The 56,902-nt window shown below is 66.7% G+C and carries 50 protein-coding genes and 1 riboswitch (1 of these 51 running past the window's edge); of the genes, 21 read left to right on the top strand and 29 right to left on the bottom strand.

The window, feature by feature from the left end; all coding sequences use genetic code 11:
• Nucleotides 1-192 precede the first annotated feature (192 nt).
• From P0Y43_RS25045 to gshB, 10 genes are all read right to left on the bottom strand, one after another.
• Entirely contained in the window at nt 193-570 is a 378-nt protein-coding gene (locus P0Y43_RS25045) for a DUF971 domain-containing protein (RefSeq protein WP_275639934.1), read from the bottom strand.
• A gap of 137 nt (nt 571-707) precedes the next feature.
• Nucleotides 708-2,051 carry an ATP-dependent protease ATPase subunit HslU gene (gene hslU, locus P0Y43_RS25040; protein ID WP_275639933.1) on the bottom strand — a complete coding sequence of 448 codons (1,344 nt, stop codon included), beginning with the start codon at nt 2,049-2,051 and terminating at the stop codon, nt 708-710.
• Between the two features lie 76 nt (nt 2,052-2,127).
• On the bottom strand, nt 2,128-2,658 hold the full coding sequence (hslV, locus tag P0Y43_RS25035) for an ATP-dependent protease subunit HslV (RefSeq protein WP_275639932.1): 531 nt from the start codon (nt 2,656-2,658) through the stop codon (nt 2,128-2,130).
• A gap of 179 nt (nt 2,659-2,837) precedes the next feature.
• Nucleotides 2,838-4,109 carry a dihydroorotase gene (locus P0Y43_RS25030; protein WP_275639931.1) on the bottom strand — a complete coding sequence of 424 codons (1,272 nt, stop codon included), beginning with the start codon at nt 4,107-4,109 and terminating at the stop codon, nt 2,838-2,840.
• Nucleotides 4,106-5,110 (bottom strand): aspartate carbamoyltransferase catalytic subunit, encoded by a 1,005-nt coding sequence (locus tag P0Y43_RS25025; RefSeq protein WP_275639930.1) that lies wholly within the window; start codon nt 5,108-5,110, stop codon nt 4,106-4,108. Before P0Y43_RS25025 ends, P0Y43_RS25030 begins: the two co-directional genes overlap by 4 nt.
• A gap of 12 nt (nt 5,111-5,122) precedes the next feature.
• Complete coding sequence (gene pyrR, locus P0Y43_RS25020; protein WP_275639929.1) at nt 5,123-5,641, bottom strand: bifunctional pyr operon transcriptional regulator/uracil phosphoribosyltransferase PyrR; 519 nt, start codon at nt 5,639-5,641, stop codon at nt 5,123-5,125.
• A 46-nt stretch (nt 5,642-5,687) separates the two neighbouring features.
• Nucleotides 5,688-6,113, bottom strand: coding sequence for a Holliday junction resolvase RuvX (ruvX, locus tag P0Y43_RS25015; RefSeq protein ID WP_166885897.1), 426 nt, complete (start codon nt 6,111-6,113; stop codon nt 5,688-5,690).
• Entirely contained in the window at nt 6,113-6,682 is a 570-nt protein-coding gene (locus P0Y43_RS25010; protein WP_275639928.1) for a YqgE/AlgH family protein, read from the bottom strand. Before P0Y43_RS25010 ends, ruvX begins: the two co-directional genes overlap by 1 nt.
• Before the next feature lie 93 nt (nt 6,683-6,775).
• Complete coding sequence (locus P0Y43_RS25005) at nt 6,776-7,675, bottom strand: energy transducer TonB (RefSeq protein ID WP_275639927.1); 900 nt, start codon at nt 7,673-7,675, stop codon at nt 6,776-6,778.
• A 148-nt stretch (nt 7,676-7,823) separates the two neighbouring features.
• A complete protein-coding gene (gene gshB / locus P0Y43_RS25000; RefSeq protein ID WP_275639926.1) occupies nt 7,824-8,777 on the bottom strand; it encodes a glutathione synthase in 954 nt (317 codons plus the stop codon).
• 242 nt (nt 8,778-9,019) lie between these two features.
• Between gshB and P0Y43_RS24995 the strand changes: the two genes are divergently transcribed.
• The 7 genes from P0Y43_RS24995 (at nt 9,020) to trhA (ending at nt 18,932) form a co-directional block, all read left to right on the top strand.
• Nucleotides 9,020-9,421: a response regulator gene (locus tag P0Y43_RS24995; protein WP_275639925.1), complete on the top strand. Its 402-nt coding sequence runs from the start codon at nt 9,020-9,022 to the stop codon at nt 9,419-9,421.
• 46 nt (nt 9,422-9,467) lie between these two features.
• On the top strand, nt 9,468-9,833 hold the full coding sequence (gene pilH, locus P0Y43_RS24990) for a twitching motility response regulator PilH (RefSeq protein ID WP_275639924.1): 366 nt from the start codon (nt 9,468-9,470) through the stop codon (nt 9,831-9,833).
• Nucleotides 9,830-10,384, top strand: coding sequence for a chemotaxis protein CheW (locus tag P0Y43_RS24985; RefSeq protein WP_275639923.1), 555 nt, complete (start codon nt 9,830-9,832; stop codon nt 10,382-10,384). Before pilH ends, P0Y43_RS24985 begins: the two co-directional genes overlap by 4 nt.
• A gap of 33 nt (nt 10,385-10,417) precedes the next feature.
• On the top strand, nt 10,418-12,457 hold the full coding sequence (locus P0Y43_RS24980; RefSeq protein WP_430540287.1) for a methyl-accepting chemotaxis protein: 2,040 nt from the start codon (nt 10,418-10,420) through the stop codon (nt 12,455-12,457).
• A 10-nt stretch (nt 12,458-12,467) separates the two neighbouring features.
• Complete coding sequence (locus P0Y43_RS24975; protein ID WP_275639921.1) at nt 12,468-17,756, top strand: Hpt domain-containing protein; 5,289 nt, start codon at nt 12,468-12,470, stop codon at nt 17,754-17,756.
• Entirely contained in the window at nt 17,749-18,222 is a 474-nt protein-coding gene (locus tag P0Y43_RS24970; protein ID WP_275639920.1) for a chemotaxis protein CheW, read from the top strand. Before P0Y43_RS24975 ends, P0Y43_RS24970 begins: the two co-directional genes overlap by 8 nt.
• Nucleotides 18,223-18,314: 92 nt before the next feature.
• On the top strand, nt 18,315-18,932 hold the full coding sequence (gene trhA / locus P0Y43_RS24965) for a PAQR family membrane homeostasis protein TrhA (protein WP_275639919.1): 618 nt from the start codon (nt 18,315-18,317) through the stop codon (nt 18,930-18,932).
• Here the strand turns inward: trhA and P0Y43_RS24960 are convergent.
• On the bottom strand, nt 18,929-19,648 hold the full coding sequence (locus P0Y43_RS24960) for a 16S rRNA (uracil(1498)-N(3))-methyltransferase (RefSeq protein WP_275639918.1): 720 nt from the start codon (nt 19,646-19,648) through the stop codon (nt 18,929-18,931). The genes trhA and P0Y43_RS24960 overlap by 4 nt on opposite strands.
• Nucleotides 19,649-19,712: 64 nt before the next feature.
• Nucleotides 19,713-21,119, bottom strand: coding sequence for an adenosylmethionine--8-amino-7-oxononanoate transaminase (locus P0Y43_RS24955; RefSeq protein WP_275639917.1), 1,407 nt, complete (start codon nt 21,117-21,119; stop codon nt 19,713-19,715).
• Nucleotides 21,120-21,446: 327 nt separating this feature from the next.
• Between P0Y43_RS24955 and P0Y43_RS24950 the strand changes: the two genes are divergently transcribed.
• From P0Y43_RS24950 to P0Y43_RS24940, 3 genes are all read left to right on the top strand, one after another.
• Nucleotides 21,447-23,297 (top strand): flavin monoamine oxidase family protein, encoded by a 1,851-nt coding sequence (locus tag P0Y43_RS24950; protein ID WP_275639916.1) that lies wholly within the window; start codon nt 21,447-21,449, stop codon nt 23,295-23,297.
• Nucleotides 23,298-23,573: 276 nt separating this feature from the next.
• Nucleotides 23,574-24,125: a cytochrome b gene (locus P0Y43_RS24945; RefSeq protein WP_275639915.1), complete on the top strand. Its 552-nt coding sequence runs from the start codon at nt 23,574-23,576 to the stop codon at nt 24,123-24,125.
• A 34-nt stretch (nt 24,126-24,159) separates the two neighbouring features.
• Nucleotides 24,160-24,738: a YceI family protein gene (locus tag P0Y43_RS24940; RefSeq protein WP_275639914.1), complete on the top strand. Its 579-nt coding sequence runs from the start codon at nt 24,160-24,162 to the stop codon at nt 24,736-24,738.
• Nucleotides 24,739-24,871: 133 nt separating this feature from the next.
• On the opposite strand, the gene P0Y43_RS24935 is transcribed toward P0Y43_RS24940, so the two are convergent.
• The 5 genes from P0Y43_RS24935 to ahcY form a co-directional block, all read right to left on the bottom strand.
• Nucleotides 24,872-26,815 (bottom strand): DEAD/DEAH box helicase, encoded by a 1,944-nt coding sequence (locus tag P0Y43_RS24935; protein WP_275639913.1) that lies wholly within the window; start codon nt 26,813-26,815, stop codon nt 24,872-24,874.
• A gap of 219 nt (nt 26,816-27,034) precedes the next feature.
• Nucleotides 27,035-27,823 carry a substrate-binding periplasmic protein gene (locus P0Y43_RS24930; RefSeq protein ID WP_275639912.1) on the bottom strand — a complete coding sequence of 263 codons (789 nt, stop codon included), beginning with the start codon at nt 27,821-27,823 and terminating at the stop codon, nt 27,035-27,037.
• Between the two features lie 63 nt (nt 27,824-27,886).
• Nucleotides 27,887-28,942, bottom strand: coding sequence for a hypothetical protein (locus P0Y43_RS24925; protein WP_275639911.1), 1,056 nt, complete (start codon nt 28,940-28,942; stop codon nt 27,887-27,889).
• A 91-nt stretch (nt 28,943-29,033) separates the two neighbouring features.
• The gene (gene metF, locus P0Y43_RS24920) at nt 29,034-29,879 is read right to left on the bottom strand and encodes a methylenetetrahydrofolate reductase [NAD(P)H] (protein WP_275639910.1); all 846 of its coding nucleotides are present in this window, start codon (nt 29,877-29,879) and stop codon (nt 29,034-29,036) included.
• 118 nt (nt 29,880-29,997) lie between these two features.
• The gene (gene ahcY, locus P0Y43_RS24915; RefSeq protein ID WP_275639909.1) at nt 29,998-31,407 is read right to left on the bottom strand and encodes an adenosylhomocysteinase; all 1,410 of its coding nucleotides are present in this window, start codon (nt 31,405-31,407) and stop codon (nt 29,998-30,000) included.
• A 21-nt stretch (nt 31,408-31,428) separates the two neighbouring features.
• Nucleotides 31,429-31,525, bottom strand: a riboswitch (S-adenosyl-L-homocysteine riboswitch).
• 178 nt (nt 31,526-31,703) lie between these two features.
• On the opposite strand from ahcY, the gene P0Y43_RS24910 reads away from it, so the two are divergent.
• The gene (locus P0Y43_RS24910) at nt 31,704-32,105 is read left to right on the top strand and encodes an acyl-CoA thioesterase (protein WP_275639908.1); all 402 of its coding nucleotides are present in this window, start codon (nt 31,704-31,706) and stop codon (nt 32,103-32,105) included.
• Between the two features lie 191 nt (nt 32,106-32,296).
• Here the strand turns inward: P0Y43_RS24910 and P0Y43_RS24905 are convergent, their stop codons facing one another.
• Nucleotides 32,297-33,526 (bottom strand): cation:proton antiporter, encoded by a 1,230-nt coding sequence (locus P0Y43_RS24905; RefSeq protein ID WP_275639907.1) that lies wholly within the window; start codon nt 33,524-33,526, stop codon nt 32,297-32,299.
• 229 nt (nt 33,527-33,755) lie between these two features.
• On the opposite strand from P0Y43_RS24905, the gene P0Y43_RS24900 reads away from it, so the two are divergent.
• Entirely contained in the window at nt 33,756-34,589 is an 834-nt protein-coding gene (locus tag P0Y43_RS24900; protein WP_275639906.1) for an EamA family transporter, read from the top strand.
• Nucleotides 34,590-34,619: 30 nt separating this feature from the next.
• The gene (locus tag P0Y43_RS24895) at nt 34,620-35,006 is read left to right on the top strand and encodes an MAPEG family protein (RefSeq protein WP_275639905.1); all 387 of its coding nucleotides are present in this window, start codon (nt 34,620-34,622) and stop codon (nt 35,004-35,006) included.
• A gap of 55 nt (nt 35,007-35,061) precedes the next feature.
• Here P0Y43_RS24895 and mltA read toward each other — a convergent pair whose 3' ends face one another.
• Nucleotides 35,062-36,213, bottom strand: coding sequence for a murein transglycosylase A (gene mltA, locus P0Y43_RS24890; RefSeq protein WP_275639904.1), 1,152 nt, complete (start codon nt 36,211-36,213; stop codon nt 35,062-35,064).
• A gap of 119 nt (nt 36,214-36,332) precedes the next feature.
• Here mltA and P0Y43_RS24885 point away from each other — a divergent pair, with 119 nt between their 5' ends.
• Complete coding sequence (locus tag P0Y43_RS24885; RefSeq protein WP_275639903.1) at nt 36,333-36,779, top strand: c-type cytochrome; 447 nt, start codon at nt 36,333-36,335, stop codon at nt 36,777-36,779.
• A 34-nt stretch (nt 36,780-36,813) separates the two neighbouring features.
• Here the strand turns inward: P0Y43_RS24885 and P0Y43_RS24880 are convergent, their stop codons facing one another.
• The 4 genes from P0Y43_RS24880 to P0Y43_RS24865 all read right to left on the bottom strand — a co-directional run bounded on the left by P0Y43_RS24880 (nt 36,814) and on the right by P0Y43_RS24865 (nt 41,381).
• Nucleotides 36,814-37,209: a DUF1090 domain-containing protein gene (locus tag P0Y43_RS24880; RefSeq protein ID WP_275639902.1), complete on the bottom strand. Its 396-nt coding sequence runs from the start codon at nt 37,207-37,209 to the stop codon at nt 36,814-36,816.
• A gap of 67 nt (nt 37,210-37,276) precedes the next feature.
• Nucleotides 37,277-39,031 (bottom strand): NAD-dependent DNA ligase LigB, encoded by a 1,755-nt coding sequence (gene ligB / locus P0Y43_RS24875; protein ID WP_275639901.1) that lies wholly within the window; start codon nt 39,029-39,031, stop codon nt 37,277-37,279.
• A gap of 144 nt (nt 39,032-39,175) precedes the next feature.
• Nucleotides 39,176-40,366, bottom strand: a complete 1,191-nt coding sequence (gene metK / locus P0Y43_RS24870) for a methionine adenosyltransferase (RefSeq protein ID WP_275639900.1) — start codon at nt 40,364-40,366, stop codon at nt 39,176-39,178.
• A gap of 19 nt (nt 40,367-40,385) precedes the next feature.
• The gene (locus P0Y43_RS24865) at nt 40,386-41,381 is read right to left on the bottom strand and encodes an ArsR/SmtB family transcription factor (protein ID WP_275639899.1); all 996 of its coding nucleotides are present in this window, start codon (nt 41,379-41,381) and stop codon (nt 40,386-40,388) included.
• Between the two features lie 239 nt (nt 41,382-41,620).
• Between P0Y43_RS24865 and tkt the strand changes: the two genes are divergently transcribed.
• The 7 genes from tkt (at nt 41,621) to P0Y43_RS24830 (ending at nt 50,180) form a co-directional block, all read left to right on the top strand.
• A complete protein-coding gene (gene tkt, locus P0Y43_RS24860; RefSeq protein WP_275639898.1) occupies nt 41,621-43,618 on the top strand; it encodes a transketolase in 1,998 nt (665 codons plus the stop codon).
• A 134-nt stretch (nt 43,619-43,752) separates the two neighbouring features.
• Nucleotides 43,753-44,811, top strand: coding sequence for an erythrose-4-phosphate dehydrogenase (gene epd / locus P0Y43_RS24855; protein WP_275639897.1), 1,059 nt, complete (start codon nt 43,753-43,755; stop codon nt 44,809-44,811).
• Nucleotides 44,812-44,823: 12 nt separating this feature from the next.
• Nucleotides 44,824-45,987 carry a phosphoglycerate kinase gene (locus P0Y43_RS24850; RefSeq protein ID WP_275639896.1) on the top strand — a complete coding sequence of 388 codons (1,164 nt, stop codon included), beginning with the start codon at nt 44,824-44,826 and terminating at the stop codon, nt 45,985-45,987.
• Nucleotides 45,987-46,238 (top strand): hypothetical protein, encoded by a 252-nt coding sequence (locus P0Y43_RS24845; RefSeq protein WP_430540286.1) that lies wholly within the window; start codon nt 45,987-45,989, stop codon nt 46,236-46,238. Before P0Y43_RS24850 ends, P0Y43_RS24845 begins: the two co-directional genes overlap by 1 nt.
• A 51-nt stretch (nt 46,239-46,289) precedes the next feature.
• Nucleotides 46,290-46,619, top strand: coding sequence for an MliC family protein (locus P0Y43_RS24840; RefSeq protein ID WP_275639894.1), 330 nt, complete (start codon nt 46,290-46,292; stop codon nt 46,617-46,619).
• Nucleotides 46,620-46,718: 99 nt separating this feature from the next.
• Entirely contained in the window at nt 46,719-47,783 is a 1,065-nt protein-coding gene (gene fba / locus P0Y43_RS24835; RefSeq protein ID WP_275639893.1) for a class II fructose-bisphosphate aldolase, read from the top strand.
• Between the two features lie 282 nt (nt 47,784-48,065).
• On the top strand, nt 48,066-50,180 hold the full coding sequence (locus P0Y43_RS24830) for a putative bifunctional diguanylate cyclase/phosphodiesterase (RefSeq protein ID WP_275639892.1): 2,115 nt from the start codon (nt 48,066-48,068) through the stop codon (nt 50,178-50,180).
• Between the two features lie 73 nt (nt 50,181-50,253).
• Here P0Y43_RS24830 and P0Y43_RS24825 read toward each other — a convergent pair whose 3' ends face one another.
• From P0Y43_RS24825 to P0Y43_RS24800, 6 genes are all read right to left on the bottom strand, one after another.
• Complete coding sequence (locus P0Y43_RS24825; protein WP_275639891.1) at nt 50,254-51,186, bottom strand: carbohydrate kinase family protein; 933 nt, start codon at nt 51,184-51,186, stop codon at nt 50,254-50,256.
• Nucleotides 51,187-51,228: 42 nt separating this feature from the next.
• Complete coding sequence (xylB, locus tag P0Y43_RS24820; protein WP_275639890.1) at nt 51,229-52,719, bottom strand: xylulokinase; 1,491 nt, start codon at nt 52,717-52,719, stop codon at nt 51,229-51,231.
• A gap of 15 nt (nt 52,720-52,734) precedes the next feature.
• Nucleotides 52,735-54,210: a mannitol dehydrogenase family protein gene (locus tag P0Y43_RS24815; protein WP_275639889.1), complete on the bottom strand. Its 1,476-nt coding sequence runs from the start codon at nt 54,208-54,210 to the stop codon at nt 52,735-52,737.
• A 24-nt stretch (nt 54,211-54,234) separates the two neighbouring features.
• A complete protein-coding gene (locus P0Y43_RS24810) occupies nt 54,235-55,347 on the bottom strand; it encodes an ABC transporter ATP-binding protein (RefSeq protein WP_275639888.1) in 1,113 nt (370 codons plus the stop codon).
• A 75-nt stretch (nt 55,348-55,422) separates the two neighbouring features.
• Nucleotides 55,423-56,256 (bottom strand): carbohydrate ABC transporter permease, encoded by an 834-nt coding sequence (locus P0Y43_RS24805; RefSeq protein WP_275639887.1) that lies wholly within the window; start codon nt 56,254-56,256, stop codon nt 55,423-55,425.
• Nucleotides 56,257-56,266: 10 nt separating this feature from the next.
• Nucleotides 56,267-56,902, bottom strand: partial view of a carbohydrate ABC transporter permease gene (locus P0Y43_RS24800; RefSeq protein WP_275639886.1) — the 3' portion only. 288 nt of this gene lie beyond the right edge of the window; only the last 636 of its 924 coding nucleotides appear in the window; its start codon lies beyond the right edge, outside the window — the gene reads right to left on this strand; it ends in the stop codon at nt 56,267-56,269.

The following is a 56,902-nucleotide window of genomic DNA, read 5'->3' as shown; positions in this document are numbered from 1 at the left end:
TTCGCTCGCGACCTCTACATACCGGCCTGGCCCTGTTCGTTCATGCAGCACAGCAAACGATGCAGGGAACTTGCCAGTTCCATTGGTTACCCGACTTTCATGTAATGCGCAAGACAACCCTTCGTGGGCTGTCATCCAGGCATTCAAGCAGATGAGATTAGAAAATGCGCTCTAAAGCTGGGAAGCCTTGCGCTAGAGCATCAGTTTCACCACCGACTCGGCCGGGTCGCGGGATTTGCCGGCCTTGTGCAGTTCGTCGAGGTACTCGGCCCACAGTTGCTCCTGGCGCAGGCACAGTTGCTCGAGGTACTCCCAGGTGAACAGGCCGCTGTCATGGCCGTCGTCGAAGGTCAGTTTCAGTGCGTACTGGCCGGCAGGCTCGAGGGCGCTGAGGCCGACGTCGACCTTGCCGAATTGCAGGATGGGTTTGCCGTGGCCCTGGACTTCGGCGGAAGGGGAGTGCACCCGCAGGAACTCGGCGGGCAGGTGGTAGACCTCGCCGGGGGCATAGGTGAGGGTCAGGGTTTTCGAGGCTTTGTGCAGGTTGATGGCGGTGGGCAGGCGGGCCATGGCGGGGTCTCGTTTAGCGGCAAGCTTCAAGCTTCAAGCTACGAGAGTCGATATTCAAGCCATCGCGGAAAAATCATTCGGCCGGTTTGCCGCAAGCGACGCAGATCAACTGGTCGCTTGCCGCTTGTGGCTCGCGCTTACAGGATGTAGCGCGACAGGTCTTCGTTCTGCGCCAGCTCGCCGAGGTGGCTGTTGACGTACGCCGCGTCGATGTGGATCGGCGCCTCGTCATGCACGCTGGCCAGGTCGCCGGCGCTGAACGACACCTCTTCGAGCAGGCGCTCGAGCAGGGTGTGCAGGCGGCGCGCACCGATGTTCTCGGTCTTCTCGTTGACCTGGTAGGCGATCTCGGCCAGGCGCTTGATGCCGTCGGCGGCGAACTCGATGTTCAGGCCCTCGGTCTTGAGCAGCTCGCGGTATTGCTCGGTCAACGAGGCGTGCGGCTCCTTGAGGATGCGCTCGAAGTCTTCCGGGGTCAGGGCCTTGAGCTCGACACGGATCGGCAGGCGGCCTTGCAGCTCGGGCACCAGGTCGCTTGGCTTGCTCAGGTGGAACGCGCCGGAAGCGATGAACAGGATGTGGTCGGTCTTGACCATGCCCAGTTTGGTGTTGACCGTGCAGCCCTCGATCAACGGCAGCAGGTCACGCTGCACACCCTCGCGGGAGACATCGGCGCCACCGACGTTGCCACGCTTGGCCACCTTGTCGATCTCGTCGATGAACACGATGCCGTGTTGCTCGACCGCTTCCAGGGCCTTGCCCTTGAGCTCTTCCTCGTTGACCAGGCGGCTCGCCTCTTCGTCGCGGACCATCTTCAGCGCTTCCTTGACCTTCAGCTTGCGGGTCTTGCGCTTGCCCTTGCCCATGTTGGCGAACAGGCTCTGCAACTGGTTGGTCATCTCTTCCATGCCGGGCGGCGCGGCGATCTCGACGCCCATGTTCTCGGCGACTTCGATCTCGATTTCCTTGTCGTCCAGCTGGCCTTCGCGCAGGCGCTTGCGGAACAGCTGGCGGGTGTTGGAGTCGCTGCTCGACGGCTGGGCTTCCTCGTTGAAGCTGCTGACCCGCGCCTGCGGCAGCAGGGCGTCGAGGATGCGGTCTTCGGCGGCGTCTTCGGCGCGGTGGCGCACGCGCACGATTTCCTGCTCGCGCAGCATCTTCAGCGCGGCATCGGCCAGGTCGCGGATGATCGACTCGACATCGCGGCCGACGTAGCCGACTTCGGTGAACTTGGTCGCCTCGACCTTGATGAACGGTGCATTGGCCAGTTTGGCCAGGCGCCGGGCGATTTCGGTCTTGCCCACGCCGGTGGGGCCGATCATCAGGATGTTCTTCGGCGTGACTTCGGCGCGCAGCTCGGCCGGCAGTTGCATGCGCCGCCAGCGGTTGCGCAGGGCGATGGCCACGGCGCGCTTGGCGTCGTCCTGGCCGATGATGTGGCGGTTGAGTTCGTGGACGATCTCGCGGGGGGTCATGGACATGATGAATATGGTCCTCGGGCGCAGTGGGTCAGCGTGGAAAAGCCCCCTCACCGGGAGAGGGCGCCAGAACAGCTGATCACTGCGCCAGGTCCTGCTCCTCGATGGTCAGGTTGTGGTTGGTGAACACGCAGATGTCGCCGGCGATGTTCAGGGCGGTTTCGGCGATTTCGCGTGCCGAGAGGTCGGTCTTGTTCAGCAGGGCGCGGGCTGCGGCCTGGGCGTAGGCGCCGCCGGAACCCATGGCGATCAGGCCGTCCTCGGGTTCGACCACGTCACCGTTGCCGGTGATGATCAGCGAGGCGTCCTTGTTGGCCACCGCCAGCATGGCCTCCAGGCGGCTGAGGGTACGGTCGGTGCGCCATTCCTTGGCCAGCTCGACGGCGGCGCGCACCAGGTGGCCGGAATGTTTCTGCAACTGGGCTTCGAAGCGCTCGAACAGGGTGAAGGCATCGGCGGTGGCACCGGCGAAGCCGGCGATGACCTCGCCGTTGTACAGGCGGCGCACCTTCTTGGCGTTGCCTTTCATCACGGTATTGCCGAGGGAAACCTGGCCGTCGCCGCCCATGACGACTTTGCCGTGGCGGCGGACTGAAACGATGGTGGTCAAGGGGAGAGTCTCCACGCAGCGGGGCGAAAATGCCTGTTGCAGACTCATATGGGGGTGGGGGGAAGGATTTCAACCTGAGGGGATGAGCGGTGGCTGTGCCGGCCGTGTCGCGGGGCAAGCCCGCTCCTGCAAGGATCACGCAATCCTGTAGGAGCGGGTTTGCCCCGCGCGGGTATGGCTCAGGCCTCGTGGCAGACGTGCCCGTCGACCAGGGTGTAACGCACCGCGCCTGGCAGGCAGTGGCCGATGAACGGGCAGTTCTCGCCGCGCGAGTACCACTGCTCGCCGGCCACGGTGGAGGCGTTCGGGTCGAACAGCACCAGGTCGGCCGCGCCGCCGACCTTCAGCTCGCCCGCCGGCAGGCGCAGCGCCTGGGCCGGGCCGCTGGTCAGGCGTGCCAGCAGGGTCGGCAGGTCGAGCAGGCCGTCGTCCACCAGGGTCATGGCCAGCGGCAGCAGCAACTCGACGCTGCTGATGCCTGGCTCGGTGGCACCGAACGGCGCCAGCTTGGCATCCCGCTCGTGTGGCTGGTGGTGGCTGGAGATCGCCTGGATCACCCCCGACTTCACCGCCTCGCGCAGGCCATCGCGGTCGGCGGCGGTGCGCAGCGGCGGCTGCACGTGATACAGACTGGAGAAATCGCGCAGCGCCTCGTCGGTGAGGATCAACTGGTACAGCGCCACGTCTGCGGTGACCGGCAGCCCCAGCTGCTGGGCCTGGGCGATCAGCCGCGCGCCGCGGGCGCTGGTGATCTGGGTGAAGTGCGCGCGCACGCCGGTCTGCTCGACCAGCAGCAGGTTGCGCGCCAGGGCCACGGTCTCGGCGCTCTCGGGGATGCCCGGCAGGCCGAGGAAGCTGGCCATGGCGCCTTCGTGGGCCAGGCCGCCCTGGGACAGGTCACGGTCCTGGGAGTGGAACACCACGGTCAGGTCGAAGGTGGCGGCGTACTCCAGGGCGCGGGCCAGGGTGCGGTTGTTGGGGATTTCCTTCAGGCCGTTGCCGAAGGCCACGCAACCGGTGTCGCGCAGGGCCACCAGCTCGGCCAACTGCTCGCCGTCCAGGCCCTTGGTCAGGGCGCCGACCGGGTAGACCTTGCTGTTGCCGGCCTCGCGGGCGCGATCGAGGATCAGCTCGGCCACCGCCGAGGTGTCCAGCACCGGCTTGGTCTGCGGCGGGCAGCACAGGCTGGTGACGCCGCCGGCCACGGCGGCGCGGGTTTCGCTGGCGATGTTGCCCTTGCGGCTGTAGCCCGGCTCGCGCAGGGCGACGTCCAGGTCGACCAGGCCCGGCGCGACCACCAGGCCCTCGGCCTGGAGCGTGCGGCTGGCGCTGAAGCCGGCGGGGGCGGCGCCGATCGCGGCGATGCGGCTGCCGTCGATGTGCAGGTCGGTGACGGTGTCCAGGCCGCTGCGCGGGTCGATGACTCGGGCGCCAAGAATGCTGAGGCTCACAGGGCGTTCTCCTGGTCCAGTTGACGTTGCGCGTTCTGCCCGCTCATGGCCATCGACAGCACGGCCATGCGCACGGCGATGCCGTAGGTGACCTGGTTGAGGATCACCGACTGGGCGCCGTCGGCCACTGCCGACTCGATCTCCACGCCGCGGTTGATCGGGCCCGGGTGCATGACGATGGCGTCGGGCTTGGCGCCGGCCAGGCGCGCGGTGGTCAGGCCGAACAGGCGGTAGAACTCGCCTTCGCTGGGCAGCAGGCCGCCGGCCATGCGCTCACGCTGCAGGCGCAGCATGATCACCACGTCGACGTCCTTCAGGCCCTGGGCCAGGTCGGTATAGACCTTCACCCCATATTGCTCGACGCCCACCGGCAGCAGGGTCTTCGGGCCGATCACGCGGATGTCCGGGCAACCGAGGGCCTTGAGCGCGAGCATGTTCGAGCGAGCCACGCGCGAGTGCAGGATGTCGCCGACGATGGCCACCGAGAGGTTCTCGAAGCTGCCCTTGTGGCGACGGATGGTCAGCATGTCGAGCATGCCCTGGGTCGGGTGCGCGTGGCGGCCGTCGCCGCCGTTGATCACCGCCACCTCCGGGCACACGTGCTCGGCGATGAAGTGCGCGGCGCCGGAGTCGGAATGGCGCACCACGAACATGTCGGCGGCCATGGCCTCCAGGTTGCGCAGGGTGTCGAACAGGGTCTCGCCCTTGCTGGTCGAGGAGGTCGACACATTCAGGCTGATCACGTCGGCCGACAGGCGCTGGGCGGCCAGCTCGAAGGTGGTGCGGGTGCGGGTGGAGTTCTCGAAGAACACGTTGCACACGGTCTTGCCGCGCAGCAGCGGGACCTTCTTCACGGCCCGGGCGCCGACTTCGAGGAACGAGTCGGCGGTGTCGAGGATCTCGGTGAGCAGTTCGCGGGGCAAACCGTCGAGCGAGAGGAAGTGGCGCAGCTGGCCCTGGTCGTTGAGCTGCAGCGGGCGCTTGGCGTCAAATGGCGTCATCGCGGGGGACTCTTAAAGGGCGGATGCGGGGGCGAGGTCCTGACGCTCGAGGGCGAGCGGCGTGGGTCCGGTCAATTTTACCCGTTCGTGGGGGGCCAGCGACAGGGTCGCGCCGAGCACGTTCGGGCGGATCGGCAGTTCGCCGGCATCCAGGTCGAGCAGGCACACCAGGGTCACGCTGGCCGGGCGGCCGTAGTCGAACAGCTCGTTGAGCGCGGCGCGTATGGTGCGACCGCTCATCAGCACGTCGTCCACCAGCACCAGATGCTGGCCCTCGATCTCGAAGGGCAGCTCGGACGGGCGCACCTGCGGGTGCAGGCCGTTCTGGCTGAAGTCGTCGCGGTAGAAGGAAACGTCCAGGGTGCCCAGCGGGCTGGCGTCGCTCAGTTCCTGTTGCAGGGCTTGGGCGACCCACACGCCACCGGTGCGAATGCCGATGAAGCGCGGCTCGGCGATGTTGCGGCGCACCAGGTGGGCGCGTAGGTCGACGGCCATCTGCCGGATCAGGTCGGCGGGGTTGGGTAGGCTCATTGCGTGCTCCTTGGGGCGCCGATCAGGCCGGCGGCAAAGCGGGTGATCAGGTATTGGCCTCCAGCCAGCCTTGCAGCAGCAGGGCTGCGGCGATGGCGTCGACCGGGTTGTCGCGGTAGCTGCCATGGCGGCCGCCACGGGCCATCTGCTCGCCCTTGGCTTCGAAGGTGGTCAGGCGTTCGTCGTGGGTGTGTACCGGCAGGTTGTAGCGGCCGTGCAGGCGCCGGGCGAACTTCTCGGCGCGTTCGCTCATCTCGCTGGGCGTGCCGTCCATGTTCAGCGGCAGGCCGACGACGATGGCGTCGGGTTTCCATTCCTTGATCAACTTCTCGACCTGGCTCCAGTCCGGCACGCCGTTCTGCGCCTTCAGCGTGCACAGCTCGCGGGCCTGGCCGGTGATCACCTGGCCGACGGCGACGCCGATCTGCCGGGTGCCGTAGTCGAAGCCCAGCAGCAGGCGCAACTCGGCCATCAGGCGTGACCCGCCTGGCTGGTCAGCAGGCTGAGGTTGATGCCCAGGCTGGCGGCGGCGGCTTCAAGGCGCAGGTCGCTGGCCAGGCCGAAGATGATCTCGGGGTCGAACGGGCAGTTGAGCCAGGCGTTGTCGGCCAGCTCCGCTTCCAGCTGGCCGGCTTCCCAGCCGGCGTAGCCGAGGGTGATCAGGCTCTTTTGCGGGCCGCTGCCGTCGGCGATGGCGAACAGCACGTCCTGGGAGGTGGACAGCGACAGCCCCTCCAGCTCGACGGTGGCCTGGTAGCTGCGCTCGCTGGAGTGCAGCACGAAGCCTCGGTCGGTCTGCACCGGGCCGCCCTGGTAGATCGGCACGTGCAGGGTGCTGGCCGGCGGCTCGTCGTCGGGGCGCAGCTGTTCGAGGATATCGGCCAGGTTCAGCTCCTGCGGGCGGTTGACCACCAGGCCCATGGCGCCGTTGGCGTTGTGCTCGACGATGTAGGTGAGGGTCTGGGCAAAGTTCGGGTCGGCCATGTGTGGCATGGCGATCAGGAACTGATGCTTGAGGTAGCTGGGGGCGAGGGTTTTCATGGGTGATAGTGTGGCGTCAGGTGGCGAGGCTGACAAGCTGGCTGTGCTGTGCCCGTAGCGGCCCCGCGATGGGGCCGGCACAGCCCGCGCCGATCAATTGCTCGACAACCGGTCCCCACGGGCGAAGCGCCAGGTGCGGATGATCTCCAGCCGGTCGAACTCCGCCAGGTCGCCAGTGAACGGCGCGAACGGCGCCGCCAGGCGCACGATGCGCTGGGCCGCCTGGTCGAGCACCGGCTGGCCGGACGACTCCAGCACCAGCACTTCATACAGCGAGCCGTCGCGGTTGATCGACACCAGCATCCGCAGGTTGCCGTAGATCTGCTGGCGCCGTGCCTCCTCGGGGTAGTTGAGGTTGCCGACCCGCTCGACCTTCTTGCGCCACTCCTCCTTGTACCAGGCGCCCTTGTCGCGCATGGTCGAGGCGGCGTTCAGGCGGTGGATGCGCGGGCGCTTGGCGTACAGCTGCTGCTCGTTGGACAGCTCGGCCTCCAGGCTGGCGATCTGGCTCGACAATTGCGAACTGTCGAAATCCGGCACCGCCGCCGGGGGCTTGGGCTGGGCCTTGGTTTCCTTGGGCTGGGGCGCGACTTTCTGCGGCTTCGGCGCCTGGGTGGTGACCACCGACTTGGCCGGCGCCGGTGGGGTTTCCGGGCGGGCGGCGGGCGGCGGGGTGACCTTGTTGATCTTGCTGTCCTGGAACGGCGCCACCTCGGTGGTGGCAGGCACTGCCTTCTTGTCCAGGGTGCCGCTGCCCTGCTGGTCGGCCTGGGCCTGGAAGTCGGCCTTCTCGGGCGGTTTCTCGCTCTTGAAGGTGGCCAGGGTGATGTCCAGGGTCTGGCGGATTTCGGCCGGTTTGGTGAGGGTGAAGCCCACGCCGAGGATCAGCGCCAGGTGCACCAGGGCGGCCAGGAACAGGGTAAAGCCGAGCCGGTCCACCGGGCGAACGCGCGGTGGCAGCAAGTCGGCGGGGATGTCGGCGGGCAGCGTCATCGGGTATCCAGAGGTCAGCTTCGAGCTACAAGCAGCAAGCTTGGAGTGGCAGCGGTTCGGCACCTGCCTGCTTTTTCTCGCGGCTTGCAGCTTGCGGCTTGCAGCGGGTCATCATACCCCACTCCACGGTTTTGCTCCGCGTCCGTGGTCAGCGCGCCTTGAGCTTGCGATCAATGGCATCCATCAATTGCCCGCCGATGCCGGTGTTGTAGGCGGCGTCGATCTCGCGGATGCAGGTCGGGCTGGTGACGTTGATTTCGGTGAGGTAGTCGCCGATCACGTCCAGGCCAACGAACAGCAGGCCCTTCTCGCGCAGGCTCGGGCCGACCTGGGCGGCGATCCAGCGGTCGCGTTCGGTCAGCGGGCGCGCCTCGCCACGCCCACCCGCGGCCAGGTTGCCACGGGTCTCGCCGCTGGCCGGAATACGCGCCAGGCAGTACGGCACCGGCTCGCCGTCGATCATCAGGATGCGCTTGTCGCCGTCCTTGATTTCCGGCAGGAAGGCCTGCGCCATGATCTGCTGGTTGCCATGCTGGGTCAGGGTCTCGAGGATCACCGAGAGGTTCGGGTCGCCCTGGCGGTGGCGGAACACCGAGGCGCCGCCCATGCCGTCCAGCGGCTTGAGGATCACGTCGCCATGGGTGGCGGCGAATTCGCGCAGGATATCGGCGCGGCGGCTGACCAGGGTCGGCGCCATGCACTGCGGGAACTGCGTGGCGAACAGCTTCTCGTTGCAGTCGCGCAGGCTCTGCGGCTTGTTGACCACCAGCACGCCTTCACGCTCGGCCTGCTCCAGCAGGTAGGTGCTGTAGACGAACTCCATGTCGAAGGGCGGGTCCTTGCGCATCAGAACCACGTCCAGCTCGGCCAGCGGGGTGTCTTGCTCGTCGCCCAGCTCGAACCAGCGCGCCGGGTCGGCGAACACCTTCAGCGGGCGCATCCGCGCGCGGGCCTGGCCGACGCCCAGGTAGAGGTCGCGCTGCTCCATGTAGAACAGGCTCCAGCCGCGCTCCTGGGCCGCCAGCAGCATGGCCAGCGAGCTGTCCTTCTTGTAGGAAATGGACGCGATGGGGTCCATGACAATCCCGAGGCGAACGCTCATGGGGTAATTCCTCTTGGCGCCGCAAGGGCGCGATGGCACGAAAGAAAAGTGGCTCAGGGTGGCGCCGCGAACGCGCGTGGTCAAGGGGTGGGGCGGATGGAATGCCTTCCCGGACTGTGCTAAAAAAGCAGCTGCAAGCTATGAGCTGCAAGCGGCAAGCCAAGGCATGTCCCCGCCGACTCGCTTTTTCTTGAAGTTCGAAGCTCGACGCTTGAGGCTCGCCCCCCCACTGGAAGGCATCTATGGAACAACCCCTGAAGGTGATGGTGATCGACGACTCCCGCACGATCCGCCGCACCGCCCAGATGTTGCTCGGCGAGGTGGGCTGCGAGGTGATCACCGCCAGCGACGGCTTCGACGCCCTGGCCAAGATCGTCGACCACAAGCCGCGGATCATCTTCGTCGATGTGCTGATGCCGCGCCTGGACGGCTACCAGACCTGCGCCGTGATCAAGCAGAACAGCGCCTTCAAGGACACCCCGGTGATCCTGCTGTCCTCGCGCGACGGCCTGTTCGACAAGGCCCGCGGGCGGGTGGTCGGCTCCGACCAGTTCCTCACCAAACCGTTCAGCAAGGAAGAACTGCTCGATGCGATCCGGGTGCACGTACCGGGGTTCGCCGCGCAGGAACAACACGCACCCTGACACCGCCCGCCCTGGCGGCGTCCTTTCCTTAATTTGGGGAAACAGCATGGCCCGAGTTCTGATTGTCGACGATTCGCCGACCGAGATGTACAGATTGACCGAGTGGCTGGAAAAGCACGGCCACCAGGTGCTCAAGGCCGACAACGGCGCCGATGGCGTGGCCCTGGCCCGCCAGGAGAAGCCCGACGCGGTGCTGATGGACATCGTCATGCCTGGCATGAACGGCTTCCAGGCCACTCGCCAGTTGAGCAAGGACCCTGAGACCAGCGCCATCCCGGTGATCGTGGTCACCACCAAGGACCAGGAGACCGACCGCATCTGGGCCCAGCGCCAGGGCGCGCGGGACTTCCTCACCAAGCCGGTGGAAGAGCAGGCGCTGATCCGCAAGCTCGACGAAGTGCTGGGCGCTTGACCACCCGGCCCCAGGGCGCGTCGCTGACCGCCTTCGAGCTGTTGCTGGACATCGACCGTCGTTGCCGCCTGCTGGTGGCCGACCAGCCGCCCCAGGACACGCGCCTGCAACAGTGGAGCGGCATTGGTTTTCGCATCGCCGGGCAATGGTTCGTGGCCCCCATGGGCGAAGTCGCCGAGGTGCTGCGCGAACCGCGCAGCAGCCGCGTGCCGGGCGTGCAGCACTGGGTGCGCGGGGTGGCCAACGTGCGTGGGCGGCTGCTGCCGGTGATGGACCTGTCGACCTTCTTCGGCCTCGGCCCGGCCGCGCCGGGCAAGCAGCGCCGGGTGCTGGTGCTGGACCACGAGGACCTGTTCGCCGGGCTACTGGTGGACGAAGTGCTGGGCCTGCAACACTTCACCTTGAGCAGCCTCGAGCTGTCACCGCCGCAGCCGTTGATCCGCGCCGCGGCGCCTTTTGTCCAGGGGCATTTCCCCCGTGAACGCAACTGGGCGATCTTCAGCCCGTTCGCCCTGGCCCAGGCGCCCGGCTTTCTCGATGTGGCGTTGTAGAGGATCCCGCCCGTGAACAACCCCGCCGCACCCATCGCCCCCGCCGCCGTGGCCCAGCGCCCGCGCAGTACCGCGCAGATCACCGTGCTGTTCGTGGTGCTGATCCTGTCGATCATCCTGCTGTTCGCCAATTTCGCCTACCTCAACACCCAGGCCAACTACGACAAGCAGTACATCGGCCACGCCGGCGAGCTGCGCGTGCTGTCCCAGCGCATCGCCAAGAACGCCACCGAGGCCGCCGCCGGCAAGGCCCTGGCATTCAAGCTGCTGTCGGATGCGCGCAACGACTTCGAGCGGCGTTGGAAGTACCTGCGTGAAGGTGACAAGGCCACCGGCCTGCCACCGGCGCCCGCCATGGTCCGCGACGAGATGGACGCGGTGCGCCAGGACTGGGAGAACCTGCGCAAGAACACCGACACGATCCTCGCCAGCGAGCAGACTGTGCTGTCGCTGCATCAGGTGGCGGCGACCCTCGCCGAGACCGTGCCGCAGTTGCAGGTCGAGTACGAAAAGGTGGTGGAGATCCTGTTGCAGAGCGGCGCCCCGGCCAACCAGGTGGCGGTTGCCCAGCGCCAGTTGCTGCTGGCCGAGCGCATCCTCGGTTCGGTCAACACCGTGCTCGCCGGCGACGAGAGCTCGGTGCAGGCCGCCGACGCCTTCGGCCGCGATGCCAGCCGCTTCGGCCAGGTGCTCGAAGGCATGCTCGGCGGCAACCCGGCGATCCAGGTGACCCGCGTCGAAGACCCCGATGCCCGCGCGCGGCTGGCGGAAATCGCCGAACTGTTCCAGTTCGTTTCCGGCTCCGTGGACGAGATCCTCGAAACCTCGCCGGAGCTGCTGCGTGTGCGCGAGGCCGCCGGCAACATCTTCAGCCTGTCGCAGACTCTGCTCGACGAGGCTTCGCACCTGGCCAACGGTTTCGAGAACCTGGCCGGCGGGCGCACCCTCGACACTGTCGGCGGCTATGCCCTGGGCCTGCTGGCGCTGGCCTCGATCATCCTCATCGGCCTGGTGATGGTGCGCGCCACCCACCGCCAACTGCGCGAGACCGCCGAGAAGAACGAGCGCAACCAGCAGGCGATCATGCGCCTGCTCGATGAAATCGAAGAGCTGGCCGACGGCGACCTGACCGTCACCGTGTCGGTCACCGAGGACTTCACCGGCGCCATCGCCGACTCGATCAACTATTCCGTCGACCAACTGCGCGACCTGGTGGCGACCATCATCCACAGCGCCGAGCAGGTCGCCGCCGCCGTGCAGGACACGCAGAACACTGCGCGCCAGCTGGCCAAGGCCTCCGAGCACCAGGCCGACCAGATCAGCGAAGCGTCGCTGGCGGTGGGCGACATGGTCGAGTCGATCGACCGGGTGTCGGCCCACGCCTACGAGTCGGCCAAGGTCGCCGAGCGCTCGGTGGCCATCGCCAACAAGGGCAACGAGGTGGTGCACAACACCATCCATGGCATGGACAACATCCGCGAGCAGATCCAGGACACCGCCAAACGGATCAAACGTCTTGGCGAGTCCTCCCAGGAGATCGGCGACATCGTCAGCCTGATCGACGACATTGCCGACCAGACCAACATCCTCGCCCTCAACGCGGCGATCCAGGCCTCGCTGGCGGGCGAGGCCGGGCGCGGCTTTGCCGTGGTCGCCGACGAGGTGCAGCGCCTGGCCGAGCGTTCGTCGTCGGCCACCCGACAAATCGAGGCGCTGGTGCGCACCATCCAGGCCGACACCAACGAGGCGGTGATCTCCATGGAGCAGACCACCGCCGAGGTGGTGCGCGGCGCGCGCCTGGCGCAGGATGCCGGGGTAGCCCTGGCGGAGATCGAGGGCGTTTCGCAGAACCTCGCCGAGCTGATCCACAGCATCTCCGACGCCGCCCAGTTGCAAACGTCGTCGGCTGGGCAGATTTCCCACACCATGGCGGTGATCCAGCAGATCACCGCGCAGACCTCCGCCGGCTCCGGCGCCACTGCCGACAGCATCCGCCACCTGGCCAGGATGGCCAGCGAGATGCGCCGCTCGGTCTCCGGCTTCACCCTGCCGCCTGCCGCGGCGCGGCGTTGAGGAGCGCCTGATGGCCGTCACCGCAGTGAGCCCTGAGCGTCACGACACGGTCGCCCTGGCCTGGACCAAGGCGGCCATCCTCGACTGCCTGGGCCAGGCGCGCCAGGCCCTGGAGCGCTTCACCGGGGAGACCGACGACCCGAGCCTGCTGGAATACTTCATCGACAACCTGCACCAGGTGCACGGCTGCCTGCGCATGCTAGAACTGCGCGGCGCGGCGCGCCTGGCCGAGGAGCTGGAACTGCTCGGGCGGGCCATGGCCGACGGTCAGGTCAGCCCCCGCGGCGACTGCCTGGGCGCGTTGTTCCGTGGCCTGGAGCAATTGCCGCCGTACCTCGAGCGCCTGCGCGGCGCGCGCCACGACCTGCCACTGGTGGTGCTGCCGCTGCTCAACCAGCTGCGTGGCTGTCGCGGCGCCGAACCGTTGGCCCAGGGCAGCTTGATGGGCGAGGCGGCGCAGCGCCTGGCGGGTGCGGCGGACTTGGCCAACCTCGACCTGTCGCTGGGCAACTGGCGCGACCAACTGCAGGCCGGGCAGGGCCGCGATGCCCTGCGCTCGGTGGTGATGGCCCTGTGCGATGACCTGGTGCGGATCAAGGAGCGCCTCGACCAGTTCGTGCGAGGTGACCGCGACCAGGGCGAGCAACTGGACGCCCTGGTGGCGCCGCTGCGGCATGTCGCCGACACCCTGGCGGTGCTGGGCTTCCAGCAGCCGCGCCGGGTGATCATCGACCAGGTGCTGGCCCTCCAGGCCCTGGCCCAGGGCGAGCGCGAGGTGGACGACGCGGTGCTGATGGACGTCGCCGGGGCCCTGTTGTACGTCGAGGCGACCCTCAATGGCATGGTCGGGCCGCTGGAGGAAATCCTTCAAGGCAGCCTGCCCGGCGGCGAGTTGGCGGACATCCGCCAGTTGGTGCTGAACGAGTCGTTGTCGGTGTTGCAGCAGGCCAAGGACCTGATCGGCGATTGCCTGGAGTCCGGCTGGCCGCGCCAGCGCCTACAGCCGCTGCCGGGCCTGTTGCAGCAGGTGCGGGGCGCCCTGGCGATGTTGATGCTGCCGGCCGCTGCCGAAGTGTTCGGCGCCAGCGCCGGTTATGTGCAGGGCTGGCTGGCGCACCTGGACGACGAACCGCCGACGGACGACCTGACCCACCTGGCCGACGCCCTGAGCGCTGCCGAGTGCTACCTGCAATGGCGCGTGGCCGACCCGTTGGCCGACGCCCAGCGGTTCCTGGACATGGCCTGCGCCAGCCTCGCCGCCCTCGGCGTGCCGTGCAGCCAGGGGCCGGCCGAGGACAACACGCTGGACGACGGCATCGACGACGAACTGCGCGAGGTGTTCCTCGAGGAAGCCGGTGAGCTGTTGCCGGAGATCGAGCGCCACTGGCTGCGCTGGCGCGCCGACAACCAGTTGCGCGAGGCGCTGGTGGAACTGCGCCGGGCGCTGCACACGCTCAAGGGCAGCGGGCGCATGGTCCACGCCCAGGGCGTGGCCGAGCTGGCCTGGGGCGCCGAGCACGTGCTCAACCGCGTGCTGGAAGGGCGCATCAGCCTGTCGGGCGAGGCGCAGGTGGCCTTGCAGCAGGTGTTCGTGCACCTGCCCGACCTGCTCGCCGATTTCGCCGTCGGGCAGATGCCGCGCCTGGCCCAGGTCGAGCAGTTGGCCAGCCACCTGCATGCCCTGGCGCTGAACGATGCGCCTGCGGTCGCCGAAACCGACGGCCTCGACCCGCAGTTGCTGGAGATCTTCCGCAACGAGGCCCAAGGCCATCTGGCCAGTCTCGAGGCCTTCCTGCAAGACGCTGCTGGCCAGGACACCGCGGTCAGCGACAGCTTGCAACGCGCCCTGCACACGCTCAAGGGCAGCGCCGCGATGGCCGGGGTGATGCCGGTGGCCGAGCTGGCCACCGCCCTCGACCGGCTGGCGCGGGAGTGCAAGGCGCACCAATTGCCCTTGCAGGTGGCCGACCTCGAATGGCTGGAGGCTGCACGCTCGCTGTTCCACCTGGGCCTGGCGCAGCTCGACAGCACGCCGCTGGCGCCGATCCCCGGCGCCACCTCGCTCATCGAGCAGGTCGGCGACGCAGTGGACGCCCGCCTGGCCGTGCTGCGCGACGCCCCGCAACACAGCCGCCGCACCCGCCGCGACCCGCAGTTGATCGCCAGCTTCCTGGCCCAGGGCATGGACATCCTGCTCGATGCCGAGTCGCTGCTGTCGCGTTGGCAGGAGCACCCGCGCGAGCGCCATGAACTGGACGCGCTGCTCGACGAGCTGACCACCCTCGGCCACAGCGCGCACCAGGCCGACCTGTGGCAGGTCGACGAAGTCTGCGAGGCGCTGCTCGACCTGTACGGCGCGGTGGAGGAGGGCAGCCTGGTGGCTGAGGCGCGCTTCTTTACCCTGGCCCAGCAGGCCCATGAAGCGCTGATCGATATGCTCGACGAGATCGCCGCCGGCCAGGAAGTGACCCCGCGCCCGGAATGCCTGGCCGCCCTGCGTGGCCTGCTCGACGGCGCGCTGGCGCCCAGCGCCCTGGGCCACGTGGGCGACGACGGGGTGACGCCGTTGGCGGCGCCGACGGACATGCCGGAAGCAGCGGTCGTGCAACTGTTCCTCGAAGAGGCCGGCGACATCCTCGACAGCGCCGACCAGGCCCTGGCCCTATGGCGGCACGACCCCGACAACGCCTCGGCGCTGTCGGCCCTGCAACACGATGTGCAGACCCTCAAGGGCGGCGCGCAGATGGCCGCGATCGGTGCCATCGAAGTGCTTGCCCAGGAGCTTGGGCTGTTCTACGAAGCTTTGGTGGACCGCCGCCTGGGCGCCAGCGCGGCGCTGCTCGACCTGCTGCAACGCAGCCACGCGGCGCTGGGTGCGATGCTCGACAGCCTGCGACAGGGCCAGGTGCCGCGCTCGGCAGTGGCGCTGCTTGGCGAGCTGCGCGACCTGCGCCACGCGCCGCCTGCGCCGCAGCGCCCGGAGCCGGTCGGTGAGGACGCCGAGGCGCCGGCGGACAAGGAACTGCTGGAAGTCTTCCTCGAGGAAAGCTCGGACATCGTCGAAAGCGCCGGCGCCGCCCTGGCGCGCTGGCAGGCCGACCCGCGCAGCAGCGTCGAGGTGGAGAACCTGCTGCGCGACCTGCACACGCTCAAGGGCGGCGCGCGCATGGTCGAGATCGCCGCTATCGGCGACCTGGCCCACGAACTGGAATTCCTCTACGAACTGCTGGCCGCCGGGCGCCTGCCGCCGACCCCGGCGCTGTTCAGCCTGCTGCAGAACTGCCACGACCGCCTGGCGCACATGCTCGACGCCGTGCGCCTGGGCCAGCCATTGCATGCCGCCACGGCGCTGATCGACTACATCCGCAACTTCTCCAGCGCCGCCCTGACCGACAGTGCCGCGGCCCAGGTGACGAACGAGGCCGCGCCCGCCGAGGCCCCGGCTGCCGCGCCCGAGCGCGCGCCAGGCGACATGGTCAAGGTCGATGCCGAACTGCTCGACGACCTGGGCAACCTGGCGAGCGAGCACGCGATCATCCGCGGTCGCATCGAGCAACAGGTCAACGATGCGCAGTTCGCCCTGAACGAAATGGAAACCACCCTGGAGCGCATGCGCGACCAGTTGCTGCGCCTGGACACCGAGACCCAGGGCCGGCTGGCCAGCCGCTGGCAGGCCGAGGGTGATGCCTACGATGACTTCGACCCGCTGGAGATGGACCGCCACTCGCTGTTGCAGCAGCTGTCCCGGGCGCTGTTCGAGTCCGCCTCCGACCTGCTCGACCTCAAGGAAACCCTCAGCCAGCGCGCCCAGGAGGCGCACAGCCTGCTACAGCAGCAGGCGCGGGTGAACAGCCAGTTGCAGGAGGGCCTGACCGCCACCCTGATGGTGCCGTTCGAGCGCCTGGTGCCGCGCCTGCAACGGGTGGTGCGCCAGGTCGCCAGCGAACTGGGCAAGCAGGTCGAGCTGGTGGTCGGCAACGCCGAGGGCGAACTGGACCGCAGCGTCCTCGAACGCATGGTCGCGCCGCTGGAACACATGCTGCGCAACGCCGTCGACCACGGCCTGGAAAGCCGCGAGGTGCGCCTGGCGGCGGGCAAGCCGGAGCAGGGCACCATTCACTTGAACCTGCTGCACGAAGGTGCCGACATCGTCATCGAGATGAGTGACGACGGTGCCGGCGTGCCACTGGAGGCGGTACGCGACAAGGCCATCAAGCGTGGCCTGCTGGCGCCGCAGGCGCAGTTGAGCGACCACGAGATCCTGCAGTTCATCCTCCGGCCCGGGTTCTCCACGGCGGAGAAGATCACCCAGATTTCCGGGCGCGGCCTGGGCATGGACGTGGTGCACGAGGAGGTCAAGCAACTGGGCGGGGCGATGAGCATCGAGTCGAGCCCGGGCAAGGGCGCGCGCTTCCTGATTCGCTTGCCGTTCACCGTGTCGGTGAACCGCGCGCTGATCGTGCACCTGGGCGAGGAGCAGTACGCGATTCCGCTGAACACCATCGAGGGCATCGTGCGTGTGCCGCCGGCCGAGCTCGACGCCTGCTACCAGCTCGACCCGCCGCGCTACCGCTATGGCGGCCACGAGTACGACCTGCGCTACCTCGGCGAGCTGCTGCAGGACGTCGCCCGGCCCAGCCTGCTGGGGCAGAGCGTGCCGCTGCCGGTGCTGCTGGTGCATGCCCAGGAGCAGTCGTTCGCCATCCAGGCCGACAGCCTGTCGCCGAGCCGCGAGATCGTGGTCAAGAGCCTGGGGCCGCAGTTCGCCGCAGTGCCGGGGTTGTCCGGGGCGACGTTGCTGGGGGATGGCCGGGTGGTGCTGATTCTCGACCTGCTCGGCCAACTGCGTGGCCAGCAGCGCCGCCTGGCGCGCCTGCCGATCGATGCGGGCACGCCGCGCACGCTGTTCGGCCCGGCGCCACGGCGTGCGCTGTTGGTGATGGTGGTGGACGACTCGGTCACCGTGCGCAAGGTCACCAGCCGCCTGCTGGAGCGCCATGGCATGAGCGTGCTGACCGCCAAGGACGGCGTCGACGCCATGGCTTTGTTGCAGGAGCACCGCCCCGACGTGCTGTTGCTGGACATCGAGATGCCACGCATGGACGGCTTCGAAGTCGCCACCCGCGTGCGTCGCGACGAGCGCCTGCACGACCTGCCGATCATCATGATCACCTCGCGCACCGGGCAGAAACACCGCGACCGGGCCATGGCCATCGGCGTCAACGACTACCTGGGCAAGCCGTACCAGGAGTCGGTCCTGTTGCAGAGCATCGCCCACTGGAGCCAGCCCCATGCTTGAATATATCGCCGGCCAGCGCAGCAGCCTGACCGGGCTGCTGCTGCCCCTGGGCGACCGGACCCTGGTGTTGCCCAACGTCGCCGTGGCTGAACTGATCGGTGAGCGTCGGTTCGTGTGCGAGTCGTTCGAGCCGTTGTGGCACATGGGCTGGATCGACTGGCGCCAGCAGCGCTTGCCGCTGATCGGTTTCGAGGCTGCCTGTGGCGGCGAAACGCCCTGCGGTGAGCGGGCACGGGTGGTGGTGCTCAATGCCCTGGGGGATACCGGGCTGCGTTATCTGGCGGTGTTGCTGCAGGGGATTCCGCGTTCGTGCAAGCTCGACAGCCAGCTCAACTACGTGGATGTGCCGTTGGGGGCGCTGGAGTTGGCGGCGGTGCAGGTCGGTGAGTTGGTGGCGCGGGTGCCGGACCTGGCGGGGTTGGAGCGGTTGGTGCGTGACGCGGATTTGCAATCCGTTGCCGGGTAGGCGGGTGTTCTTCAAAGACGCGGGCTTGCCGCGCGAGGCAGACACCGCCGCCCCATCAGGAACCCACTGGCCTTCAGGAGGTCCATGCCTGCATGTACTACGGTGAACGCTTCAATGCCTGGACCCACCTGGTGGGCGCGGTACTGGCCTGCATCGGCGCGATCTGGCTGATCGTCGTCGCGGGCTTGCAGGGCGACCCCTGGAAGATCGTCAGCTTCTCCATCTACGGCTTTACCTTGCTGCTGCTCTACAGCATCTCCACCCTCTACCACAGCACCCGTGGGCGGGCGAAGGTGATCATGCGCAAGCTCGACCACCTGTCGATCTACCTGCTGATCGCCGGCAGCTACACGCCGTTCTGCCTCGTCACCCTGCGTGGGCCCTGGGGTTGGAGCCTGTTCGGCATCGTCTGGGGGTTGGCGCTGGTGGGCATGTTGCAGGAGATCAAGCCGCGCTCCGAGGCGCGCATCCTGTCGATCATCATCTACGCGCTGATGGGCTGGATCGTCCTGGTGGCGGTCCAGCCGCTGCTCGCCAGCCTCGGCGCCGCTGGCTTCGCCTGGTTGGCGGCCGGCGGGGTGTTCTACACCGTCGGAATCATTTTCTTCGCCTTCGACAGCCGCTTCCGCCACTGGCATGGCATCTGGCACCTGTTCGTGATTGCCGGCAGCCTGATGCACTTCGTGGCGGTGTTCTTCTACGTGCGTTAGAAATCGCCCCATAGCTGTTGCGCCACCGCCAATGCCACCACCGGCGCGGTTTCGGTGCGCAGCACGCGCGGGCCGAGGCGGGCGGCGTGGAAGCCGCTGGCCTTGGCCTGCTCCACTTCGGCATCGCTCAGGCCGCCCTCGGGGCCGATCAGGAAGGCCAGGCGGGCGGGCTTTGCGTGGCTCGTCAGCGGTTCGGCTACCGGGTGCAGCACCAGCTTGAGGTCGGCTTCGGCGCTCTTGAGCCATTCGGCCAGCGTCACCGGCGGGTGGATCAGCGGCACGCTCGAGCGGCCGCACTGCTCGCAGGCGCTGATCGCCACTTGGCGCCAGTGGGCCAGGCGCTTGTCGGCACGCTCATCTTTCAGGCGTACTTCACAACGTTCGCTCACGATCGGTGTGATTTCGCCGACGCCAAGCTCGGTGGCCTTCTGGATCGCCCAGTCCATGCGCTCGCCGCGCGACAGGCCCTGGCCCAGATGGAGATGCAGCGGCGATTCGGCCTGGCCGGGCAAGGCCTGGTCGAGGGCCACGCGCACGGTCTTTTTGCCGACCTCCAGCAACTGGCCGAGGTACTCCTGGCCGCTGCCGTCGAACAGCTGCACGGCGTCGCCGGCGCTCATGCGCAGCACACGGCCGATGTAGTGGGCCTGGGCCTCGGGGAGGTCGTGTTCGCCGAGGGCGAGGGGGGCGTCGATGAAGAAGCGGGACAGGCGCATGGTTCAGCTCGGGGTAAAGGGTGGACGTGGCCCCTGTGGGGGCGGGCTTCGGAGGGCTTGAGGCTCAGCCCGGGTCGCGGAAGTCGGGGTGGAAGTCGGCCGGCACGGCCACGCTGACGCTGCCACGCGTGGCGATGTCGATGCCTTCGCTGGCCACCTCGGCAAGGAAGTCGATCTGCTCCGGGGTGATCACGTAAGGCGGCAGGAAGTACACCACGCTGCCCAACGGCCGCAGCAGCGCGCCACGGGTCAGGGCGTGCTCGAACACCTTCAGGCCGCGTCGCTCCTGCCAGGGGTAGGCGACCTTGCCGGCCTTGTCCTGGACCATCTCGATGGCCAGGGCCATGCCGGTCTGGCGCACCTCGGCCACGTGCGGGTGCTCGACCAGGTGCGCGGTGGCGCTGGCCATGCGCACCGACAAGGCCTTGTTGGCCTCGATCACGTTGTCCTCGGCGAAGATGTCCAAGGTCGCCAGCGCGGCGGCACAGGCCAGCGGGTTGCCGGTGTAGCTGTGCGAATGGAGGAAGGCGCGCAGGGTCGGGTAGTCGTCGTAGAACGCCTGGTACACATCGTCGGTGGTCAGGCACGCGGCCAGCGGCAGGTAACCGCCGGTCAGGGCCTTGGACAGGCAGAGGAAGTCCGGGCGGATGCCGGCCTGCTCGCAGGCGAACATCGTGCCGGTGCGGCCGAAGCCCACGGCGATCTCGTCGTGGATCAGGTGCACGCCATAGCGGTCGCAGGCCTCGCGCAGCAGCTTGAGGTACACCGGGTGGTACATGCGCATGCCGCCCGCGCCCTGGATCAGCGGCTCGACGATCACTGCGGCGACGCTGGCGTGATGCTCGGCCAGGGTCTGTTCCATGGCGGCGAACAGGTTGCGGGAGTGCTCTTCCCAGCCCATGCCGTCCGGGCGCAGGTAGCAGTCGGGGCTCGGCACCTTGATCGTGTCGAGCAGCAGCGCCTTGTAGGTCTCGGTGAACAGCGGCACATCGCCCACCGACATCGCCGCGATGGTTTCGCCGTGGTAGCTGTTGGTCAGGGTGACGAAGCGCTTCTTCTGCGGCTGGCCCTTGTTCTGCCAGTAGTGGAAGCTCATCTTCAGCGCCACTTCGATGCACGACGAGCCGTTGTCGGCGTAGAACACCCGGTCCAGGCCGGCCGGGGTCATGGCCACCAGGCGTTCGGACAGCTCGATCACCGGCTGATGGCTGAAGCCGGCGAGGATCACGTGCTCCAGCTGGTCGACCTGGTCCTTGATGCGCTGGTTGATGCGCGGGTTGGCGTGGCCGAACACGTTGACCCACCAGGAACTGACCGCGTCGAGGTAGCGCTTGCCGTCGAAATCTTCCAGCCACACACCTTCGCCGCGCTTTATCGGGATCAGCGGCAGCTGCTCGTGGTCTTTCATCTGCGTGCAGGGGTGCCACAGGACCTTGAGGTCGCGTTGCATCCACTGTTGATTGAGGCCCATGGGCACCGTCTCCTGGGGGTGTGGCATGTAGGACGGCACAAGCCTAAGCAAAGCCACCGGTTGGGACAACCTTCCCTGTTTTTCTGTACCGGCCCTATTGGGGCGAGCCCGCGCCCACAGGTGCCCACGGCTTTCGGAACCTGCGGGGTGCCCGTGGGCGCAGGCCTGCCCCGCGATAGGGCCATCCGCTACAACAAAAAAATCTAACCCGACGAGGCACTTGATAGCCCTGTGCTGGCAGCGCCCCCAGACCTGACGTATTCTTAACGCATCTTCCCGGGGTATTCCTTCCCCTCGTTTCCATCCCTCTTTCCGGAGTTCGCCGACATGGCTGCTGCTTGGGTGCGCCTGTGCGCGTTGGTATTGATTGGTGTGTCCAGCGGCGCCGCGCTGGCCAAGGACAAGACACCTACGGCAATCGTGGTGGGTGGCGGCCTGGCCGGTCTCACCGCGGCTTATGAACTGCAAGCCAAGGGTTGGCAGGTCACCCTGCTGGAAGCCAAGGCGGGCATGGGTGGCCGTTCGGGCCTGGCCACCAGCGAATGGATCGGTAACGGCAAGACCCAGCCCGTGCTGACCCAGTACCTGGAGCGTTTCAAGCTGGAAACACTGCCCGCGCCGGAGTTCGTGCGCACCCCCGGCTACCTGATCGACGGCGAATACTTCAGCGCCACCGACCTGGCCACCAAGCAACCGGCCACCGCCGAGGCGATCAAACGCTACGAGAAGACCCTCGACGACCTCGCCCGCTCGATCGACGACCCGCTCAACCCGGCGGCCAACAGCACGCTGTTCGCCCTCGACCAGATGAACGTCTCCACCTGGCTCGACAAGCTGCAACTGCCCGCCACCGCACGCCAGCTGGTCAACCAGCAGATCCGCACCCGCTACGACGAGCCGTCGCGCCTGTCGCTGCTCTACTTCGCTCAGCAGAACCGCGTCTATCGCGGCGTCGGCGACCGCGACCTGCGCGCCGCGCGCCTGCCCGGCGGCAGCCCGGTACTGGCCCAGGCGTTCGTCAAGCAGCTCAAGACCATCAAGACCAACTCGCCAGTATCGGCCGTCGTCCAGGACAAGGACGGCGTGACCGTGAAGGTCGGCACCGTCGGCTACCAGGCCGATTACCTGGTGCTGGCCGTGCCGTTGCGCGCGCTGGCCAAGATCCAGATGACCCCGGGGCTGGACAGCCAGCACCTGGCGGCGCTCAAGGGCACCAACTACGGCTGGCGCGACCAGCTGATGCTCAAGTTCAAGAGCCCGGTATGGGAGAGCCGTTCGCGCATGTCGGGCGAGATCTTCAGCAACACCGGCCTGGGCATGCTGTGGATCGAGCCCGCGCTCAAGGGCGGGGCCAACGTGGTGATCAACCTGTCTGGCGACAACGCCCGCCTGCTGCAGGCGTTCGGCGACAAGCAGATGGTCGACCAGGTGCTGATTCGCCTGCACGCCTTCTACCCGCAAGCCCGGGGCGCGTTCACTGGCTACGAGGTCAAGCGCTACAGTACCGACGCTGGAACCGGCGGGGCCTACTTGGCCTATGGCCCAGGGCAGATCAGCAAGTACTGGCGCCTGTGGGAGCGCCCGGTGCAGCGTATCGCCTTCGCCGGCGAGCACACCGACGCGCTGTACCCCGGCACCCTGGAAGGCGCCCTGCGCAGTGGCCAGCGTGCGGCCAGCCAGGTGCAGGACCTGGCGGCCGGCAAGTCGTTCGATCCGGCCAAGGCGGCACCGGTCGCCGCAGCAGCGGCTGGCGCGGCTGCGGGAGCGGTGGCAGGGAAAGACAAAGGCGGGTTCTTCTCCAATATGTTCGGCGGCGCTTCCGATAAGGCACCCGCCAAGTCCGAGCCGGTGAAAGTGGAGGACGCCAAGCAGGACAAACCGGGCTTCTTCTCGCGGATGTTCGGCAGTGACGACAAGACGCCGGCCAAGCTCGAGCCAGTGGCCAAGACCGAAGAGCCGGCACCGGCGGTGGCTCCGGCACCCGCGCCAGCCGCTGCGCCTGCGCCAGCGCCGGTGGTCAAGGAAGAACCGGCCAAGGCCGCGTCCGTGAAGGCCGCACCGGCCAAACCTGCCGCGGCGCACAAGCCGGCGGCCAAGCAAGCGCAGAAACCGGCGCCGGCGAAAAAGGCCGAGCCTGCCAAGAAACCGGCGGCCAACGCACAAGCCAAGGCCGGTTGATGCTTTAGCGCCTGCCCTGGCCTCATTGGGGCAGGCCCGCGCCTACAGGTACCCCGTAGTCTCAAGGACGGCGGTGAATCTGTAGGCGCGTGCTTGCCCGGCGATGAGGCATCTCTGGCAAATACTTCCCTCTTGTCTATCGTTAATGTTTCCTTAATAGCGCCCTAGCAGAATAAAGTATCGATTTTTCTGATGATCCAAAGCGGATTTTTAGTCTTTTATTCGATCTTTTAAGCGTTAATCTTGTGCTCGGCTTTCACGGGGAAACACGCCACCATGCAACTTCGCAACTCAGCTTCCCGCTACGGTTTGATCAGCATCATCCTGCACTGGGGCGTGGCCTTGGCAGTGTTCGGTTTGTTCGCCCTGGGCCTGTGGATGGTCGGCCTCGACTACTACGACCCCTGGCGCAAGGCTGGCCCCGACCTGCACAAGAGCATCGGCCTGGTACTGCTGGCTGCCATGTCGTTGCGGGTGATCTGGCGCTTCGTCAGCCCACCCCCACCGGCACCCGCCAACCATGGCCCTTTGACCCGTGGGGCTGCCAAACTCGGTCACCTGGCGCTGTACCTGGGCCTGTTCGCGGTGATGGGCGCCGGTTACCTGATCTCCACCGCCGACGGTGTCGGCATCCCGGTCTTCGACTTGTTCGAAGTGCCGGCGCTGGTCAGCAACCTGCCTGACCAGGCCGATACCGCCGGGGTCATTCACCTCTACCTGGCATGGGGGTTGGTGATTTTCGCCGGCCTGCATGCCCTGGCAGCGCTCAAGCACCATTTCATCGACCGTGACGCGACCCTCACCCGCATGCTGGGCCGCAAAGCTTGACTCTCAACCTCAATTGCAAAGGAAGGAAGTAACGATGTTGAAAAAGACTTTTGCCGCTCTGGCGCTCGGTACCGCTCTGATTTCCGCCGGCCAGGCCATGGCTGCCGAATACAAGATCGACAAGGAAGGCCAGCACGCCTTCGTCGACTGGAAGATCAGCCACCTGGGCTACAGCTTCATCCACGGTACCTTCAAGGACTTCGACGGCAACTTCACCTGGGACAGCGCCAAGCCTGAAGCCAGCAAGATCAATGTCGACCTGAAGACCGCCAGCCTGTGGTCGAACCACGCCGAGCGTGACAAGCACATCGCCAGCGCCGACTTCCTCGACGTGAAGAAGTACCCGGACGCCAAGTTCGTCTCCACCAGCGTCAAGTCCACCGGTGACAAGACCGCCGACGTGACCGGCGACCTGACCCTGCATGGCGTGACCAAGCCGGTCACTTTCAAGGCCGTGTTCAACGGTGAGGGCAAGGACCCATGGGGCGGTGAGCGCGCAGGTTTCAACGCCAAGACCACGCTGAACCTGAATGATTTCGGCATCAAGGGCCCAGGCCCGACTTCGCAGACCCTGGACCTGGATATCAGCCTGGAAGGTGTGAAGCAGAAGTGATGCAGGGGGCGCCGCCGGCGAAGGCTGGCGGTGTAGCGCAGCACCTGTAGGCGCGTGCTTGCCCCGCGATGAATATCACGCAATGCCAACGAAAACGCCGCCCGATTGGGCGGCGTTTTCGTTGGCGCGGGGCTTACGAACCCTTGCGGGTCAGCAGGGCCGGGCGCTCGCCGCGTGGGCGGCTTGGCAGGTCATCCAGTTGCTCGGGCGTCGGGTAACGGTCGAGCTTGGATTCCTTGCGGATGATCACCGGCTGCTGCTGCGCTTCACGCGGGTTGCGCACCGCCGGTTCCTGGCGAGCGCTGTCGTCACGGCCATTGGTGCGACCACGGCCGGCATTGCCGTCGCGGCGACCGCCACCGTTGCTGGCGCCACCGTTGTTACGCGCACGCTTCTCGCCGGAACCTTGACCCTGGCCTTGGCCTTGGCCTTGGCCCTGACGCTGGCCACCGCCGTTGCCGCGACCCTGGCCTTGACCGGCGCCGTTGCGCTGGCCTTGGTTCTGGCCACCGCCGCCGTTGGCGCCTGGGCGGCGATTACGGCCCTGGCCCTTGGCATTCTGGTACGGGCTGACGTAGTCGGCGCGGTTGCCGAAGTTGTCGACGTCGTCGTCCAGGAACTCTTCCGGATCACGGTTGGCAGGGGCCTGCGGGACGCCGCCCTGGCCTTGCGCGGCCTGCTGCTGGCGTGGTTTGCGCTCGCGCTGCTTGTTCGGCTGTTGCTGCTTGGGCTTTTGCGCCTTGTCGCCGGCCTTCTCGCCGTCGGCCGGCTTGTCGGCCGCCTGCTGCTTGGCCTTGCCTTTGTCCTTGCCCTTGTCCTTGCGGCCACCGCCGTCCTTACCGCCTTCGGCGCGCTGCTGCTGGTTGCGACCGTCACGGCCGTTGTTCTGCTGGCGCTCACGCACCTCCGGCTTCTCGGCTTCGACTTGCGAGGCGTCGAAGCCCATCAGGTCGCCATCGGGGATTTTCTGCCGGGTGACGCGCTCGATGCTCTTGAGCAGCTTCTCTTCGTCCGGCGCCACCAGCGAGATGGCCTCGCCCGAGCGACCTGCACGGCCGGTGCGGCCGATACGGTGCACGTAGTCTTCCTCGACGTTGGGCAACTCGAAGTTGACCACGTGGGGCAGTTGGTCGATGTCCAGGCCGCGGGCGGCGATGTCGGTGGCGACCAGGACGCGCACGCTGTTGGCCTTGAAGTCGGCCAGGGCCTTGGTGCGGGCGTTCTGGCTCTTGTTGCCGTGGATCGCGGCGGCGGTCAGGCCGTGCTTTTCCAGGTACTCGGCCAGGCGGTTGGCGCCGTGCTTGGTACGGGTGAACACCAGCACCTGTTCCCAGGCGCCCAAGGTGATCAGGTGCGCCAGCAAGGCGCGCTTGTGGCTGGCGGCCAGGCGGTAGACACGCTGTTCGATACGCTCGACGGTGGTGTTCGGCGGCGTGACCTCGATGCGCTCGGGGTTATGCAACAGCTTGTCGGCGAGGTCGGTGATGTCCTTGGAGAAGGTCGCCGAGAACAGCAGGTTCTGGCGCTTGGCCGGCAGGCGCGCGAGGACTTTCTTGACGTCGTGGATGAAGCCCATGTCGAGCATGCGGTCGGCTTCGTCGAGCACCAGGATCTCGACCTTGGACAGGTCGACGCTGCCTTGGCCGGCGAGGTCCAGCAGGCGACCAGGGCAGGCCACCAGCACGTCGACGCCCTTGGCCATGGCCTGCACCTGCGGGTTCATGCCGACGCCGCCGAAGATGCAGGCGCTGATGAAGTGCAGGTCACGGGCATAGACCTTGAAGCTGTCGTGCACCTGGGCCGCCAGCTCGCGGGTCGGGGTCAGCACCAGCACGCGCGGCTGGCGCGGGCCGTGGCGCTGGGACTTGTCGGGGTGGCCGCCGGGGAACAGGCGCTCGAGGATTGGCAAGGCGAAGCCGCCGGTCTTACCGGTACCCGTCTGGGCGGCAACCATCAGGTCACGGCCTTGCAACACGGCGGGAATGGCCCGCTGTTGCACAGGGGTCGGCTGGGTATAGCCCGCTGCCTCGATAGCGCGGACAAGAGCCTCGGAGAGACCGAGGGAAGCAAAGGACATGGGCAATCCTGTTCTCGTGGGGGCTGGGCCCTGTGGGGTGTTCTGCCTGGCGCGACGGGCATCGGAGGGATGCGATCGCGTCCGGTCCAGCTGGGCTTCCACTGCGCATCCTGGAGGCTGCAGGCGGGCACCAGAGGTGCGTCGCTGCGGGTCGAGATGCCGGTTGCGAGGCCGAGCGTCCGGGCGTGAGCCGGGCGGGAAGGCCCGAGTATAACAGAGCTATTGCGGCGTGCCGCGCTCCTGCTGCTCAACGGCGGCAGGAAATTCGCCGTTGCCATCCTCGTAGCGGGCGCTGATCGCCGCGAAAGCCGGCTCCTGCTTGAAACGTCGCAGGGTTTCGGAGAACTGCGCGGCCAGTTGTTCGCGACCTGGTTTGCGCGCCAGGCCCAGGTACTGGGCCTGGCGGCTGATCACCAGTGGCAGCTCCTCGACTTGGCTTTCCAACCCCAGATGCTGGCGCAGGTAGCGGCCCACGCGGCGGTCGGTGATCAGCAGGTCGATACGGCCCAGCACCAGCTTGCCGAAATTCGCCTCGTGGGTGGGGGCCGCCTCGCGGCGGAACAGCGGCGAGTCGTTGAAACCGCTGCCGTAGGCGTAGCCGGGCGAGGTGCCGACGGTCAGGCCGGCGAGGTCTTCCAGACGCTCCACGGCGTGGCGGCGGATGGTGGTCTGGAACAGCACGAACTCCACCGTCGACATGGGCTCGTCCGGGTAGGCCAGGTAGGGCTTGCGCGAGTCGAGCTGGAAGATGTCCATCACCCCGTCGGCCAGCCCTTGCTCGGCCATCGCCAAACACCGCTTCCAGGGCAGGAATTCCCAGTCCACCTCGATGCCCAGGCGCTTGAACACCTCGGTGGTGACTTCGTAGTCGATGCCGGCGGGTCGGCCATGGAACTGGTAAAGGTAGGGGGCCCAGTCATCACTGACCAGGCGCAAGCGCTCTGCCTGGGCCAGCGGGCTCAGGCAGGCGAGCAGCAGGAGGCAGAGGCGACGAGGGAATTCGGGCATGGCGCGAGGGTACGCCGTCGGGCGAATGATGGCCAGTGGGGCGCGATGTCACTGGCCGGAGGCTCAGCGCCGCAGCAAGTGTGCCTCGATTTCATCGCAACGGGTGCCCAGGGTCAGGCGCAGGCCTGGCTGGCGCAGGAAGGCACGCAGCTGTTCGGCGTTCAACTGGCCACTGCGTGCGTGGAAGTTCTCCAGGGCCTTGTCCCACCAGGCGGGCGCACAGGCCCGGTCGAACTCGTTGGGGTAGGCGTAGCAGCCGTACAACAGTTCGCGGGCGAACTGGCGCTGGTGGCTCGGCAGCGTCAGGCTCATGGCTTTGTAGCCGAGACGCTGCAAGGCGGGTGGACGCGGCAACCGGTCGTTGACCAGGACGACGTCGGCCCGTGCGGCATCGCCCAACGGGTCGTCGCCATGTTTGCGCAGCCAGGCCTGGATCTTGGCGCGAAATTGCGCCTTGCGGCTCCAGTAGTGATGGATGACGTCGGTACACGCCGCGACCTCCAGCCTGCGATAGGCGGCTATCGCCAGGCAGAACTCTTCGAGCGTGTAGGCCTCGGGGGCCAATGGGTGCAGCTCGTCCATCAAGGCGATGGAGTGGTCGAGCGTGGCGGCATCCTGGGCGTCGAGGCCGATTACCCCGGAGTTGAGCAGCGGCATCTGGCTGTCGGCCAGGCCGCGGGCCTGCAAGAGCGGCAGCAGGTTCTTGTACAACGGGCACTGCTGGTTTTCACCGTAGCGCGCACCGAAGGCATTGCACAGCAGCCGGCCTGGCCCGACGCGGTCGAACAGCGCCAGGGGCGAGGTGCGGAAAAAGGTGTCGGTGTCGATCAGCACCGCCCTGGCGTGTTGGGTGAGCACTTGGCGCAATAGCACGTGCTTGCTGCGAAAGTGATAGCCATGGGGCTGGTTCCAGGCCTGGCGGGTGGCTTCGTCGAGGTGGTGCACGCTGACCGGCAGCCCGGTGTAGGGCGCGGGGTTGTCGGTGTGGACCTGAATGTCCAGGGCCTGACCGGGTGGCAGGTGGGTCAGGGCGCTGACGATACTGAAGCAGGCTTCCTGGTGGTACGTGGCCGGGCCGAAGGCCAGGTAGACGAGTTGCGGGGTGTGGGGCGAGGACATCGCAGCGAGGCCTGTGGATTGCTGAATGAACAAGGCCTCAATTTACAATTGAAGCCTTAATCATTTCTTAAACAGTTTTTACCGAATTGTTTCAGCGTGGCAGCTTGAGGTTGTTCCAGATCGCCAGGCTCGGTTCGGCTTGGTTCAGCGTATAGAAGTGCAGACCCGGTGCGCCGCCTTGCAGCAGCTCGTCGCACATACGGGAGATCACCTCCTCGCCGAAGGCCTGGATGCTCGCGGCGTCGTCGGCGTAGGCTTCCAGCTGTTTGCGGATCCAGCGTGGGATCTCGGCGCCGCAGGCGTCGGAGAAACGCGCCAGTTTGCTGTAGTTGGTGATCGGCATGATGCCGGGCACCACCGGGATATCCACGCCCAGCTTCTGCACGCGCTCGACGAAGTAGAAGTAGCTGTCGGCGTTGAAGAAGTACTGGGTGATGGCGCTGTCCGCACCGGCCTTGACCTTGTGCACGAAGTTGGCCAGGTCGTCCTCGAAGTTGCGTGCCTGCGGATGCATCTCCGGGTAGGCGGCGACTTCCAGGTGGAAGTGGTCACCGCTTTCCTGGCGGATGAACTCGACCAGGTCGCTGGCGTGGCGCAACTCGCCGCTTGCCATGCCCATGCCCGACGGCAGGTCGCCACGCAGGGCGACGATGCGCTTGATGCCGGCAGCCTTGTACTGGTCGATCAGCGCCCGCAGCTCTGCCTTGGTGTCACCGACGCACGACAGGTGCGGCGCGGCGGCGACCTTGGCCTCGCTTTCCAGCTGCAGCACGGTGTTCAGCGTGCGGTCGCGGGTCGAGCCGCCGGCGCCGTAGGTGCAGGAGAAGAAGTCGGGGTTGTAGGTGGCCAACTGGCGGGCGACGGCCATCAGCTTTTCATGGCCGGCGTCGGTCTTGGTGGGGAAGAACTCGAAACTGTAGCGGCGTTCCTGGGACATCGTTGGCTCCTCAGCTCCAAGCCTCAAGCTTCAAGCTGCAAGTAAAAGCCAGATCGGTGATGGCCGATCTGGCTTGGGCATCGTTCAAAACTAGTGACAGCCGAATGCTGCAAGCAGCTTAGTAGCGGTAGGCGTCCGGCTTGAACGGGCCTTCGACGGTCACGCCGATGTACTCGGCCTGTTGCGGGGTCAGCTGGGTGACCACGCCACCGAAGCCGCGGACCATCTCCAGGGCCACTTCCTCGTCGAGTTTCTTCGGCAGCACTTCCACGGTCAGGCGCTCGGCCTTCTTCGCGGCAGGCAGCTCGGCGAACTTCTGCTCGAACAGGAAAATCTGCGCCAGGACCTGGTTGGCGAACGAACCGTCCATGATGCGGCTCGGGTGACCGGTGGCATTGCCCAGGTTCACCAGGCGGCCTTCGGCCAGCAGGATCAGGTAGTCGTCGTTGTGCGGGTCGAAGGTGCCCGCGCCGGTGCGGTGGATCTTGTGCACCTGCGGCTTGACCTCTTCCCAGGCCCAGTGCTTGCGCATGAAGGCGGTGTCGATCTCGTTGTCGAAGTGGCCGATGTTGCAGACCACGGCGCGCTTCTTCAGGGCCTTGAGCATGTTGGCGTCGCAGACGTTGACGTTACCGGTGGTGGTGACGATCAGGTCGATGCGGCCCAGCAGCTCGGTGTTGATGCCCGCTTCGGTGCCGGTGTTGATGCCGTTCTTGAACGGGGAGACCACTTCGAAGCCGTCCATGCACGCCTGCATGGCGCAGATCGGGTCGACTTCGGTGACCTTGACGATCATGCCTTCCTGGCGCAGGGACTGGGCCGAGCCCTTGCCCACGTCGCCGTAGCCGATCACCAGGGCCTGCTTGCCCGACAGCAGGTGGTCGGTGCCGCGCTTGATGGCGTCGTTCAGGCTGTGACGGCAGCCGTACTTGTTGTCGTTCTTGCTCTTGGTCACCGAGTCGTTGACGTTGACCGCCGGGACTTTCAGGGTGCCGGCCTTGAGCATGTCGAGCAGGCGGTGCACGCCGGTGGTGGTCTCTTCGGTCACGCCGTGGATCTTGTCCAGCATGGCCGGGTATTGCTTGTGCAGGATTTCGGTCAGGTCACCGCCGTCGTCCAGGACCATGTTGGCGTCCCATGGCTGGCCGTCCTTGAGGATGGTCTGCTCGATGCACCACTCGTATTCCTGCTCGGTTTCACCTTTCCAGGCGAACACCGGGATGCCAGCGGCGGCGATGGCGGCGGCGGCCTGGTCCTGGGTGGAGAAGATGTTGCAGGACGACCAGCGCACTTCGGCGCCCAGGGCGATCAGGGTCTCGATCAGCACGGCGGTCTGGATGGTCATGTGGATGCAGCCGATGATCTTCGCGCCCTTGAGCGGTTGCTCGGCCTGGTATTTGCGGCGCAGGCCCATCAGCGCGGGCATTTCCGACTCGGCGATGATGATTTCCTTGCGGCCCCAGTCGGCCAGGGAAATGTCGGCGACCTTGAAATCGGCAAAACCAGCAGGCGTGTTTACAGCGCTCATTGAGAGCCTCCATTCGTAGTGTGCGAATGGGCGCCGTTGTGCGTTGAGCGTCCGCGGGAGCGGACAACGCCCCATCCGAGCCTGACAGGTCGAGCCTGCTGCAGCGCCCCTCGGACGGGTGGCGGGATGGCCGTCGCGGAGGGCGGCCATGTGAAACGGCGAGATTATAGCCGCGCGCGCGTGACACGCCCAAGACTTTCTGTCGATTTATCGCGGCGATAGTCGAAGGGCCATGGAGCGTGACCGGTGGGTCTGCCATCATGACCGCCTATCAGTCACGCAGGTCAGGAGCAGCGATGAACTTCCACACCCGCAAATGGGTAAAACCCGAAGACCTCAACCCCAACGGCACCCTGTTCGGCGGCAGCCTGCTGCGCTGGATCGACGAAGAGGCGGCGATCTACGCCATCGTCCAACTGGGCAACCAGCGCGTGGTGACCAAGTACATCTCCGAGATCAACTTCGTCAGCGCCTCGCGCCAGGGCGACATCATCGAACTGGGCATCACCGCCACCGAGTTCGGCCGTACCTCGATCACCCTCAAGTGCGAAGTGCGCAACAAGATCACCCGCAGGGCGATCCTCACCGTCGACAAGATGGTCTTCGTCAACCTCGGCGAGGACGGCCAGCCGGCGGCGCATGGGCGTACCGAGATCAAGTACATCCAGGACCAGTTCCCGGATACCGCTGTCGAGTAACGCCGCCTTCCCGCGGCGATGGCAAACCCTATGGGAGCAACGGTACTTGTTGTGCCTGTGCTGGCCCTGTCGCGGGCGAACCCGCTTCCACTGGGGCTGCGGACGTCGTGCCGGCGGCGCGGTGCCTGTGGGGGCGGGCTCGTCCGCGATGACGGTGGTTAGGCCGGCATCGCGTTGCGGACAGGCCGGGGTTACTGACTGACCCCGCGCACCACCCGCCCGATGCTCAACCCCTGCACCAGGATCGACGACAGCACCACGATGTAGGTGATCGACAGCAGTAGGTCACGCTCGTCCCCCACCGGCAGCGACAGCGCCAGCGCTACCGAAACACCGCCCCGCAAGCCGCCCCAGGTCAGTACCCGAATGGTGCCCTTGGGCACGCTGCGCCAGCGTCGCAGCAGCACGATCGCAGGGGCCACCGTCAGCAGTCGCGAGGCCAGCACCGCCAGTGCCAGCACCCCCCCGGCCGCCAGGTGCAGCCAGTTGAACGGCAGCAGCAACAGCTCCAGGCCGATCAGCGCGAACAGCAGGGCGTTGAGCATGTCGTCGATCAACTCCCAGAAACCGTCCATGTAGCGGCGGGTCATGTCGTTCATCGCCAGGTTACGCCCCAGGTTGCCGATGATCAGCCCAGCCACCACCATGGCGATCGGTGCCGAGACGTGCAATTCGTAGCACATCGCCGAACCGCCGATGACCAGCGCCAGGGTCAGCATCACCTCGACCTGGTACTGCTCGATGCTCTTGATCATGCGGTAGGTGGCATAGCCGATCAGTCCGCCGAAGATCACCCCACCGACGGCTTCGCGGGCGAACAGGATCGCCGTGTCGGCAACGCTCGGCGTCTCGCCGAGCTGGATGATGCCCAGCAGTACGGTGAATACCACCACTGCGGTGCCGTCGTTGAACAGCGACTCGCCGACGATGGTGGTCTTCAGCGGCTTGGGGGCATTGGCGGTACGCAGCGCGCCGAGCACGGCGATCGGGTCGGTGGGCGAGATCAGCGCACCGAACAGCAGGCAGTAGATCAGCGGCACCTGCCAGCCGAACAGGGCGAACACCCAGTGCGCCAGGTAGCCGATCACCACGGTGGCGATCAACACGCCGAGGGTGGCCAGCAGGCCGATCGGCCAGCGGTAGCTGCGCAGGTCGCCGAGGTTGACGTGCAGGGCGCCGGCGAACAGCAGGAACGACAGCATCCAGTGCATCAGCAGGTCGTTGAAGTCGATCTGGTTCATCAGCCCTTCGACGCGCTCTTCAAGGCCGGGGAAGCCGATCAGGCTCAGGCCCTGGAGCAGCAGGGAGAACAGCAACGCGGTGACCATCACGCCGATGGCGGGCGGCAGGCCGATGAAGCGGTAGTTGACGTAGGTGAGAAGGGTGGTGAGGCAGATGAACGCGGCAACTAATTCAAGCATCCTGAATCCTGTGACAGTGGCTTCCAAGTCGTACCCGAATGGCTCGGGTGGTTGTTTGATGACCTGGGGAGCGACTCGGGACACACCTTATGACCGGAATTCTTGAGAACGTTCCAACGGCGAGGCAAAACGCCGGGATCCTCCGACCTGTTTTCAGGGCGACGCAAGCCCGCTACAGGGGAGCGTGTCGTATATAGTTGGCAAGCCCACACCACAAGGAACCCCGCGCGTGCTGGCCACCTCCCTGGTACTGGTCGCCGCCCTGCTGCACGCGACCTGGAACACCCTCATCAAATTCAGCGGTGAGCGCCTGCTGGTGATCGCCAGCATGGATGTGGTCGCGCTGGTCTTCGCGGTGCTCGCCGTGGCTTTCGTAGAACCCCCGCCCGCTGAGGTCTGGCCCTGGCTGCTGGCCTCGGCCTTCGCCGAGCAGCTCTACCGCTTCCTGCTGATCCAGGCCTACCGGGTCGGCGACCTGGGGCTGGTCTATCCTCTGATGCGCGGGCTCTCACCGCTGGTGGTGCTGGGCTTGACCCTGGCCTTTGCTGGCGAACAGCTCAGCACGCAGCAGGTCGTCGGCATCCTGTTGATCCCCTGCGGCATGGCCTGCCTGCTGTGGCAGGGGGGCGGCGGTGACCGATTGCCCTGGTCGATGCTGCCGGTGGTGGCGCTGATCGGCTTGTGCATCGGTTGCTACACCTGGTTCGACGGCCAGGCCGTGCGCTTTTGGGGCAAGCCCTGGGACTACCTGGTGTGGCTGACCTTGCTCAGCGCTTGGCCATTCCCGCTGCTGGCCGGTGTGGCGCGGCGCGCGCCGTTCGCCTTGTTCTGGCGCAGCCAATGGCGCCTGGGCCTGGCGGTGGGGGTGTGCGTGCTGCTGAGCTACGCGCTGGTGCTGTTCGCCATGCACCTGGGCTCGGTGGCCGAGGCGGCGGCGCTGAGGGAATTGAGCGTGATCCTGGTGGTGCTGCTGGGCATGCGCTACCTCAAAGAACCTTTTGGCGGGCCGAGACTCCTAGCTTGCGGGCTGGTCCTGGCAGGCATGCTGGTGATGAAGCTCTGACCCTGAACCTCTGAACAAGGAGTGCTGTGCATGACCGTCGCCCTGTGGTGCATCCTCATTGCCCTGGTACTGCCGCCGCTGTGCGCGTGGATCGCCAAGATGGCCAGCGGCCGGTTCCGCCTGGCGGACAACCATGACCCGCGCGCCTTCCTCGACACCCTCGCGGGCCTGCCACGGCGGGCCCATGCGGCGCAGCAGAACGGCTACGAGGCTTTTCCGGCGTTTGCCGCGGCGGTGCTGGTGGCGGATATCGTCGGCAATGCCGAGCAGGTGACCCAGGATGTGCTGGCGGTGTTGTACATCACCAGCCGGCTGCTCTACATCATTTGCTACCTGGCCGACTGGGCCATCCTGCGGTCGCTGGTGTGGTCCGCTGGGTTGGTGCTGATCGTGTCGTTGTTCGTCGTATCGGCGTGAAGCCATCGCGGGGCAAGCCCCCCAGACACAGGCCCCGCGATGGCTTCACCACCGATCACGGCACTTTCGGTGCCTCGGGCAGCGGTTGCCCCTTGGGCCACAGCATCCAGATCTGCCCCTGCTGCTTCATGTTGCCCGCCAGCTCCCCGGCTTCGTGCCCGGTGCCCCAGAACAGGTCCGCGCGCACCTCGCCAGTGATCGCGCCGCCGGTGTCCTGCGCACCGACCGGGCGCACCACTGGCGCACCGTCCGGGCGGGTGGTCGACAGCCACAACAGGCTACCCAGCGGGATCACTTTGCGGTCGATGGCCACGCTGTAGCCAGCGGTCAAGGGCACGTTCAGCGAACCGCGCGGGCCTTCGTTGCTGTCCGGGCGGGTGCTGAAGAACACGTAGCTGGGGTTGCTGGCCAACAGTTCCGGCACCCGCTGCGGGTTGGCCTGGGCCCAGGCGTGGATGCTGCCCATGGTCACCTCTTCCTTCGGCAACTGGCCCTGCTCGACCAGCCAGCGGCCAATCGGCCTATAGGGGTGGCCGTTCTGGTCGGCATAACCCAGTCGCAGTTGGCGACCGTTGTCCAGCTGGATACGCCCTGAGCCCTGTACCTGGAGGAACTGCAAGTCCATCGGGTCGGTCAGCCAGGCCAGCACCGGTGCCTTGACGCCCTGGCGGTTGATCACTTCGGCGGTGTCGTAGGGCTTGAGCACGCGGCCTTCGAGGCGCCCGCGCAGGCGCTTGCCTTTCAGCTCGGGGTACACGCTGGCCAGGTCGACCACGATCATGTCGTCGGGCACGCCGTACACGGGCACGTGCGCGCTGTCGGTGCGCGCCAGGCTGCCAGGGTAGACCGGTTCGTAGTAGCCGGTGATCAGGCCGTTGGCGTTGTTTTGCGCCGAGCGCAGGCCGTACACCTGCAGGTTCTGCTCGAGGAAGGTGCGCACCTGTGCGGCACTGGCGCTCGCCGTGCCAGCCGCCTCGCAGGTGGCGGACCACACCGGGTCGCGCTTGAGCTTTTCGCAGCCGTTGCGCCAGGCGTAGAAGCCTGCCAACAGGTCTTCGTCGCTGACGGCGGGCAGGTCTTTCCAGGTGGCGGGGGCGTAGGTGGCGATGGCGTGCGCTTCAGGCTTGGCGCTCTCGCCGCCGTTGCAGCCGGCCAGCAAGGCCAGGGTCGGCAGCGTCCAGGCGAGGTGGCGTAGGGCAGATTTCATGAGTGAGTACCTGTGGCGGCCGAGCATGAGTTTTCGACCTTTGTTTCTGTATGGGTATTGGCCTTTGTCTGGAGCGGGGCGATACTGGCGCCCCTTTTGTCCAGGCTGATGTGACCGTGATGCTCCAGCGATTGCCCCTTGTACTGCTCGCTGCGCTGGCCTTGAGTGCCTGCGATGGCGTCGACCCGAATTCGCCGCTGGGTCAGCGCAAGGCGATCTTCAAGCAGATGCTCAGCACCAGTGAAGGCATGGGTGGCATGCTGCGTGGCCGGTTGCCGTTCGACAGCGGCGCGTTCGCCGACGGCGCCGTGAAGCTCGATGCGTTGGCTCATGCGCCGTGGCAGCATTTTCCGTCGGTGCGCGACGCAGGTGACAGCAGCGCGCGGGCGGAGGTCTGGGAGCGTCAGGCACGCTTCCATGAACTGGCCCGGCAACTCGAAGCGGTGACCGGCGAACTGGTTGGCGTGACCCGTGCGCAACCTTTGGAGGCGGCGCAACTCAAGGCGCCGATGGACAAGGTCGAGGCGGCGTGCAAAGCCTGTCATACGGAGTTTCGCAATCACTGAAAAGGGCCCGCCCGTCAGGGGGCGGGGCGCTGACTCAGCGCTCCAGTTCGTCCACCGCTTCCTGCAGCTCCTTCTTCGCTTCGGCGAGCTTTTCCTTACGCTTGTTGATCTTCTCCGGGTCGCCTTTCTTCATGGCCTTGTCCAGGTCCTTGGTGCGTTGGTTCACCTCGTGGCGGGCATCGAGCACCTGCTGCTCGCGCGCCTTGCGCAGGCCGGCATCGGTGCAGTGCTCGGTGCTTTCCTGCAGAGCCTTTTCGAGGCCGGCGACCTGCTCGGCATTGTTGTTGTCACGGGCGATCTTGAGTTGGTTCTCGATGGCGCTGCGCTTGGCTGCGCAGCCGGTCAGGCCTGGGTCGGGCTGGGCGGCCTGCGCGGCGCTGGCGGCAATGCCCAGGGCAGTCAGCAGGACGAACGAGGGGAACAGTTTCATGGGAGGGCCTCCAAGTCGGGGCGGGGCAGCATAAAGTTGGGGGAAATCCTGCCTTGGTTTTCTTCAATTAGGAACCCTTGTTGGGTTTTCCTACCGGGGAAACAGATAAATCTGGCGTATTTATCTTTTGCGGCGTATTGCCAGGTGGCGCCGATGCGAACCCATCGATGCCACTGGCGGCCAACTGTCGGGCCAGGGCTTGAACCTCCTGGTCCGAAAGAAATGCCTGCATCCGCCGACCACCGTTGTCGCCGACGCCAGGCAGTGCCTGCCAGTCTGCGAGGGGGCGGGTGGAGACCTCGGACCAGTTAGTCCCCAGGGCAAGGTCGCGCGGTGCAGGGAAGCCCAGGCCCCGTAGCCACTGGTCGAACGACCGGGTGCGCGCCAGTGCGAAGCTGGCCGATAGTTGCCGTGCGCGGGTGCTGCCGATGCCGGGTATGCCTTCCAGTTGCGGTAGGCCGAGCGTCAACCAGTCGGCCAATCGGGTCACCCGCCCGGCCCCCACCAACCGACGCCAGGTGCCCTGCCCGATAGAAGGAAGGTTGAGCCCGTGCTTGCCTGCCAGCCGGTCCAGGCGCGCGACGAATTGCTCTTCGCAGCCGGCAGTGGCCTGCCAGCAGCTGAGCGCGTGGTATCGCCCCGTGGGCGGCGGCGCCACGGTGGCGCGCACGAGGGCGCGATGCACCACGTTGCGCAGGCGTGGGATGGTCAAGCCGGCGAGGTCGATGGCGACCTGATCCCCTGGGCGCACATCCAGCGCCTGCCAGCGGGCGAGGGAGCCCAGGCTGACCTGGCTGATGCGTCGCCCGTCCAGCTCGATGGGGTGCAAGCGCACCACGGGGGTGATTCGGCCGGTGCGCCCGACCCGGAAATGGACCTCGCGCACCTCGGCCAGCGCTTGGGAAAACGGGTACTTCCAGGCGGCGATCCAATAGGGCGCCTTGGCCTGCCAACGGCTGGCCGGTGGGCGGCTGCCTTGGCGCAGAATCACGCCGTCGGTGGCGAAGGGCAGGGGCGAGCGGTACCAGTGCTGGCGCCAGTGTGCGGCGTCGGTAGCCTCATCGATCGCCACGCTGAAACGCTGGCTGTCGGGAAAGCCCAGCGCCGCCAGCTGCGCCAGGCGCTCGGCCTGCTCGGCCGGGCCTTGTGGCCAGCTCCAGACGAATAGGCCGATGCCCGCACCCTGTGCGTCGTCCAGCGCCTTGCGTGCCATGAGCCCAGCCACGGTGCCACGCGCGCCCGCGCCGCCCGACGTGGCCTGAACATGTGCGTCCAGGCGCCAGTAGAGCTCGCCCTGCAGCACCAGGTCGAGTGCCTGTGGCAGTTGCCGGGCAATGCCGTGCAGGCGCGGGATGTGCCGGCTCCAGTCATGCCCGTGGCTACCGTCGCCGCGGCTGAGCAGTTGCACCAGCGCGCCTTGGCGATAGATCAACGAGACCGCGACACCATCGACCTTGGGTTGTATCCACAGGCCTCGCTTGCCGCGCATCCAGCGGGCGACGGCGGCTTCGTCGGCCAGTTTGTCGACACCGGTATGGGGTATGGGGTGGGCTATCGGCCCGACCGCGCTGGCCAGTGGGTCGTTGTCATGGGTCAGGCTGAAGCAGCCTTGTAGATGGCGCAGGCGTTCGCGGCTCTGGTCGTAGAGTTCGTCGGCCACCGGCGACTCGCCGAGGCGGTGGTAGCGATCGTCCCAGTCGGCCAGGGTGGCGCGCAGCCGCTCGACCTCGGCATGGGCCCGCTCGGCCGGCCATGGCGGGCAGGCGTGGGCGAGGGGCAGGTAGAACAGCAGCAACAGGCCAATGAACGGCTTGAATGACATCGCCAGCATCCTTGCAGGGCGGGAGGAGTGCTCAGCCTAGGCCTGCATCGAGCTGAGTGCCGGCCCCAAGGTGTCAGCCGATATGTCACGAAAAAGCCCCTGCCGATCGCTCGGCAGGGGCTTTCGTTCACTGCTGTAGGACGCTTACAGGCCAGCGGCGTCGCGCAGGGCGTCGACGCGGTCGGTGCGTTCCCAGGTGAAGGTGGTGAAGGTGTCGTCGCCGACGGTCTTCTGCTGCGGCACTCGGCCGAAGTGGCCGTAGGCCGCGGTTTCCTGGTACATCGGGTGCAGCAGGTCGAGCATCTTGGTGATGGCGTACGGGCGCAGGTCGAAGCACTCGCGCACCAGTTGCACGATCTTGTCGTCGGCGACCTTGCCGGTGCCGAAGGTGTTGATCGAGATGGAGGTCGGCTGGGCCACGCCGATGGCGTACGACACCTGGATCTCGCAGCGCTCGGCCAGGCCGGCGGCGACGATGTTCTTGGCCACGTAGCGGCCGGCGTAGGCGGCCGAGCGGTCGACCTTGGACGGGTCCTTGCCGGAGAATGCGCCGCCACCGTGGCGGGCCATGCCGCCGTAGGAGTCGACGATGATCTTGCGACCGGTCAGGCCGCAGTCGCCCACCGGGCCGCCGATGATGAAGTTGCCGGTCGGGTTGATGTGGAACTGGGTGTCCTTGTGCAGCAGCTCGGCCGGCAGGGTGTGCTTGACGATCAGCTCCATGACCGCTTCACGCAGGTCTTTATAGGACACATCCGGGTTGTGCTGGGTCGACAGCACCACTGCGTCGATGCCGACCACTTTGCCGTTCTCGTAGCGGCAGGTGACCTGGGACTTGGCGTCCGGGCGCAGCCACGGCAGCAGGCCGGACTTGCGCGCCTCGGCCTGGCGTTCGACCAGGCGGTGCGAGAAGCAGATCGGTGCGGGCATCAGCACGTCGGTCTCGTTGCTGGCGTAGCCGAACATCAGGCCCTGGTCGCCGGCACCCTGGTCTTCCGGCTTGGAGCGGTCGACGCCCTGCGCGATGTCCACCGACTGCTTGCCGATGATGTTCATCACGGCGCAGGTGGCGCCGTCGAAGCCGACGTCGGAGCTGTTGTAGCCGATGTCGATGATGACCTTGCGCACCAGGTCTTCCAGGTCGACCCAGGCCGAGGTGGTCACTTCACCGGCGATGATGGCGACACCGGTCTTGACCAGGGTTTCGCAGGCCACGCGGGCGTACTTGTCCTGGGCGATGATCGCATCGAGGATCGCGTCCGAAATCTGGTCGGCGATCTTGTCCGGATGCCCTTCGGACACGGACTCGGAGGTAAAAAGGGAGTATTCGCTCATCTCGCGGGTTCCTAAAAGTTTACCGATGGTGAGTGTCGCCAGCTGTCCGCTGGAAATGTCGTACTTGAATCTGGAAGCCGTTACGCAAGCCTACATAGAGGCTTTCCCCGGGAACCAGCCCTGCAGCGTTGGCCCAACGGGCCAGCTCGTCCTGCTCGAAACCAAGCCACAGGTCGCCGCAGGCTTCCCGCGCCCACCCCTGGTCATGGCTGCACAGTTCGGTGATCAGCAGGCTGCCGCCCGCTTTCACGCGTTCGGCCAGCAGGCGCAGGGCCAGGGCCGGGTCGCTGAAATGGTGCAGCACCATGTTCAGCACAACGCAGTCGGCTTGCGCATCGGTGGCCCCCAGTGCATCGGCCAACTGCAGGTTTACGTTACCCAGGCCTTCGCGCTCGCAGACCTGACGGGCCAGTTCGAGCATGGTCGGGCTGTTGTCCAGGGCCGTGACGTGGGTGAAACGCCGGGCCAGGTCGGGCAGGAAGCCGCCGTCGCCGGGGCCGACCTCCAGCGCGCTGGCATCGGGGCCGAAGCTGAGGTTGTCGAGCAGCGCCAGCAGGCTTTCGCGGTACTGCGGCAACCCGGCGATCAGGTCTTGCTGGGCGCGGAAGCGTTCTTCCACGCGCAGGAAGAAGTCCTGGCTGGTGGCGGCGCGGCGCTGTTGCACCTGGGCGATGCGGGTCTGCACGGCCTCGGGCAGGGTGAGCTCGTCGACCTCTTCGAGCAGCGCCGCATGCAGGCGGCCGCCCAGGCGCAGGCTGTCGGGCAGGGCGCGGCGGTAGAAGATCGCGTTGCCTTCGCGGCGAGTGGCCACCAGGTCGGCCTGGGCCAGGACCTTGAGGTGATGGCTCATGCCGGACTGGCCGATATCGAAGATCTGCGCCAACTCCAGCACGCCGAACGAGTCGCTGGCCAGTGCGCGCAGCACGTTCAGGCGCAACGGATCGCCGCTGGCCTTGCACAAGGCGGCGAGGTCGTCGCTGCTGTGGGGAAGAATCGATTGCGCGCGCAGGTTCATGGGGCGGCAGTCTAGACAGGCATCGTTGCCCCTGCAAGATCAATATCAAAAAGTTTTGATATTGCGGGATGAGCGGTGCCGAACCGCTCCTGCAAAGAGACGGGTTTTCGTGAAAACGGAGGCAAACACAGGAAAATCGCCCGACTGCGACCATCCGTCATTGCCCCCGGCCCCCGCTGTGGGCGAAAATGGCCGCCTTTTTTCGTTTCACTACTTATTCAAGCCCCAGGAGATAAGCGATGCCCAGCCGTCGTGAGCGTGCCAACGCCATTCGTGCCCTCAGCATGGATGCCGTGCAAAAGGCCAACAGCGGCCACCCAGGTGCCCCCATGGGTATGGCGGATATCGCCGAAGTGCTTTGGCGCGATTACCTGAAGCACAACCCGAGCAACCCGAAGTTCGCCGACCGTGACCGCTTCGTGCTGTCCAACGGCCATGGCTCGATGCTGATCTACTCGCTGTTGCACCTGACCGGCTACGACCTGTCGATCGACGACCTCAAGGCCTTCCGCCAACTGCACAGCCGCACCCCGGGCCACCCGGAATACGGCTACACCGCTGGCGTCGAGACCACCACTGGCCCGCTTGGCCAGGGTATCGCCAACGCCGTGGGCTTCGCCCTGGCGGAGAAAGTCCTGGCCGCGCAGTTCAACCGCGAAGGCCACACCATCGTCGACCACAACACCTACGTGTTCCTCGGCGATGGCTGCATGATGGAAGGCATCTCCCACGAAGTCGCCTCGCTGGCCGGCACGCTGGGCCTGAACAAGCTGGTCGCCTTCTACGATGACAACGGCATCTCCATCGACGGCGAGGTGCACGGCTGGTTCACCGACAACACCCCGGCACGCTTCGAAGCGTACAACTGGCAGGTGATCCGCAACGTCAACGGCCACGACGCCGACGAGATCAAGATGGCGATCGAGACCGCGCGCAAGAGCGACCGTCCGACCCTCATCTGCTGCAAGACCATCATCGGCTTCGGTTCGCCGAACAAGCAGGGCAAGGAAGACTGCCACGGCGCACCGCTGGGCAACGACGAAATCGCCCTGGCGCGCAAGGAACTGAACTGGAACCACGGCCCGTTCGAAATCCCCGCCGACATCTATGCCGAGTGGGACGCCAAGGAAGCCGGTGCCAAGGCCGAGGCCGAGTGGGACCAGCGCTTCGCCGCCTACGCCCAGGCTTTCCCTGAGCTGGCCGCCGAGTTCAAGCGCCGCGTTGCCGGTGACCTGCCAGCCGACTTCGCCGAGAAGGCCCAGGCCTACATCAATGAAGTCGCCGCCAAGGGCGAGACCATCGCCAGCCGCAAGGCCAGCCAGAACACCCTGAACGCCTTCGGCCCGCTGTTGCCCGAGTTCCTCGGTGGCTCGGCCGACCTGGCCGGTTCCAACCTGACCCTGTGGAAAGGTTGCAAGGGCGTCGAGGCCAATGACGCCAGTGGCAACTACGTGTTCTACGGCGTGCGCGAGTTCGGCATGACCGCGATCATGAACGGCGTCGCCCTGCACGGCGGCCTGGTGCCTTACGGCGCGACCTTCCTGATGTTCATGGAATACGCCCGCAACGCGGTACGCATGTCGGCGCTGATGAAGCAGCGGGTGATCCACGTCTACACCCACGACTCCATCGGCCTGGGCGAAGACGGCCCGACCCACCAGCCGATCGAGCAACTGACCAGCCTGCGCAGCACCCCGAACCTGGACACCTGGCGCCCGGCGGACGCGGTCGAGTCGGCCGTTTCCTGGAAAGCCGCCCTGGAGCGCAAGGACGGCCCGTCGGCGCTGATCTTCTCGCGCCAGAACCTGCAGCATCAGAGCCGCGACGCCCAGCAGATCGCCGACATCGCCCGTGGCGGCTACGTGCTGAAGGACTGCGCCGGCGAGCCTGAGCTGATCCTGATCGCCACCGGTTCCGAAGTGGGCCTGGCGGTGCAGGCGTTCGACACGCTGAGCGAGCAAGGCCGCAAGGTGCGTGTGGTGTCGATGCCGAGCACCAGCGTGTTCGACGCCCAGGACGCCGCCTACAAGCAGTCGGTGCTGCCACTGGAAGTGGGTGCGCGCATCGCCATCGAGGCTGCCCATGCCGACTTCTGGTACAAGTACGTCGGCCTCGAAGGCCGCGTCATCGGCATGACCACCTACGGCGAGTCGGCTCCGGCCTCCGCGCTGTTCGAGGAATTCGGTTTCACCCTGGAGAACATCCTGGGCACCGCCGAAGAGCTGCTGGAAGACTGATGCTCCAAGCCTGGGGGCAGTGATGCCCCCGTCGATCGCGGGACAAACCCGCTCCTACAGGGCATGTGCAGTGCCCTGTAGGAGCGGGCTTGTCCCGCGATGGCCGTTCAACGCACTAGCCACGTGAGTCCCGAATGTCCCAGCGTCCCTACAAAGTTGCACTCAACGGTTACGGCCGCATCGGCCGCTGTGTCCTGCGCGCACTGTTCGAGCGAGGGGCGAAGGCCGGTTTCGAGATCGTCGCGCTGAACGACCTGGCCGACCAGGCCAGCCTGGAATACCTGACCCGCTTCGATTCCACCCACGGGCGCTTCCCCGGCGAGGTGAGGGTCGACGGCGACTGCCTGCACATCAATGGCGACTGCGTGAAAGTGCTGCGCCAGGCCACCCCGGAAGGCATCGACTGGGCCGCCCTGGACATCGACCTGGTGCTGGAATGCTCCGGTGCCTACAACACCCGTGCCGAAGGCCAGCGCTTCCTCGACGCCGGCGCGCCACGGGTGCTGTTCTCGCAGCCGATGGCCAGCGAGGCGGACGTCGATGCCACGGTGGTCTACGGCATCAACCAAAGCTGCCTGAGCGGCCACGAGTTGCTGGTGTCCAATGCCTCCTGCACCACCAACTGCGGCGTGCCGCTGCTGCGCGTGCTGGACCAGGCGTTCGGCATCGAATACGTGCAGATCACCACCATCCACTCGGCGATGAACGACCAGCCGGTGATCGACGCCTACCACCACGAAGACTTGCGCCGCACGCGCTCGGCGTTCCAGTCGGTGATCCCGGTGTCCACCGGCCTTGCCCGCGGCATCGAGCGCCTGCTTCCGGAACTTGCCGGGCGAATCCAGGCCAAAGCGGTACGCGTGCCGACCGTCAATGTGTCGTGCCTGGACATCACCCTGCAGACCGCCCGCGACACCAGCGCGGCCGAGGTCAACCGGGTGCTGCGCGAGGCCGCGCTGGACGGCCCGCTGAAGGGGCTGCTGGCCTACACCGAGCTGCCCCACGCCAGCTGTGATTTCAACCATGACCCGCATTCGGCCATCGTCGATGCCAGCCAGACCCGCGTCTCAGGCCCACGCCTGGTGAACCTGCTGGCCTGGTTCGACAACGAATGGGGGTTCGCCAACCGTATGCTCGACGTTGCCGAACACTACCTGCACGTCGTCCACCAAACCCGCAGCAAACAGCCCTGAAGGACTGCATTCATGACCGTGTTGAAGATGACCGACCTCGACCTGCAAGGTAAGCGCGTACTGATCCGCGAAGACCTCAACGTCCCCGTGAAGGACGGTGTGGTAGCCAGCGATGCGCGTATCCTGGCAGCGCTGCCGACCATCAAGCTGGCCCTGGAAAAGGGCGCGGCGCTGATGGTCTGCTCGCACCTGGGCCGCCCGACCGAAGGCGAGTTCTCCGCCGAGAACAGCCTCAAGCCGGTCGCCGACTACCTGAGCAAGGCCCTGGGCCGCGAAGTGCCGCTGGTCGCCGACTACCTGGACGGCGTCGAGGTCAAGGCCGGTGAGGTGGTGCTGTTCGAGAACGTGCGCTTCAACAAGGGTGAGAAGAAGAACGCCGACGAGCTGGCGCAGAAATACGCCGCCCTGTGCGACGTGTTCGTCATGGACGCCTTCGGCACCGCGCACCGCGCCGAGGGTTCCACCCACGGTGTGGCCAAGTTCGCCAAGGTCGCCGCGGCCGGCCCGCTGCTGGCCGCCGAGCTGGATGCGCTGGGCAAGGCCCTGAAGGCCCCGGCCAAGCCGATGGCGGCCATCGTCGCCGGCTCCAAGGTGTCCACCAAACTGGACGTGCTGAACAGCCTGAGCGCGGTGTGCGACCAGCTGATCGTCGGTGGCGGCATCGCCAACACCTTCCTCGCCGCCGCCGGTCACCCGGTCGGCAAGTCGTTGTACGAGCCTGACCTGCTCGAGACCGCCAAGGCCATCGCCGCCAAGGTCAGCGTGCCGCTGCCGGTGGATGTGGTGGTCGCCAAGGAGTTCGCCGAGAGCGCCGAGGCCACCGTCAAGGCCATCGCCGACGTGGCGGCCGACGACATGATCCTGGACATCGGCCCGCAGACTGCGGCCAACTTCGCCGAACTGCTGAAATCGTCGAAGACCATCCTGTGGAACGGCCCGGTCGGCGTGTTCGAGTTCGACCAGTTCGGCAACGGTACCCAGGTGCTGGCCAAGGCCATCGCCGACAGCGCCGCGTTCTCCATCGCCGGTGGCGGTGACACCCTGGCGGCCATCGACAAGTATGGCGTTGGCGACGATATCTCCTACATTTCTACCGGTGGCGGCGCCTTCCTCGAGTTCGTCGAGGGCAAGGTGCTGCCAGCGGTGGCGATTCTGGAAGAGCGGGCCAAGGCCTGATTGTTCAGGCGCCTGGCAAAGGGAGCGACCGGATGGTCAAGCAATTGCCTGTGATGATCGTGGCCGTGCTGCTGGGCGCCTGCTCCAGCGGCGGCGCCCCCGATGCCGAGCCGCCGCAGACGCCCCAGGGCGGCTGCTACCAGTCCCAGTGGCAGGCGGAAACGGTGCCGGTGATCAGCAAGCGCCTGGGCCCGGACGGCCTGGAAAAGTACGACGACGAGCACCAGCGCAAGGCGCCGGGCTGCCCTTGATCGGTTCAAGGCAACCTGGCGAGCGATTCGTGGTCATCTAGGGGATATTCAATGAAAGCGCTTCTGGCCCTCGTGGCCCTGGCGACACTGGCGGGCTGCTCGCTGCTGCAACCGTCGAAGCCCGCCGCGACGGACAACTGGACCCGCTGGGTCTGCGACAGCCAGGCCGAAGTGCTGTGGCGCTTTGCCGACGCCAAGCAGGACGCGGTCGACGTGCGCCTCGGTGGCGGCGACCAGGTCTACCGGCTCAAGCCTGAGCCGGGCGCCTCGGGTGCGCTGTACAGCGATGGCGTGCTGGCCTTCCACACCAAGGGTAACGAAGGCCTGGTGTACTGGGTGGCGACCAACGATCTGATTGGGCGGGGCTGCAAGGCACCGTGACTGGCCGGGCCGCAACCACGGCCCACACTACTTGAACAGCAACCGCCCCTGCGGCAGGCTTGCACGAAACAACGACGCTTGTCGGGAGAGAGATACACAATGGCACTCATTAGCATGCGCCAGATGCTGGACCACGCCGCCGAGTTCGGTTACGGCGTTCCGGCTTTCAACGTCAACAACCTCGAGCAGATGCGCGCCATCATGGAGGCCGCCGACAAGACCGACTCCCCGGTCATCGTCCAGGCTTCCGCTGGTGCCCGCAAATATGCCGGTGCCCCTTTCCTGCGTCACCTGATCCTGGCGGCGATCGAAGAGTTCCCGCATATCCCGGTGTGCATGCACCAGGACCACGGCACCAGCCCTGACGTGTGCCAGCGTTCGATCCAACTGGGCTTCAGCTCGGTGATGATGGATGGCTCGCTGAAGGAAGACGGCAAGACCCCGTCCGACTACGAATACAACGTCCGCGTTACCCAGCAGACCGTGGCGTTCGCCCACGCCTGCGGTGTGTCGGTGGAAGGCGAGCTGGGTTGCCTGGGCAGCCTGGAAACCGGCCAGGCCGGTGAAGAGGATGGCGTCGGCGCCGAAGGCATCCTGGACCACAGCCAGATGCTGACCGACCCGGAAGAGGCCGCCGACTTCGTCAAGAAGACCCAGGTCGACGCCCTGGCCATCGCCATCGGCACCAGCCACGGCGCCTACAAGTTCACCAAGCCGCCCACCGGTGACATCCTGGCCATCGACCGCATCAAGGCGATCCACCAGCGCATCCCCAACACCCACCTGGTGATGCACGGTTCCTCGTCGGTGCCGCAGGACTGGCTGGCGATCATCAACGAGTTCGGCGGCGACATCAAAGAGACCTACGGCGTGCCGGTCGAAGAGATCGTCGAAGGCATCAAGCACGGCGTGCGCAAGGTGAACATCGACACCGACCTGCGCCTGGCCTCCACCGGCGCGATCCGTCGCTTCCTGGAGCAGAACAAGGCCGAGTTCGACCCACGCAAGTATTTCGCCAAGACCGTCGAGGCCATGCGCGACATCTGCATCGCCCGCTACGAAGCCTTCGGCACCGCTGGCAACGCCTCGAAGATCAAGCCGATCTCCCTGGATGCCATGTACCTGCGCTATGCCAAGGGTGAGTTGGCCGCCAAGGTCAACTGATTCGACGGTTGAAAAGAAACCCGCAGCGATGCGGGTTTTTTTATGGGTGCAAGAAAGGGTGCAGATGCCGATGCCTCTGTCGCGGGGCGAGCCCGTTCCCGGTACGGTGGGGTGCCCGTAGGTGCGGAAACACCACACAACCCGGCAGATCTACCGTTAGTCGGCTATCGTCATTTTTATAAGCTGATAGCGATCTGATTGCATTGCGTCTCGCAACGCCACGTCTAGAGTGAACAATCGGATCCAATCGCAAGTGGCAGTCGATCTTACAAGAGAAGCGGCATGGAAGGAGCGCAACCTCACGCACAGGACGGCAACTCGGTTTTGCTGGTCGTCGACGATTACCCGGAAAACCTGATCAGCATGCGTGCCTTGCTGGCCCGCCAGGATTGGCAGGTATTGACGGCAAGTTCCGGAATGGAAGCCCTGAGCGCTTTGCTGGAGCATGAGGTGGACCTCGTTCTGCTCGATGTGCAGATGCCGGAGATGGACGGCTTCGAGGTCGCCCGGCTGATGCGCGGCAGCCAGCGCACGCGGTTGACCCCGATCATCTTCCTCACCGCCAACGAACAGTCCCAGGCCGCCGTGCTCAAGGGTTATGCCAGCGGCGCGGTGGATTACCTGTTCAAGCCCTTCGACCCGCAGATCCTCAAACCCAAGGTCCAGGCCCTGCTCGACCAGCAGCGCAACCGGCGCATGCTGCAGCGCCTGACCCGCGAGTTGGAATCGGCGCGGGCGTTCAATGCCTCGATCCTGGAGAACGCTGCCGAGGGCATCCTGGTGGTGGACGAGGCGGGCATCATCGGCTTTGCCAACCCGGCCATCTCGCGGCTGCTCGAAGCGTCTGTGGATAACCTCAAGGGGGCCCATGTACTGGAGCTGATCCAACTGCCCAGTGCCAGCCTGTGGCGCGACTCGGACTTCTATCGCGCCTACCTCGGCCGGGAGATCTTCCGCGTGCACGACGCCCAGTTGCGCACCGCCTCCGGGCAGTTGGTGCCGGTGGCGCTGTCGTGCGCGCCGCTGCCGGTGGAGCAACAGGCGATGGTGGTGACGGTGCTGGACATGTCGGTGGTGCGCAGCCTGCACCAGCAGTTGGAGCACCAGGCGGTGACCGACCCACTGACCGGGCTGTTCAACCGCCGTGGTTTCTACCAGGCCGCCGAAAGCGCGCTGCTGCGCAATGAGCGCTCCGACACCATGCAGGCCCTGATGTACATGGACCTGGATGGCTTCAAGCGGATCAACGACTCGCTTGGCCACGAAGCCGGTGACCAGGTGCTGCGCTGGGTCGCCGAGCAGCTCAAGGACTGCCTGGGCAACCAGCCACTGCTGGCGCGCATGGGCGGCGATGAATTCACCGCGCTGTTCGACGGCCTGGCCTACCCGGAGTTGGCCGGGCGTATCGCCGAGCGCCTGCTCGAACGCATGGCCAGCCACCCACAGCTCGATGGCCTGGAGGTCAACCTCGGGGTGAGCATCGGCATTGCCACCTACCCGGATTGCGGTGCCAACGTCGAAGGCCTGCTGCGTGCCGCCGACGCGGCGATGTACGCGGCCAAGCGTGCCGGGCGCCACCAGTACCGTTTCTATGACCAGGAACTCAACGGTCGCGCGCGTTCGCGGCTGATGCTCGAAGACAGCGTGCGCAGCGCCATCGAGCACAAGGACTTCACCCTGGTCTACCAGCCCCAGGTGGCGTTCGCCGACGGTCGCCTGCGCGGCTTCGAGGCGCTGTTGCGCTGGCAGCACCCGAGCGTCGGTGACGTGCCGCCCGGGCTGTTCATCCCGTTGCTGGAAGAGGCGCGGTTGATCCACCGCCTGGCCAGCTGGATCTACGACAAGGGCGCGGCCCAGCGACGAGCGTGGTATGCGTGCTTCCCCGAGGAGCTGGTGTTGGGCATCAGCCTGAGCCGCGCGCAGTTCACCCAGCCCAACCTGGTCGATGAGCTGCGCCGTGTGCTTCAGGACCACGGCCTACAGCCGGCGCAACTGGAAGTGGAGGTGGCGGAAACCTCGCTGATGTACGACATCGACGCCGCCGCACGCCAGGTGCGGCGCCTGCGTGAGCTGGGGGTGCGGGTGGCGCTGGACGACTTCGGTGCGGGCGACTGCTCCCTGCGCATGTTGCGCGACTTGCCGATCGATACCCTCAAGCTCGACCGCCACCTGGTGGCGCGCATTCCCGATTCGGCGGCCGACACGGCGCTGGCCCATGGGGTGATCACCTTGTGCGCGGACTATGGCATCACGGTGATCGCCGAAGGGGTGGAGACCCAGGCTCAGGCCGATTGGCTACGTGCCAATGGCTGCGCCTACGTGCAGGGGTTCCTGGTGGCGCGGCCGATGACGGCGAACGATGCGGGCGGGTTTGCGGTGGCCTATCCCTGGCCCTGAGGGCGGCCTTGTCGCCTGTAGCGGGCTTGCCCCGCGAACACGGGCGCAGCCCGTGCCAGGCGGCGCCACGCCCTCACAACTCACGGGCAAACGGCAACTGCGGCCCCACCCGCGAACAGGTGATGGCCGCCGCGCGAATGGCATAGGCCAGCATCCCCTCGATCGCCTCCCGGGTCAGCGCCGCCAGCGCCTCGGGGCTGTCCGCCCCCAGGCGCGCCAGGTAGGCCAGCACCGCCGCCTGGAAGGTGTCCCCCGCGCCAACGGTGTCGCGCACCGGCAGCGAGGTGTCCGCCGGGCACGCCCACGACCCCAGGGCGCAGTGCACGCTTGCACCTTCTCCGCCATGGGTGACGAACACCAGTCGGCAGCGCTCGTTGAGCCAGCCACGGGCCACCTCGCCCGGGTCCTGACCCGGGTAGAGCAGCGCCAGGTCTTCCTCGCTGGCCTTGATCAGGTGCGCATGGGCGGCGAACCCCTCGACCTGCCGGCGCCACAGCGCCACATCGGGCTGCGGGTTGAGGCGCACGTTGGGGTCCAGGCTGATCAGGCGTCGGTCGCGCTCGCGTTGCACCAGTGCCATCAAGGCATCGGCCACTGGCTTCACTACCAGGGTGTAGGAGCCCACGTGCAGGCCACGCACCCGCTCATCCAGCACGGGCAGATGCTCCAGGCGTACCTGGCGGTCGGCGCAACCCTCGCCGCGGAATTGATACTGCGCCGAGCCATGGGCGTCGAGGCCGACCATGGCCAGGGTGGTTGGCGCCTCATTGGTCACCAGGAAGCCGCAGTCCACGCCTTCCTCTTCCAGCACCCGGCGCAGGCGCGCGCCCAGGTAGTCGCTGGACAGCCCGCCGAACAGCGCCGCCTCCACGCCCAGCCGGCGCAGGCCGACGGCGACGTTGAACGGCGAGCCGCCAGCGATTGCGGTAAAGCCCAGCTCGCCCGCGCGCGGGCTGCTTTCCAGGCTGAAGACATCGAACAGGGCCTCGCCACACACCAGGTACATGAAATGCTCCGAATCGAAAGAAGAGGGTAAGGATACCCGCACTCAGCGGGCGGGCAGGTGTTCCCGGTAGCGCTGGTAGGCAACCTCGTAGGCCGCCTGCTGCGCCGGGCGCGGCAGGGTGCGGGTGCTTTCGTCGAGGTGGACGCAACGTTGGCACAACGCCTCGAGGCTGTCGCCATCGCCTTGTTGTCGACCCAGGCTCCAGGCCGCCTGGATCGCCGCGCCCAGGGCGCCGGCTTCGGTCTGCGCCGGGCACACCAGCGGCAGGCCGAGCAGGTCGACGAGCACTTGGCGCCACAGCGGGCTTTTCGAGGCGCCGCCGACCAGGCGGATTTGCGTGCCTTGCAGGCCGCTGGCGCGCAGCAGGTCGAGGCCATAGCGCAGGCTGAAGCAGGTGCCTTCGAGCACCGCGCGGCACAGGTTGGCGCGGGTCAGGTTGCTGCTCGTCATGCCGTGCAGGCTGGCGCTGGCCTCGGGCAGCGCGGGCACCCGTTCGCCGTCGAAGAACGGCAGCAGCAGCAGGCCGTCGGCGCCGATCGGTGCTTGCGCGGCCAGTTCGGCGAAGCGTTCGAGGTCCAGTTGCAGCAGGTCGCGCACCAGGGCGCAGGCGCTGGTCAGGTTCATCGTGCAGATCAGCGGCAGCCAGCCGCCGCTGGAGGCGCAGAAGGTCGCCACCTCGCCCTCGGCGCTGACCAGCGCCTGCTCGGCGTGGGCTGCCAGGGTGCCGGAGGTGCCCAGGCTCAGGGTGATCATGCCGGGCGCGATATTGCCGGTGCCGATGGCGGCGAGCATGTTGTCGCCGCCGCCGCTGGCGACCCAGGCCTCGGGGTTGAGGCCGAGTGCGCTGGCGACCTCCCCGCGCAGGGTGCCGATACAGGCGCCGGGTTCGACCAGCTCGGGCAGCGCGGCCAGCAGGCGTTCGCCCGGCTCGATGAGTTGCAGCACCTCGTTCGCCCAGGTGCGACGGCGCACGTCGTAATAACCGGTGCCGGAGGCATCGCCCGGCTCGCTGCAGGCGCGGCCGGTCAGCCAGAAGTTGAGGTAGTCGTGGGGCAGCAGGATGTGCGCGGTGCGAGCGAACAGCTCGGGGAAGCGGCGTTTGCTCCACAGCAGCTTGGACAGCGTATAGCCCGGCGCGATCACCAGCCCCAGGCGCTCAAGCGAGCCACGCGGGCCGCCCAGGGCGGCCAGCAGTGCCTGGTTTTCTGCCGTGGTCTCGGTGTCGCACCACAGCTTGGCCGGGCGCAATACCTGGCCCCGCTCGTCCAGCAGCAGCAAGCCATGCTGCTGGCCGGATACCGCCAGCGCGCGGATCGCCTGGCCGTCGACCCCGGCTTCGCGCAAGGCTCCGGCCACTGCCGCGCGCAGGGCTGCCAGCCAGTCGGCCGGGTCCTGCTCGCGGCAGCCATCGCGGCCCTGCGGTGGCGCATGGGGGGCGCTGCCCAGGCCCAGCACCTGGCCGCTGCCGGCGTCCAGCACCAGGGCCTTGGTGCCCTGGGTGCCGCAATCGATGCCGAGGAACAGTCCGTCCATGTGATGCGCTCCGGGTCAGTCGCCGAGGAGGCTACGCAGGGTTTCGCTCACACCGACCTCGCGCAAGCTGTCGTACATGCGCTCGAAGGCGCTGACGAAGGCCTTGGACGCCGGGATCGCCGTGCCGAAGATCGCCTCGTCGCCGAGCACCCGCGCGGCCAGGCCATCGCGCTGCACTACCCGCGCCTGGCAGTCCGAGGCCCGTGGGTCGGGGATCGCATAGAGCGTGCCGTTCTCGTCGACGCCGCGCAGGTACAGGGCCCAGGCCGCGACCACCAGGGCCACGCGCTCCAGCGGCTGGCCGTCGGCGATCAGGCGGTTGGCGGTGGGCACGATGAACTTGGGGAATTTCGACGAGCCGTCCGAGCACACCCGCTCCAACTGGTCGGCGATGGCGCGGTTGGCGAAGCGCTCGGTGAGGCTGTCCTTGTAGCGTTCCAGGTCGATGCCCGGCACCGGGGCCAGCTGAGGGGTCACGTCCTGGTCCATGAAGGTACGCATGTAGCGGCGCAGCAGTGGGTCGGCCAGGGTTTCGTGGACGAAGCGGTAGCCCTGCAGGAAGCCCAGGTAGGTGAGGGCCAGGTGGCTGCCGTTGAGCAGCTTGATCTTCATCTCCTCATAGGGCGCGACGTCGTCGGTGAACTGCACGCCTACCGCTTCCCAGGCCGGGCGTCCGGCGACGAACTTGTCTTCCAGCACCCATTGCAGGAACGGCTCGCAGACCACCGGCCAGGCGTCCTCCACGCCGTGACGCTCGGCCAGTTGCAGGCGGTGGTCGGCGCTGGTCATCGGGGTGATGCGGTCGACCATGGCGTTGGGGAAGCTGACGTTGCCGTCGATCCACTGCGCCAGGTCGTGGTTGAGCAGGTGGGCGAAGGCCAGCAGCGCCTTGCGGGCCACTGCGCCGTTGTGTGGAAGGTTGTCGCAGGACATCACGGTGAATGGCCCCGTGCCGGCCTCGCGACGGCGCCGCAGCGCTTCGCAGAGGAAGCCGAAGACGCTGCGCGGCGCCTGCGGGTGGACCAGGTCGTGCTGGATCAGCGGTAGGTCGGCACGGAACTCGCCGGTGCTGTCGTCGATGCAGTAGCCACCCTCGGTGATGGTCAGTGAGACGATGCGGATGCCGGGTTCGCACAGCTTGGCCAGCAGTGCCTCGGCGCTGTCCTCGGCCAGCAGCATGCCGTTGATCGCGGCGATCACGCGCACCTCGGTGTCGGGATGGTCGCCCAGCTCGAACAGGGTGTAGAGGTGCTCCTGGGCCGCCAGGGCATCGCGCATGGCGCGGTCCTCGCTGCGCAGGCCGGCGCCGCAGATCGCCCAGTCGAGGCCTTCGCCGCGGTTCATCAAGGCGTCGGTGTAGGCCGCCTGGTGGGCGCGGTGGAAGCCGCCGACGCCGATGTGCACGATGCCCTGGCGCAGCTGCGCCGGGTCGTAGGAGGGGCGGGCGACCGTGTTCGCCAACTGCCCGAGGTTGTGCTGGTTGAGTCTCATCCTGGGTGTCCTTGGAAGGCGGTTTCAGGCCGCCTGTTGCAGTCGTTTGTCGAGGGCCAGGCCGTTGCTGTCGAACAGGTGGCAGTGGTGGGCGTCGAAGGTCAGCTCCAGTGGCTCGCCGAAACCCGGCGCGAAGTCGCCACGCACCCGCACCGTGAGCATTTCCCCGGAGGCGGCGCGCACGTGGCAGTACGTGTCGCTGCCCAGGCGCTCGCTGACGTCGGCACTCACCTGCAGCGAGCCCTGGGCGCCTTGGCCGGCGCGGTCGATGTTCAGGTGCTCGGGGCGGATGCCCAGGGTCACCTGGCTGCCGGTGGCCAGCTCGCCCGCGCACAGCGGCAGGGCGATGCGCGCGCCGCACTCCAGCGCGACCTCGCACTGGTTGCCCTGGTTGCGGCTCAAGTGGCCGCGCAGCAAGCCCATCTTCGGCGTGCCGAGGAAGCCTGCGACGAACAGGTTGACTGGGTGGTGGTACAGCTCCAGCGGCGAGCCGACCTGCTCGATGCGCCCGCCGTTGAGCACCACCACCTTGTCGGCCAGGGTCATCGCCTCGACCTGGTCGTGGGTCACGTAGATCATGGTCGCGGCCAGCTCCTGGTGCAGGCGCGCCAGTTCCAGGCGCATCTGCACGCGCAGGGCGGCGTCGAGGTTCGACAGCGGTTCGTCGAACAGGAAGATCTTCGGGTTGCGCACGATCGCCCGGCCGATCGCCACGCGCTGGCGCTGGCCGCCGGAAAGCTGGCGCGGCTTGCGTTCGAGCAAGGGTTGCAGTTCGAGGATGCGCGCGGCGTTGTCGACCTTGCTGGCGACTTCACGTTTGTCCACGCCCGCCAGGTCCAGGGCGAACGACAGGTTCTTGCGCACGGTCATGTGCGGGTACAGGGCGTAGGTCTGGAACACCATGGCCAAGTCGCGCTTGGCCGGGGCCGTGTCGGTGATGTCGACGCCGTCCAGGGCGATGCTGCCGCTGCTGGCGTCCTCCAGGCCGGCGATCAGCCGCAGCAGGGTCGACTTGCCGCAGCCGGACGGGCCGACGAACACCACGAACTCGCGATCGCGCACGTCCAGGTCGATGCCCTTGATGATGGCGTGGCCATCGAAGCCTTTTTGCAGGTTGCGGATCTTCAGGTCAGCCATGTCGAGTTACCTCCGCAGTGCGGGCTGAGTTAACGAGTACCTGGGGGCGCGTTGCGCCAGGGGGATGAAAGCGGTTCATTTCACGGCCCCGAACGACAGGCCGCGCACCAGTTGCTTCTGGCTGATCCAGCCGAAGATCAGGATCGGTGCGCAGGCCAGGGTCGAGACGGCCGAGAGTTTGGCCCAGAACAGCCCCTCGGGGCTTGAGTAGGAGGCCACCAGCGCGGTCAGCGGGGCGGCGGCCGAAGAGGTCAGGTTGAGCGACCAGAACGCCTCGTTCCAGCACAGGATCAACGACAGCAGCAGGGTCGAGGCCAACCCGCCGCGGGCGATCGGCAGCAGCACGCGGACGATCTCCTGCCAGGTGCCGGCGCCGTCCAGGCGCGCGGCCTCGAGGATGTCCACGGGGATGTCCTTGAAGTAGGTGTACACCATCCACATCACGATCGGCAGGTTGATCAGGGTGTAGACGATGATCAGAGCCAGGCGCGAGTCGAGCAGGCCGAACTGCTTGGCCAGCAGGTAGATCGGCATCAACACGCCCACCGGCGGCAGCATCTTGGTCGACAGCATCCACAGCAGCGTGCGCTTGGTGTGGCGGCTCTCGAAGAAGGCCATGGAGTAGGCCGCCGGCACCGCGATGAGCATGCACAGCAGGGTCGCCGAGAAGGAAATCAGCACCGAGTTCCAGGCGTAGGCGAAGTAGTCGCTGCGCTCGTTGATGTGCAGGTAGTTCTCCAGCGTCGGCGCGAAGATGAACTGCGGCGGCGTGGCGAAGGCGTCCAGCTCGGTCTTGAAGCTGGTCAGCAGCATCCAGAAGATCGGGAAGAAGATCACCAGGGCGATGCCCCAGCACAAGAGGCCGATCAGCGCGTCGCGCAGGCGGCGGGTTTGCTTGAGTGTCAGCATGGCGGGCTCCTCAGCTGCGCTCGGTGAGGTTCTTGCCGATCATCCGCACCAGCACGATGGCGGCGACGTTGGCGATCAGCACGGCGATCAGGCCACCGGCCGAGGCCATGCCGACGTCGAACTGCAGCAGCGCCTGGTTGTAGATCAGGTAGGCGAGGTTGGTGGACTCGTAGCCGGGGCCGCCGCTGGTGGTGGTGAAGATCTCGGCGAACACCGAGAGCAGGAAGATCGTCTCGATCATCACCACCACGGCGATCGGCCGGGCCAGGTGCGGCAGGGTCAGGTGCCAGAAGATCGCCAGCGGCCCGGCGCCGTCCAGGCGCGCGGCTTCCTTTTGCTCCTGGTCCAGCGACTGCATGGCGGTCATCAGGATCAGGATGGCGAACGGCAGCCACTGCCAGGAGACGATCAGGATGATCGACAGCAGCGGGTAGTGCGCCAGCCAGTCCACCGGCTGGGCGCCGAACAGGCGCCAGACGACGGCGAGGATGCCCGACACCGGGTGGAAGATCAGGTTCTTCCACAGCAGCGCGCTGACCGTGGGCATGATGAAGAATGGCGAGATCAGCAACACCCGCACCACGCCGCGGCCCCAGAACTCGCCGGCCTCCAGCAGTGCCGAGATAAGCACGCCGAGCACTACGCT

The organism is Pseudomonas entomophila, from assembly GCF_029193575.1.
Lineage (GTDB): Bacteria > Pseudomonadota > Gammaproteobacteria > Pseudomonadales > Pseudomonadaceae > Aquipseudomonas > Aquipseudomonas entomophila_G.
Note: the sequence above shows the minus strand (reverse complement) of the source record. Positions and strands in the feature narration are given on the sequence as shown.

Coding starts and splice junctions, on each gene's coding strand:
- P0Y43_RS24955 (WP_275639917.1), bottom strand. CDS start 21,119: ATGGGCCTCAATCAACAGTGGATGCAACGCGACCTCAAGGTCCTGTGG.
- fba (WP_275639893.1), top strand. CDS start 46,719: ATGGCACTCATTAGCATGCGCCAGATGCTGGACCACGCCGCCGAGTTC.
- P0Y43_RS24950 (WP_275639916.1), top strand. CDS start 21,447: ATGGCTGCTGCTTGGGTGCGCCTGTGCGCGTTGGTATTGATTGGTGTG.
- P0Y43_RS24930 (WP_275639912.1), bottom strand. CDS start 27,823: ATGCCCGAATTCCCTCGTCGCCTCTGCCTCCTGCTGCTCGCCTGCCTG.
- pyrR (WP_275639929.1), bottom strand. CDS start 5,641: ATGAGCCTACCCAACCCCGCCGACCTGATCCGGCAGATGGCCGTCGAC.
- P0Y43_RS25025 (WP_275639930.1), bottom strand. CDS start 5,110: ATGACGCCATTTGACGCCAAGCGCCCGCTGCAGCTCAACGACCAGGGC.
- P0Y43_RS24975 (WP_275639921.1), top strand. CDS start 12,468: ATGGCCGTCACCGCAGTGAGCCCTGAGCGTCACGACACGGTCGCCCTG.
- gshB (WP_275639926.1), bottom strand. CDS start 8,777: ATGAGCGTTCGCCTCGGGATTGTCATGGACCCCATCGCGTCCATTTCC.
- P0Y43_RS24825 (WP_275639891.1), bottom strand. CDS start 51,186: ATGTACCTGGTGTGTGGCGAGGCCCTGTTCGATGTCTTCAGCCTGGAA.
- trhA (WP_275639919.1), top strand. CDS start 18,315: ATGTACTACGGTGAACGCTTCAATGCCTGGACCCACCTGGTGGGCGCG.
- mltA (WP_275639904.1), bottom strand. CDS start 36,213: ATGAAATCTGCCCTACGCCACCTCGCCTGGACGCTGCCGACCCTGGCC.
- P0Y43_RS24910 (WP_275639908.1), top strand. CDS start 31,704: ATGAACTTCCACACCCGCAAATGGGTAAAACCCGAAGACCTCAACCCC.
- P0Y43_RS24935 (WP_275639913.1), bottom strand. CDS start 26,815: ATGTCCTTTGCTTCCCTCGGTCTCTCCGAGGCTCTTGTCCGCGCTATC.
- P0Y43_RS24895 (WP_275639905.1), top strand. CDS start 34,620: ATGACCGTCGCCCTGTGGTGCATCCTCATTGCCCTGGTACTGCCGCCG.
- P0Y43_RS24850 (WP_275639896.1), top strand. CDS start 44,824: ATGACCGTGTTGAAGATGACCGACCTCGACCTGCAAGGTAAGCGCGTA.
- tkt (WP_275639898.1), top strand. CDS start 41,621: ATGCCCAGCCGTCGTGAGCGTGCCAACGCCATTCGTGCCCTCAGCATG.
- P0Y43_RS24940 (WP_275639914.1), top strand. CDS start 24,160: ATGTTGAAAAAGACTTTTGCCGCTCTGGCGCTCGGTACCGCTCTGATT.
- P0Y43_RS24905 (WP_275639907.1), bottom strand. CDS start 33,526: ATGCTTGAATTAGTTGCCGCGTTCATCTGCCTCACCACCCTTCTCACC.
- ligB (WP_275639901.1), bottom strand. CDS start 39,031: ATGTCATTCAAGCCGTTCATTGGCCTGTTGCTGCTGTTCTACCTGCCC.
- P0Y43_RS24960 (WP_275639918.1), bottom strand. CDS start 19,648: ATGCGCCTGTCCCGCTTCTTCATCGACGCCCCCCTCGCCCTCGGCGAA.
- metK (WP_275639900.1), bottom strand. CDS start 40,366: ATGAGCGAATACTCCCTTTTTACCTCCGAGTCCGTGTCCGAAGGGCAT.
- P0Y43_RS24805 (WP_275639887.1), bottom strand. CDS start 56,256: ATGCTGACACTCAAGCAAACCCGCCGCCTGCGCGACGCGCTGATCGGC.
- P0Y43_RS24815 (WP_275639889.1), bottom strand. CDS start 54,210: ATGAGACTCAACCAGCACAACCTCGGGCAGTTGGCGAACACGGTCGCC.
- P0Y43_RS24830 (WP_275639892.1), top strand. CDS start 48,066: ATGGAAGGAGCGCAACCTCACGCACAGGACGGCAACTCGGTTTTGCTG.
- xylB (WP_275639890.1), bottom strand. CDS start 52,719: ATGGACGGACTGTTCCTCGGCATCGATTGCGGCACCCAGGGCACCAAG.
- epd (WP_275639897.1), top strand. CDS start 43,753: ATGTCCCAGCGTCCCTACAAAGTTGCACTCAACGGTTACGGCCGCATC.
- P0Y43_RS24995 (WP_275639925.1), top strand. CDS start 9,020: ATGGAACAACCCCTGAAGGTGATGGTGATCGACGACTCCCGCACGATC.
- ruvX (WP_166885897.1), bottom strand. CDS start 6,113: ATGGCCGAGTTGCGCCTGCTGCTGGGCTTCGACTACGGCACCCGGCAG.
- metF (WP_275639910.1), bottom strand. CDS start 29,879: ATGTCCCAGGAACGCCGCTACAGTTTCGAGTTCTTCCCCACCAAGACC.
- P0Y43_RS24840 (WP_275639894.1), top strand. CDS start 46,290: ATGAAAGCGCTTCTGGCCCTCGTGGCCCTGGCGACACTGGCGGGCTGC.
- hslU (WP_275639933.1), bottom strand. CDS start 2,051: ATGTCCATGACCCCCCGCGAGATCGTCCACGAACTCAACCGCCACATC.
- P0Y43_RS24925 (WP_275639911.1), bottom strand. CDS start 28,942: ATGTCCTCGCCCCACACCCCGCAACTCGTCTACCTGGCCTTCGGCCCG.
- P0Y43_RS24970 (WP_275639920.1), top strand. CDS start 17,749: ATGCTTGAATATATCGCCGGCCAGCGCAGCAGCCTGACCGGGCTGCTG.
- P0Y43_RS24880 (WP_275639902.1), bottom strand. CDS start 37,209: ATGAAACTGTTCCCCTCGTTCGTCCTGCTGACTGCCCTGGGCATTGCC.
- P0Y43_RS24945 (WP_275639915.1), top strand. CDS start 23,574: ATGCAACTTCGCAACTCAGCTTCCCGCTACGGTTTGATCAGCATCATC.
- P0Y43_RS25010 (WP_275639928.1), bottom strand. CDS start 6,682: ATGAAAACCCTCGCCCCCAGCTACCTCAAGCATCAGTTCCTGATCGCC.
- P0Y43_RS25005 (WP_275639927.1), bottom strand. CDS start 7,675: ATGACGCTGCCCGCCGACATCCCCGCCGACTTGCTGCCACCGCGCGTT.
- pilH (WP_275639924.1), top strand. CDS start 9,468: ATGGCCCGAGTTCTGATTGTCGACGATTCGCCGACCGAGATGTACAGA.
- P0Y43_RS24810 (WP_275639888.1), bottom strand. CDS start 55,347: ATGGCTGACCTGAAGATCCGCAACCTGCAAAAAGGCTTCGATGGCCAC.
- P0Y43_RS24865 (WP_275639899.1), bottom strand. CDS start 41,381: ATGAACCTGCGCGCGCAATCGATTCTTCCCCACAGCAGCGACGACCTC.
- P0Y43_RS24885 (WP_275639903.1), top strand. CDS start 36,333: ATGCTCCAGCGATTGCCCCTTGTACTGCTCGCTGCGCTGGCCTTGAGT.
- P0Y43_RS25045 (WP_275639934.1), bottom strand. CDS start 570: ATGGCCCGCCTGCCCACCGCCATCAACCTGCACAAAGCCTCGAAAACC.
- ahcY (WP_275639909.1), bottom strand. CDS start 31,407: ATGAGCGCTGTAAACACGCCTGCTGGTTTTGCCGATTTCAAGGTCGCC.